The 57671-nt window shown below is 69.0% G+C and carries 52 protein-coding genes (1 of these 52 running past the window's edge); 23 read left to right on the top strand and 29 right to left on the bottom strand.

The window, feature by feature from the left end; translation table 11 throughout:
- Positions 1-189 carry the 5' portion of a type II toxin-antitoxin system ParD family antitoxin gene (locus BST10_RS05280; RefSeq protein ID WP_013831127.1) on the bottom strand. The gene continues 63 nt to the left of window position 1, outside the view, so only the first 189 of its 252 coding nucleotides appear in the window; its start codon is at positions 187-189; its stop codon lies off the left edge, out of view.
- 46 nt (positions 190-235) lie between these two features.
- Positions 236-1462: a cytochrome P450 gene (locus tag BST10_RS05275; protein ID WP_083036856.1), complete on the bottom strand. Its 1227-nt coding sequence runs from the start codon at positions 1460-1462 to the stop codon at positions 236-238.
- Between the two features lie 51 nt (positions 1463-1513).
- Here BST10_RS05275 and BST10_RS05270 point away from each other — a divergent pair, with 51 nt between their 5' ends.
- Positions 1514-2458 carry an oxidoreductase gene (locus tag BST10_RS05270; RefSeq protein ID WP_083036855.1) on the top strand — a complete coding sequence of 315 codons (945 nt, stop codon included), beginning with the start codon at positions 1514-1516 and terminating at the stop codon, positions 2456-2458.
- Here the strand turns inward: BST10_RS05270 and BST10_RS05265 are convergent.
- A complete protein-coding gene (locus BST10_RS05265; RefSeq protein WP_083036854.1) occupies positions 2418-3047 on the bottom strand; it encodes a TetR/AcrR family transcriptional regulator in 630 nt (209 codons plus the stop codon). The genes BST10_RS05270 and BST10_RS05265 overlap by 41 nt on opposite strands.
- 94 nt (positions 3048-3141) lie before the next feature.
- Positions 3142-3612: an SRPBCC family protein gene (locus BST10_RS05260; RefSeq protein WP_083037142.1), complete on the bottom strand. Its 471-nt coding sequence runs from the start codon at positions 3610-3612 to the stop codon at positions 3142-3144.
- A 154-nt stretch (positions 3613-3766) separates the two neighbouring features.
- On the opposite strand from BST10_RS05260, the gene BST10_RS05255 reads away from it, so the two are divergent.
- Genes BST10_RS05255 through BST10_RS05245 form a run of 3 tightly spaced genes read left to right on the top strand, consistent with a single transcriptional unit; the run spans position 3767 to position 6726 of the window.
- On the top strand, positions 3767-5224 hold the full coding sequence (locus BST10_RS05255) for an aldehyde dehydrogenase family protein (RefSeq protein ID WP_083036853.1): 1458 nt from the start codon (positions 3767-3769) through the stop codon (positions 5222-5224).
- A 15-nt stretch (positions 5225-5239) separates the two neighbouring features.
- Positions 5240-6082, top strand: coding sequence for an LLM class flavin-dependent oxidoreductase (locus BST10_RS05250; RefSeq protein WP_083036851.1), 843 nt, complete (start codon positions 5240-5242; stop codon positions 6080-6082).
- Between the two features lie 26 nt (positions 6083-6108).
- On the top strand, positions 6109-6726 hold the full coding sequence (locus BST10_RS05245) for a hypothetical protein (RefSeq protein ID WP_083036848.1): 618 nt from the start codon (positions 6109-6111) through the stop codon (positions 6724-6726).
- Here BST10_RS05245 and BST10_RS05240 read toward each other — a convergent pair.
- Entirely contained in the window at positions 6723-7394 is a 672-nt protein-coding gene (locus BST10_RS05240; protein WP_083036847.1) for a maleylpyruvate isomerase family mycothiol-dependent enzyme, read from the bottom strand. The genes BST10_RS05245 and BST10_RS05240 overlap by 4 nt on opposite strands.
- On the bottom strand, positions 7387-8598 hold the full coding sequence (locus BST10_RS05235) for an FAD-dependent oxidoreductase (protein ID WP_235673661.1): 1212 nt from the start codon (positions 8596-8598) through the stop codon (positions 7387-7389). The genes BST10_RS05240 and BST10_RS05235 overlap by 8 nt, the downstream gene beginning before the upstream one ends.
- Positions 8599-8840: 242 nt before the next feature.
- Between BST10_RS05235 and BST10_RS05230 the strand changes: the two genes are divergently transcribed.
- The 3 genes from BST10_RS05230 to BST10_RS05220 are packed head-to-tail and all read left to right on the top strand — an operon-like array spanning position 8841 to position 11763.
- The gene (locus tag BST10_RS05230) at positions 8841-10112 is read left to right on the top strand and encodes a PPE family protein (RefSeq protein ID WP_083036844.1); all 1272 of its coding nucleotides are present in this window, start codon (positions 8841-8843) and stop codon (positions 10110-10112) included.
- Entirely contained in the window at positions 10109-11413 is a 1305-nt protein-coding gene (locus tag BST10_RS05225) for a PPE family protein (RefSeq protein WP_371869178.1), read from the top strand. Before BST10_RS05230 ends, BST10_RS05225 begins: the two co-directional genes overlap by 4 nt.
- Positions 11410-11763 carry a DUF732 domain-containing protein gene (locus tag BST10_RS05220; RefSeq protein WP_083036841.1) on the top strand — a complete coding sequence of 118 codons (354 nt, stop codon included), beginning with the start codon at positions 11410-11412 and terminating at the stop codon, positions 11761-11763. Before BST10_RS05225 ends, BST10_RS05220 begins: the two co-directional genes overlap by 4 nt.
- 18 nt (positions 11764-11781) lie before the next feature.
- On the opposite strand, the gene BST10_RS05215 is transcribed toward BST10_RS05220, so the two are convergent.
- Positions 11782-12234 carry an Rv1352/Rv1906c domain-containing protein gene (locus tag BST10_RS05215; protein ID WP_235673660.1) on the bottom strand — a complete coding sequence of 151 codons (453 nt, stop codon included), beginning with the start codon at positions 12232-12234 and terminating at the stop codon, positions 11782-11784.
- Positions 12235-12277: 43 nt separating this feature from the next.
- Positions 12278-12958 carry a class I SAM-dependent methyltransferase gene (locus tag BST10_RS05210; RefSeq protein ID WP_083036836.1) on the bottom strand — a complete coding sequence of 227 codons (681 nt, stop codon included), beginning with the start codon at positions 12956-12958 and terminating at the stop codon, positions 12278-12280.
- Here BST10_RS05210 and BST10_RS05205 point away from each other — a divergent pair.
- The 4 genes from BST10_RS05205 (at position 12957) to BST10_RS23215 (ending at position 20151) form a co-directional block, all read left to right on the top strand.
- Positions 12957-13751 carry a rhomboid family intramembrane serine protease gene (locus BST10_RS05205; RefSeq protein WP_083036834.1) on the top strand — a complete coding sequence of 265 codons (795 nt, stop codon included), beginning with the start codon at positions 12957-12959 and terminating at the stop codon, positions 13749-13751. The genes BST10_RS05210 and BST10_RS05205 overlap by 2 nt on opposite strands.
- Before the next feature lie 200 nt (positions 13752-13951).
- Positions 13952-15982, top strand: a complete 2031-nt coding sequence (locus tag BST10_RS05200; RefSeq protein ID WP_083037140.1) for an SGNH/GDSL hydrolase family protein — start codon at positions 13952-13954, stop codon at positions 15980-15982.
- Between the two features lie 152 nt (positions 15983-16134).
- On the top strand, positions 16135-19677 hold the full coding sequence (car, locus tag BST10_RS05195) for a carboxylic acid reductase (protein WP_109559413.1): 3543 nt from the start codon (positions 16135-16137) through the stop codon (positions 19675-19677).
- A gap of 297 nt (positions 19678-19974) precedes the next feature.
- Positions 19975-20151 (top strand): hypothetical protein, encoded by a 177-nt coding sequence (locus tag BST10_RS23215; RefSeq protein ID WP_163762390.1) that lies wholly within the window; start codon positions 19975-19977, stop codon positions 20149-20151.
- Between the two features lie 3 nt (positions 20152-20154).
- Here the strand turns inward: BST10_RS23215 and BST10_RS05190 are convergent, their stop codons facing one another.
- From BST10_RS05190 to BST10_RS05180, 3 genes are read right to left on the bottom strand one after another with little or no spacing between them, the layout of a single operon-like run.
- A complete protein-coding gene (locus BST10_RS05190) occupies positions 20155-20928 on the bottom strand; it encodes a L,D-transpeptidase (RefSeq protein ID WP_083037138.1) in 774 nt (257 codons plus the stop codon).
- Positions 20929-20967: 39 nt separating this feature from the next.
- A complete protein-coding gene (locus BST10_RS05185) occupies positions 20968-21450 on the bottom strand; it encodes a hypothetical protein (protein ID WP_083036832.1) in 483 nt (160 codons plus the stop codon).
- A 27-nt stretch (positions 21451-21477) separates the two neighbouring features.
- Positions 21478-23616, bottom strand: coding sequence for an elongation factor G-like protein EF-G2 (locus BST10_RS05180; protein WP_083036829.1), 2139 nt, complete (start codon positions 23614-23616; stop codon positions 21478-21480).
- 216 nt (positions 23617-23832) lie between these two features.
- On the opposite strand from BST10_RS05180, the gene BST10_RS05175 reads away from it, so the two are divergent.
- Both BST10_RS05175 and BST10_RS05170 read left to right on the top strand, forming a co-directional pair.
- The gene (locus BST10_RS05175) at positions 23833-24885 is read left to right on the top strand and encodes a S1C family serine protease (protein ID WP_083036827.1); all 1053 of its coding nucleotides are present in this window, start codon (positions 23833-23835) and stop codon (positions 24883-24885) included.
- A 27-nt stretch (positions 24886-24912) separates the two neighbouring features.
- Positions 24913-25593: a YoaK family protein gene (locus BST10_RS05170; RefSeq protein WP_109559410.1), complete on the top strand. Its 681-nt coding sequence runs from the start codon at positions 24913-24915 to the stop codon at positions 25591-25593.
- 97 nt (positions 25594-25690) lie between these two features.
- Here the strand turns inward: BST10_RS05170 and ag85C are convergent, their stop codons facing one another.
- The gene (ag85C, locus tag BST10_RS05165; RefSeq protein WP_013831103.1) at positions 25691-26683 is read right to left on the bottom strand and encodes a diacylglycerol acyltransferase/mycolyltransferase Ag85C; all 993 of its coding nucleotides are present in this window, start codon (positions 26681-26683) and stop codon (positions 25691-25693) included.
- A gap of 225 nt (positions 26684-26908) precedes the next feature.
- Here ag85C and BST10_RS05160 point away from each other — a divergent pair, with 225 nt between their 5' ends.
- Complete coding sequence (locus BST10_RS05160) at positions 26909-28120, top strand: CoA transferase (protein WP_083036824.1); 1212 nt, start codon at positions 26909-26911, stop codon at positions 28118-28120.
- Positions 28121-28153: 33 nt separating this feature from the next.
- Positions 28154-28609: a MaoC family dehydratase gene (locus BST10_RS05155; protein ID WP_083036822.1), complete on the top strand. Its 456-nt coding sequence runs from the start codon at positions 28154-28156 to the stop codon at positions 28607-28609.
- Here BST10_RS05155 and BST10_RS05150 read toward each other — a convergent pair.
- Positions 28597-29700: a MinD/ParA family ATP-binding protein gene (locus tag BST10_RS05150; RefSeq protein ID WP_205277440.1), complete on the bottom strand. Its 1104-nt coding sequence runs from the start codon at positions 29698-29700 to the stop codon at positions 28597-28599. The genes BST10_RS05155 and BST10_RS05150 overlap by 13 nt on opposite strands.
- 92 nt (positions 29701-29792) lie before the next feature.
- On the bottom strand, positions 29793-31217 hold the full coding sequence (glnA, locus tag BST10_RS05145) for a type I glutamate--ammonia ligase (protein ID WP_083036820.1): 1425 nt from the start codon (positions 31215-31217) through the stop codon (positions 29793-29795).
- Positions 31218-31483: 266 nt separating this feature from the next.
- On the opposite strand from glnA, the gene gltB reads away from it, so the two are divergent.
- Both gltB and BST10_RS05135 read left to right on the top strand, forming a co-directional pair.
- The gene (gene gltB, locus BST10_RS05140; protein ID WP_083037135.1) at positions 31484-36106 is read left to right on the top strand and encodes a glutamate synthase large subunit; all 4623 of its coding nucleotides are present in this window, start codon (positions 31484-31486) and stop codon (positions 36104-36106) included.
- Positions 36099-37550 carry a glutamate synthase subunit beta gene (locus BST10_RS05135; protein ID WP_083036817.1) on the top strand — a complete coding sequence of 484 codons (1452 nt, stop codon included), beginning with the start codon at positions 36099-36101 and terminating at the stop codon, positions 37548-37550. The genes gltB and BST10_RS05135 overlap by 8 nt, the downstream gene beginning before the upstream one ends.
- A gap of 399 nt (positions 37551-37949) precedes the next feature.
- On the opposite strand, the gene BST10_RS05125 is transcribed toward BST10_RS05135, so the two are convergent.
- Positions 37950-38813 (bottom strand): LLM class F420-dependent oxidoreductase, encoded by an 864-nt coding sequence (locus BST10_RS05125; RefSeq protein WP_083036811.1) that lies wholly within the window; start codon positions 38811-38813, stop codon positions 37950-37952.
- A gap of 127 nt (positions 38814-38940) precedes the next feature.
- On the opposite strand from BST10_RS05125, the gene BST10_RS05120 reads away from it, so the two are divergent.
- The gene (locus tag BST10_RS05120; protein WP_041320385.1) at positions 38941-39363 is read left to right on the top strand and encodes a hypothetical protein; all 423 of its coding nucleotides are present in this window, start codon (positions 38941-38943) and stop codon (positions 39361-39363) included.
- 12 nt (positions 39364-39375) lie between these two features.
- On the opposite strand, the gene BST10_RS05115 is transcribed toward BST10_RS05120, so the two are convergent.
- Positions 39376-40014 (bottom strand): TetR/AcrR family transcriptional regulator, encoded by a 639-nt coding sequence (locus tag BST10_RS05115; RefSeq protein ID WP_083036809.1) that lies wholly within the window; start codon positions 40012-40014, stop codon positions 39376-39378.
- Positions 40015-40095: 81 nt separating this feature from the next.
- Between BST10_RS05115 and BST10_RS05110 the strand changes: the two genes are divergently transcribed.
- From BST10_RS05110 to BST10_RS05090, 3 genes are all read left to right on the top strand, one after another.
- Positions 40096-41565: a flavin-containing monooxygenase gene (locus BST10_RS05110; protein ID WP_083036807.1), complete on the top strand. Its 1470-nt coding sequence runs from the start codon at positions 40096-40098 to the stop codon at positions 41563-41565.
- A gap of 496 nt (positions 41566-42061) precedes the next feature.
- Entirely contained in the window at positions 42062-44857 is a 2796-nt protein-coding gene (locus tag BST10_RS24130) for a hypothetical protein (protein ID WP_163762389.1), read from the top strand.
- A gap of 136 nt (positions 44858-44993) precedes the next feature.
- A complete protein-coding gene (locus tag BST10_RS05090) occupies positions 44994-46463 on the top strand; it encodes a flavin-containing monooxygenase (RefSeq protein ID WP_083036804.1) in 1470 nt (489 codons plus the stop codon).
- A gap of 4 nt (positions 46464-46467) precedes the next feature.
- Here BST10_RS05090 and BST10_RS05085 read toward each other — a convergent pair whose 3' ends face one another.
- The 11 genes from BST10_RS05085 to BST10_RS22405 all read right to left on the bottom strand — a co-directional run bounded on the left by BST10_RS05085 (position 46468) and on the right by BST10_RS22405 (position 53502).
- Positions 46468-47196, bottom strand: a complete 729-nt coding sequence (locus BST10_RS05085; RefSeq protein WP_083036800.1) for a YggS family pyridoxal phosphate-dependent enzyme — start codon at positions 47194-47196, stop codon at positions 46468-46470.
- A gap of 13 nt (positions 47197-47209) precedes the next feature.
- Positions 47210-47683, bottom strand: a complete 474-nt coding sequence (gene rraA, locus BST10_RS05080) for a ribonuclease E activity regulator RraA (protein ID WP_083036797.1) — start codon at positions 47681-47683, stop codon at positions 47210-47212.
- An 8-nt stretch (positions 47684-47691) separates the two neighbouring features.
- Positions 47692-48225, bottom strand: a complete 534-nt coding sequence (locus BST10_RS05075) for a hypothetical protein (RefSeq protein WP_083036795.1) — start codon at positions 48223-48225, stop codon at positions 47692-47694.
- Positions 48226-48330: 105 nt separating this feature from the next.
- A complete protein-coding gene (locus tag BST10_RS05070; protein WP_083036793.1) occupies positions 48331-48876 on the bottom strand; it encodes a copper resistance CopC family protein in 546 nt (181 codons plus the stop codon).
- Positions 48873-49559 (bottom strand): YcnI family copper-binding membrane protein, encoded by a 687-nt coding sequence (locus BST10_RS05065; RefSeq protein WP_083036791.1) that lies wholly within the window; start codon positions 49557-49559, stop codon positions 48873-48875. Before BST10_RS05065 ends, BST10_RS05070 begins: the two co-directional genes overlap by 4 nt.
- Positions 49556-50224 (bottom strand): DUF6474 family protein, encoded by a 669-nt coding sequence (locus BST10_RS05060; RefSeq protein ID WP_083036789.1) that lies wholly within the window; start codon positions 50222-50224, stop codon positions 49556-49558. The genes BST10_RS05065 and BST10_RS05060 overlap by 4 nt, the downstream gene beginning before the upstream one ends.
- 63 nt (positions 50225-50287) lie before the next feature.
- Positions 50288-50686: a helix-turn-helix transcriptional regulator gene (locus tag BST10_RS05055; protein WP_013831082.1), complete on the bottom strand. Its 399-nt coding sequence runs from the start codon at positions 50684-50686 to the stop codon at positions 50288-50290.
- 338 nt (positions 50687-51024) lie between these two features.
- Entirely contained in the window at positions 51025-51714 is a 690-nt protein-coding gene (locus BST10_RS05050) for a TMEM165/GDT1 family protein (protein ID WP_013831081.1), read from the bottom strand.
- A gap of 101 nt (positions 51715-51815) precedes the next feature.
- Positions 51816-52352, bottom strand: coding sequence for a hypothetical protein (locus BST10_RS05045; RefSeq protein WP_013831080.1), 537 nt, complete (start codon positions 52350-52352; stop codon positions 51816-51818).
- A gap of 181 nt (positions 52353-52533) precedes the next feature.
- Positions 52534-53154, bottom strand: a complete 621-nt coding sequence (locus BST10_RS05040) for a superoxide dismutase (RefSeq protein WP_083037133.1) — start codon at positions 53152-53154, stop codon at positions 52534-52536.
- A 189-nt stretch (positions 53155-53343) separates the two neighbouring features.
- Positions 53344-53502 (bottom strand): hypothetical protein, encoded by a 159-nt coding sequence (locus BST10_RS22405; protein ID WP_013831078.1) that lies wholly within the window; start codon positions 53500-53502, stop codon positions 53344-53346.
- 459 nt (positions 53503-53961) lie between these two features.
- On the opposite strand from BST10_RS22405, the gene BST10_RS05035 reads away from it, so the two are divergent.
- Positions 53962-55053: a DUF4328 domain-containing protein gene (locus tag BST10_RS05035; protein WP_083036788.1), complete on the top strand. Its 1092-nt coding sequence runs from the start codon at positions 53962-53964 to the stop codon at positions 55051-55053.
- 4 nt (positions 55054-55057) lie between these two features.
- Positions 55058-55873 carry a glycerophosphodiester phosphodiesterase gene (locus BST10_RS05030; protein ID WP_083036787.1) on the top strand — a complete coding sequence of 272 codons (816 nt, stop codon included), beginning with the start codon at positions 55058-55060 and terminating at the stop codon, positions 55871-55873.
- A 21-nt stretch (positions 55874-55894) separates the two neighbouring features.
- Here the strand turns inward: BST10_RS05030 and BST10_RS05025 are convergent, their stop codons facing one another.
- Both BST10_RS05025 and BST10_RS05020 read right to left on the bottom strand, forming a co-directional pair.
- Positions 55895-56434 (bottom strand): ferritin, encoded by a 540-nt coding sequence (locus tag BST10_RS05025; RefSeq protein ID WP_083036786.1) that lies wholly within the window; start codon positions 56432-56434, stop codon positions 55895-55897.
- A 128-nt stretch (positions 56435-56562) separates the two neighbouring features.
- Positions 56563-57666, bottom strand: coding sequence for an LCP family protein (locus tag BST10_RS05020; protein ID WP_275987767.1), 1104 nt, complete (start codon positions 57664-57666; stop codon positions 56563-56565).
- Positions 57667-57671 lie beyond the last annotated feature (5 nt).

Here is a 57671-nt window from a genome sequence, read left to right as displayed (position 1 = left end):
CGACTCGCCGCTACGTTCACCGTCCTCGAGGGCGGTGCGCAGGGCCCGCAGTTGTGCTTCGCGATCCTCCAGCAGCCGCAATGCCGAGCGGATAACCTCGCTGACCGATCGGTAGCGTCCGGCTGCGATCTCCTGGTCGATGAAGGCCTGGTAATGATCGTCGAGCACGAAGGACGTGTTCTTGCCCATGTCTGCCACGATACCAAAAATTGGTATGCTGGGCCGAGGGCCGGCCTCAGCGCGGCTCGATGGTGACCGGCATGTGCCGGACCCCGGCGTGCTTGTTGCTGCGGACGTACTCGATCGGGCCGGTCAAGGTCACGGTGCCCACCCGATCGAGCAGCACGTCGAGGATCACCCGCATCTCCAGGCGCGCCAGCGTGGAGCCGAGGCAGAAGTGCACGCCGCGCCCGAATGTCAGGTGCGGGTTGGGGTTCCGCAGAATGTCGAAAATGTAGGGCTCGGCGAACACCGACTCGTCGCGGTTCGCCGACGCCCACCACAGGCTCACCTTGTCACCGGCCCGGATCCGCTGCCCGTGCAGTTTGACGTCGCGGGTGGCGGTGCGCCGGTTGTACGGCGTCGACGACGCCCAGCGCAGCAGCTCCTCGACGGCCACCGGCAGCAGCTCCCGGTCCCGGCGCAACCGCTCCCAGGCCTCGGGATGCTCGCTGAGTGCCGACATGCCGATCGCAATCGAATTGCGTGTCGTCTCGCTGCCCGCGGCCATGATCAGGCTCAAGAACATCTGCTGCTCGTTGGCGGTGAGCGGCCCGCCGTCGATCTCCGCGTGCGTCACCACCGACAGCAGGTCATCGGCCGGGTGGGCGCGCTTGTATTCCAGCAGCTCGGCCCCGTAGGCGTGCATCCGAGCATGGGCCTGCACCAACCGGTCGCTGACCTCGCCGACCTCGCGGTCCTCGTAGTCCAAGGTGACGTTGGCCCAGTCCATCAGCTCGTGGCGATCCTGCTGCGGCACGCCCACCAGCTCCGCGACGGCCTGCAGCGGCAGCTCCGCGGCGACATCTACCAGAAAGTCGCAATCCCGCTTGGCCAGCGCGGCGTCGACGATCGTCACCGCGCGCCGGCGCAGATCCTGCTCGATGCCGCGCAGCGCCCGCGGAGTCATGCTGGGCATCAGCAACTTCCGGAACTTGGCATGCCGCGGGTCGTCCATCATGTTCAGCAGTGCACCGACGGCGAACCCGAGCGGCATGTCCTCCAGGGTGGTGCCGCCGCCGTCGCGCCCGCCGCCGGTCTCCGAGGAGAAAGTCTCGCTGTCGGTGGCCGCGGCGACGATGTCGGCGTAGCGGCTGAGTACCCAGAACCCTTCGCCGCCCGGGGAGTGGGCGGTGGCCGGATGGAACCAAACCGGCGATTCGCGGCGTAACACATCGAAGACGTGATACGGGAAGCCGGACGTGAACCGGTCCAGGTCGGTGAGGTCGACGTCGTCGTGCATCAAGACAGGACCATACACATTGATCGTGGTGTCCCGTCTATAGTTCGGCGTGTGAGTGCGACGGACTGGACCTTGGCGCAGGCGTCACCCCAGCACGGGCGGACCGCCGTCGTGACCGGAGCCAACACCGGTGTCGGTCTCGAGGTCGCCCGGGGACTGGCCAGCCTCGGCGCCGACGTCGTACTGGCCTGCCGCAACCTCGAGGCTGCCGACACGGCCCGCCGCGACATCCTGCGGACGGCCCCGTCCACGCGAATCGACGTGATTCACCTGGATGTCAGCGACCTGGCGTCGGTGCGCGGCTGCGCCGAGCAGCTGCGGGCGTCATACCCGGTCATCGACATCCTGGTCAACAACGCCGGGGTCATGCACCAGACGCGGCAGCTGACCGTCGATGGCTTTGAGGGCGACCTCGGCACCAACTTCCTCGGGCCATTCGCCCTGACCGGACTGTTGCTCGACCGGGTGCTTGCCTCCGGGTCGGGGCGGATCGTCGCGGTGAACAGCAAAACCAGTCGGGGCGGCCGGATTTCGTTCGACGATCTGCAGCTGGAGTCCTCGTTCACCCCGGCGGCGGCCTACACCCAGTCCAAGCTCGCCCAACTGATGGCGGTGTTCGAACTGCAGCGGCGACTGGAATCGCTGGGCAGCCAAGTGATCTCGCTGGCAGCACACCCCGGCGGGACCCGCACCGGGATCCTGCGTGAGCAATCCCGAGCGGTGCGCTGGGTGTTCAACCGGCGCTTCCGCCACCTGACCGGCTGGTTCACCCAGGCCCCGGCCGACGGGGCACTGCCGATGCTGCGGGCGGCGACCGATCCGGCCGCGGCGGGCGGCCAGTTCTACGGGCCGGGTGGGCGTTTCGAGCAGATCGGCCCGCCGGTGCTGGTCCGGGCCGCCGGGCGCGCCCACGACGTCGAGGCGCAGCAGCGGCTCTGGCAGATCGCCGAGGATCTCACCGGCGTGAGCTACCCACTGACCCGCGAACCTTCGTAGCGCCCCGCGCCGCGGTCACCGCCGGGGCGATCCACCGGCGCAGCAGTCGCCGCAACTCGGCACCCGGGGCGGGCAGCGGCGCCAGGATGAACGACTGCAGGGTGCGCAGCACCATCTCGATGATGTCGTCGATGGCCTGCGCGTCGAAACCGGACCAGTCGACATCCAGCCGCTCGAGAATCGAGTGCCCGAAAGTGCGGCCGGTGTCTGTGGTCACCGTGACGGCAAAGGCGCTGGGCTGTTGGGCGCGCAACAGCAGTCCGACATAGGGGTCGTCGGGGAGGCGTTCCAGGGTCAGTGCGACACCTTCGGCGACCGCCTCCCCGGGATCGGTGATGCCGGCCAGTGCCGCGGCGAGTTGGTCCAGAAAATCCCCGACGCCGTCGATCGCGGTCGCCGACAGTAACTCCTCGGTGCTGGGGAAGTAGCGGTAGACGGTCTGGCGGGTCACCCCGAGGGTGCGGGCCACGTCGGCGATGCTGGTCTGTTCGCCGCGTTCGTCGATGGTGCGCCGGGTCGCTGCCAGGATCCGCGCCACCGCCTCGTCGTCGCTGGCGGGCACATCGCCGCCCCAGCCGCGGGTGCGCATCAGAACTTCCCGAGCCGGCGTCGCGTCATAGCCGGAACGGTAATCGACGCGACACCGCATACTGATCAGCCGGCATCCGCAGGGCCGACCACGGTCAGTTCGCCAACTCCCGTGCGATGGCGGCGTGGTAGTCGTCGATCTTGGCGGGATTGACCGCGCGGAAGAAGCCGTCGGGCAGCGGCGCGTGCTTGTAGGCCTCGATGGCCATGGTGCGGGTGAACAACGTGGTGGCGTCGGCGGGCTGGGTGAAGTGGTACTGCACCGTGATGCGGCCTTCCATCCCCCCGTTGCCGGCGCGGTCATGGCCGAGGCGTCCGACCGAACTGAAGACCCAGAGTCGGGGGCGGGTGGCGATCGCCAGCTGCCAGCTGAAGATGCGTTCCCCATCCGGGCCGGCCTCGGTCCAGGTGTCGCCCACCTGCAGCGGCAGTCGGTCGGGCAGGTTCTCGATGTGGGCACTGCCGGGATAGGTCTTCGTCCAGTTGGCCGGATCCGTGACGAAGTCGTAGATCGTCTCAGCGGCGTGGCTGAACGCGGTTTCCGAGGTGGTGGTGACGATGCCCAACGCCGTGCCTTTCTGGTCGTCGTGCGCGCCGCCGACCAGCGCCCGCACTCAACACACCTTTACAGATGATGAATAAACTGTCTCACTGTTGACCGCGCCGCCCGCCGGGTGCTAAGCAAGTGCCCAGCATCTCCGCGACGGGAAGGGTCCAGTTATGGCAGTGCAGTCGGTTATCGATGATCTGGCGAAGCGTCCCGGAACCGGCGAGCTGATCGCGGTGATCGACCCGGCCACCGAGGAGCAGATCACCGAGTTCCGCGACGCCGGCCCTGAAGCCGTCGACGAGGCCGTCGCCCGCGCCAAGGCGGCCTACCAGTCGGGCGTCTGGACCGACATCGCGGCTCGCGAGCGCGCCAAGGTGCTGTGGCGCCTCGGTGACCTCATCGACGAGCATGCCAAGGAGTTCACCGAACTGGAGTCGCTGGACGCCGGCATGCCGCCGGCCCAGGCCGAGATGATCGTGTCCACCTGCGCGGAGTTCTTCCGCTACTACGCCGGCTGGTGCACCAAGCTCAACGGCGCCAGCTACCAGGTGCAGATGGAGGGCGGTGTCAACAGCACCCACGCCAATTTCCACGCCTACACCCACAAGGAGCCCTACGGCGTCGTCGGGCTGATCTACCCCTGGAACGGCCCGCTGTTCAACGCCTGCGCCAAGGTCGCGCCCGCGCTGGCCGCCGGCTGCAGCAGCGTGGTCAAACCGGCCGAGGAGACCCCGCTGTCGGCGGTGCTGCTGGAGAAGCTGATCGCGCAAGCCGGTGTGCCCGACGGCGTCACCAACTTCGTGATCGGCTACGGCGCCACCGCCGGGGCCGCGATCACCGCGCACCCCGACGTGGAGAAGGTGGCCTTCACCGGCTCCACCGAGGTGGGCAAGCAGATCATGCGTGACTCGGCGGACAATCTGAAGAAGGTCACCCTCGAGCTGGGCGGCAAGTCCCCGGTGCTCATCTATTCCGACGCCGACCTGGACATGGCGATCATGATGGCCTCGATGGGCATCTTCGTGCACTCGGGTCAGGGCTGCGTGTGCGGTTCACGAATCTTCGTGCAGCGCAGCGTCTACGAGCGAGTGGTGGCCGGCATCGCGATGATCGGGGACAACCTGGTGTTGGGCGGCCCGAAGGACGAGGGCGCCATGATCAGCCCGCTGGTCAGCCAGAAGCAACTCGATCGGGTGCTGGGTTACATCGACCAGGGTAAGAAGGACGGCGTCGAAATCGTCAGTGGCGGTTACCGGTTGGATCGCAAGGGGTACTTCGTCAAGCCGACCGTGGTCACCGGCGTCGACCCGGCGACCAGCCGGCTGTACCGCGAGGAGATCTTCGGCCCGGTTGTCACGATCCTGCCGTTCGACGACGACGACGAAGCCGTGGCGATGGCCAACGACACCAGCTACGGCCTGGCCGCCACCGCTTGGACCACGAATCTGGCCCGCGCCCACGACCTGGGCAAGCGGCTCAACGCCGGCATGGTGGGCTTGAACTGCCAGCTGACCTTCGACCACAACGTGCCGTTCGGCGGCTACCAGCAGTCCGGTGTCGGCAAGGAATTCGGCTACGAGGGCATCGACGCCTATCTGAAGACCAAGTCGATCTGGGCGGCGCTGTAGCACCGGGGGCTGCTGATGGCCGAATGGTTTTTGTTCCTGCCGCAGAGCAGGCTGAGCATCACCGACATCGTGCTGCGGGCACGCACCGCCGAGGCCAGCGGTTTCGACGGCCTGGCGTTCCTCGACCACCTCGAGACACCGATGGCGCCCGACGCGCCGCTGTGGGAGGCGATGACGATCGCCACCTGGGTCGCCGCGCACACCGAGCGGCTGCGGATCGGCCACCTGGTGCTCTGCGATGCGTTCCGGCACGCGGCGGTGCTGGCCAAGCAGGCGGTGACCCTGGCCGAGGCCACCGGCGGGCGGTTCGAGCTGGGGCTGGGATCGGGGTCGATGCCCGACGAGTTGGCCCGGTTCGGCCTTGGTGAACCCACCGCGGGCGCACGTGTCACCGCCCTGGAACAGACAGTGACCGCCCTGAAACGCTACTGGTCCGGCGGTGAGGACACCCAGCTGCCGACACCGAGCAGCCCGATCCCGCTGCTGCTGGCCGGACGTGGCCCGAGGATGCTGAAACTGGTTGCTCAGCATGCGGATTGGTGGAATCTACCGGCCACCCACGTCAACGAACTGCCGCAACTGGTGGGCAAGATCGGTTCGGCGCGGGCCTCGGTGCAGCAGATGGTCGGTTTCGTCGGCGACGGTGCTGACGCCGAGGCGGTGATCGGCACGGCCCGCCGCCGGTTCAGTCAGCTGGGACCCGGGCTGGTCTGCGGCGGCGCCGACGAACTGGTCGCCTACTTCACCGGCCTGCGCGACCACGGCGCACAACGCTTCTATGTGTGGTTCTCCGATTTCGCTGCACCGGAAACGATCGCCGAGTTCGGAAAGCGGGTAGTTTCTGCACTGGGGGAGTGAGGGCGTCGCGGAAGAAAGGGTCACTCGTGACAGACATTCCGAACAAGGCCATCTCCCGGCGCACCTTCGTGCGCGGCGCCGCGTGGTCGCTGCCGGCCCTGGGTATCGTGCTCACCGCACCCCGCGCCGGGGCGCAGCCGCCCGGTTCGCAGGAGTGCGGCGATCCCAACGAACTGATCGAGAACTGCGTGGTGCAACTGCCCGAAGAGTTCACCTCGACCAGCTTCAGCACCACCGCCGTTGCCGGCGGCACGAACTACTCCGTGTTGTTCAGCACCAACATCCGCCCCGGACCGTTGGTGCCGGCCGCGGCCACCGGCTACCGGATCAACAGCACCGGTCTGACCGGCACCAAACGCGACGGCGTGGCGTTCTCGATCACACCGCACATCGGTGAGCGCGGTCCCCGGGTGCTCGGCGCGCCGTCGGGATCGTCGTTGGGCTTCGTCGTCGACGTGCCCTGGACGGCGGGACAGTTGGTCCGCAACTTCGCCTACGCCTTCGACGTGGTCTACCTCAACGGGCTGACCGAAATTCAGACCTGCTCGTATGTGACCGCGATGACGCTGGCCGACAACGGACTGATCGTGGGAGGAGTCGGCTCGGTGACGTTCTCCCCGCCGCGGCTCACCTCCTGCGCTTAGCCGGCCGGGATCGGCTGGTCGTCGTCGCGGGGACCGAACGCGCCGAACCCGTCGACGAGCTGACCGAGTGGCTCGGGCGACCAGTCCCAGGCGGCGATCTGCCGGCGCGACCGCCGGCTGAACACGCCGCGCAGCAGTTCATAGCCGTCGGCGCGCAGCACCGTCACCGACGCCCCTGAGCCGCAACGCCATTCCTGTCCCAGCTCGTCGGTGATCACCAGCGTGGCGGTGTCGCGCAGCCGGCGGCCGGGAAAGTAGCCCATCACGTCCAGGAACGGCTGCCAGTGCTCGCGGTCGGTGCGGGGCAGGCCCAGCGCCTCGTGCAGGTCCGCTTCGTGGCAGATGGCGTCCGCGGCCAGATTCGGACCGGTGTGCTGCTGCGGCAGACTCGATTCGACCGCCGGGGCGGCGCGCTGCCATTCGTCGAGCAACTCCTCGATCGGCCGCAGTCGCCGTTCAGCGACGTGCCGCCCGGTCCAGGAGTCGCCCGGCGCACCGTCGAGGCGCCCGGCCAACACGTCGGCGGCACCGCCGACGAGGTGGGCCAGCACGTCGTGCACCGTCCAGCCGGGCGTGGCCGGGACGGGCGTGCGCAGTTGGTGGTCGCCGAGCCCGGCGGCCAGCGCCCCGATCCGGCCGCGAGCGGCGCGGTAGGTTGCGTCAAGCATGGGAGCCCCCTGCGCTGGGGCGTCGCGAAAGCAGGGTGCCCGTAGGGCTTTCGGGAATCAGCGGGCGGGTGAGATGTCGGCTGCCGCGCAGGTTGGCCGCCTCGGCGAACCAGCGGTCGAGCCGGCGGCGGAGCGGTTGCGGGTGATCCGGCGAGGATGGCTGGTCCGCGGCGGCGTTCGCGGCCCAGATCGGTGCGATCCGGTCGGCCGCGGCGCGAAAGAACCGCTGCGGCAGCTCCGGTCCGCGCTCGCGCAGGCAGTCGCGCAGCGCGACCGCCTCGAGTGCCGCCATCGTCATGCCCTGCCCGTGCAGCGGATTGAGCCGGCACAGCCCGTCGCCGATCACCACCAACCCGGCGGGCAACCGCGGCATTCGGTCGTAGCGGTGCCATAACGCGCCGGTGTCGCGGGACACCGTGAGCTCGCCCATCGGCGCGGCATCGCGTAACCCAGCCATGATGTCGGCGGGCAGGACTTGCTTGGCCGCGGCCAGCAGGGCGGTGAAATCGGATGGGGGAGCGCTGTGCTCGTCGCTGCGGGCGATGACCAGCATCCAGGTGTCGCGTTCGTAGGGCACCAGCAACAGCACCGGGGCGGGCCGGCCCCGGTTGACGAAGACCAGCCGGTCGGTGACCCGGTCCGGCGGGATGCGCAGCAACTGACTGGAGTAGCCCCAGTTCGCGTTGCGGCGCTGTTCGGGCACGCTGCCGAAGCCGTGCTCGGCCAGGAACTCGGCGGTGTGTGAAGCGCGTCCCGTCGCATCGACCACCAGGTCGGCGTGCAGCACCTGCGTGAGGCGGTTGCGTTGATTCCTGACGCGGACACCGGTGACCGCGCCCCGGTGGTGCACCGGCTCGATCGCGTCGTGGCCGTCAAGAAATGCGACGTTGCCGATCCGGTCGACACGGCCTCGCACCTGGGCGTACCGCCCGGACAGGTCGGGGTTGTCGATCACCACCGCGCCGGCGGCGGCGAGCTCGTCGAGGATGCCGGGGAACAGTTCGCCGAGGATGTTCGTGCCGCCGGTGAGGAAGCTGTGCAGTTGGCGGCCCTGCGGTACCCCCTTGCGGTGGACCGGGTGATCGGGCAGCCGATCGCGGTCCACCACGGTGACGGAGTCGTAGAACTCCGACACCACCCGAGCCGCCAGCAGTCCGGCCATCCCGGCTCCCAGCACGACCGCAGACGTTCCCGATTCGCCCACTGCAATCCCCTTCCCGACACCAGGGGCCCACGATACACAGAAATTAAGAAACTTAAGGGCATCTTGGCGTAACAGTAAGACAGCTGCGGTCGGGGCCGCCCACCGGCATGTGATCGCGGGCGCAGCCTTCTCCAGGATGTCGGACAGGTGCCTCCTGGCGATCTACCAGAGAGTCACTTTAGATTCGCTTCCTGGCCACCTTGGGTGGCCGTCGGAGTCCCCACGTCCGGAGGTCAGGTGAGATGGAATTCGCAGCGACGCCCCCAGAAGTCCACTCCGGCTTGATGTATTCCGGAGCGGGGCCCGGGCCGCTGCTGGCCGCGGCCGCCGCGTGGGCCGGGCTGGCCGGCGAATTGCACGCCGCGGCCGCGGCCTACCGTTCGGTGATCGCCGATCTGGCCGGGTCCTGGCACGGGCCGTCCGCGATGTCGATGGCGGTAGCGGCCACGCCCTACGCGGAGTGGATCGGTGCGACGGCGCTGCGGGTCGAGCACGTGGCCGCCCAGGTCGCCGCGGCGGCCGCAGCCTACGAGGCCGCATTTGCGGCGCACGTCCCGCCGCCGGTGATCGCGGCCAACCGCAGCCTGCACATGACGCTGGTTGCGACGAACCTGCTGGGACAGAACACCCCGGCGATCGCGGCTACCGATGCGCTCTACGCCGAGATGTGGGCGCAGGACGCTGCGGCCATGTACGCCTACGCCGGCTCGGCGGCGGCTGCCACCCAGGTCAGCGTGTTCGACCCGGCCCCGGAGGCCGCCGATCTAGCCGCCGTGACCCGGGCGGTCACGGCAGCGGAGAATGCCGGGGTCAGGACCGCCTCGGCCGCCCCGTCGCGGGTTTCGCAGCTGATGTCTGCGGTGCCCCGAGCGCTGCAGAACCTCAATCCGTCCCCGGCGCAGGCGGCGCCGTCGCTCGGTGACGTCGGTTCGGGGATCGGGGACATCGGCAAGCTGCTGGGCGACCTGGTGGGGCCGTATTCGCCGCTCGGTCACCTCTCCAACCTCGGCAGCGGGTGGCTGATCGCCGGGCAGCTCGTCGGCTTGGCCCAGAACCCGCCCGGCGTGGCCGGCGTGCTCAGCGGTCCGGCACCGGTCACCGGTGCACTGGGCCCGCTGACGGGTGGGTACATCTCCTCCCAGCTGCCACTGTCGGCGGTGGGCTCGACGGGAGCCACGGTGGCGGCGAGCGCCGGACAGGCGAGCATGGTCGGATCGCTGTCCGTGCCGGCGAGCTGGGCCACCGCCGCACCGGCCGGAAAGGCGCTGCCGGCGGCACTGTCGGGCAGCCCGGCCAGCGCCGGCGCCGCGGCGTTCGCCGTCGAGGGCTCATCGACTGCGATGTTCAACGAGATGGCGCTGTCGAGCCTGGCCGGCCGCGCCCTCGGCGGCACCGCGGTGCAGTCCGTCGCGGGCGGTGCCGCGCGGGTGATCGACAAAGCGCCCGACACCGAGGCGCTGACCACCGCGACCATCCTGGTCATCCCGGTGCCCGAGGAGGGCGGTGGCTCGTGATCGACTTCGCCGCTATTCCTCCGGAGGTCACCTCGGGCTTGCTCTACGCCGGCCCGGGTGCCGAATCACTGCTGGCCGCGGCCACCGCCTGGCAGGGATTGGCCACCGAACTGCAGGCCGTCACGGCCTCCTATCGCGCCGTGCTGTCGACGTTGACGGTCGACTGGATCGGTCCATCGTCGGCGGCGATGGTCGCCGCCGCAACGCCCTTCGTGGACTGGGTGTCGGGTGCGGCCGCGCAGGCCACTCAGGCGTCGGCGCAGGCCGGTGCCGCGGCGAGCGCCTTCGAGGTGGCGCTGGCCGCGGTGGTGCCACCGCCGGTGATCGCGGCCAACCGCAGCCTGCGAGAAGCGCTGCTGGCGACCAACACCCTCGGGCAGAACACCGCGGCGATCGCGGCCGCTGACGCCCAGTACGCGCAGATGTGGGCGCAGGACGCCGCCGCGATGGTCCAATACGAGGCCGCCGCCGCGTCGGCCACCCGGCTCACCCCGTTCGCCTCGCCGTTGCAATCCGCCAACCCGGCCGGCCAAGCCGGACCGGGCATCGCCGCGGCCGGGGATGCCTCCGAGATCTCGGGCATCTACGAGGGACTGTTCAGCACGCTCGGCGGGGTCATGAAATTCGGTGGGCTGGGCAATGTCGTGTTGAGCGGGCCCAACTTCGGCATGGTCCAGTTCAAGTCGTTCTACAAGCCGCAGGCACTGCTGCCGGAGATCCCGAGGTCCGCGCTCGGTGCCGGGCTGGGCGCCGGTTTGAGCGGCGGGCCGGCGTCGGCGGCGCGCGCCGGGATGGCCCGCGCGGTGACGGCCGGAGTGGGCGCGGCGCCTACGGTCGGGGCGTTATCGGTGCCGCCGGGCTGGGCGACCGCGACCCCGGCGATCCGGCTGGCCGCCACCGCACTGCCGGCCTCACTGCCCACGCCTGCCGGCGCCGTCGCGGCGCCGGCGGCCGGCCTGCTCAACCCGGCGGCGTTGGGTGCCCTGACCGGCGGCGCGCTGGGGGCTCCGGGCTCGCAGCTGATCAACGGCGCCAACATCCGCGGCGGGTCCGGCAGCGGCGGAAAGGGCGGCAAGGGCGGCAAGGGCGGCAAGGGCACCGCCCCGGTTCAACTCGACCGTGTCCTGGCCCAGTTGCAGAAACAGAAGGATGCGGTGCAGCACTGGCAGATCGACGAGGCGGGCTTGGACGACCTGCTCGAGGAACTGGCGAAGAAGCCCGGCTTCCACGCGGTGCACCTGAGAAAGACCGTCCGGGACGCCGGCGCCGCCGGATCCGCCCCGGCGACGGCGATGCCGTGAAGCCGCTGCCGGCGCTGGGCGTTGCCGTCGGCCTCGCCGTGGCCGGCGCGGCTCCGGCAGTCCCCGACCCCGGACCGGGTGCCCAGCTCGACCCCGACGTCGCGGTCGGCGCCGCCCACAACGCGGCCTTTCTGGAGTCGCTGCGGGCGGCCGGTATCACCTACAGCAGCCCCGGTCAGGCCATCGAGGCCGCCCGCGCGGTCTGCGGGCTGGTGGACCGCGGCGAACCCGGCCTGCAGGTGATCTCCGACCTGAAGGCCACCAATCCCGGGTTCACCACCGACGGCGCGGCGCAGTTTGCTGCCATTGCGGCGAACACCTACTGCCCGCACCAGCTCGTCACGAAGTGAGGGCCGCGAGGCCCGCGGCTAGCCCCCGCTGGGAGCGGGCGAGGGGGCGGCCGGCCGTTGCTGCGGCACAAAGCCCTTCAGCACGTCGGGCAGTCCCGCCGACTGCTGCGGCACCGGCGCACAGGTGGGCGGGCATTCGGTCAGTTGCCAAGGCGCGCAGCGGTCGGTCCGGAAGGTGGTGTCGCTGGGCTCGATCAGCACCACCTGCGGTTTCTTGGTCATCGCGCTGTCGACGATCTTGTCGCCGCTGTTTCGGCGCCAGTAGCAGGCGTTTCCCTCGCGCGGCCCGTCCGAGCGGTAGGTGCCCGGCGCAATGTCCTTTCCGACGGTGAAGGTGCCGTCGGTGTCGATCACCTGTTTCGGCGCGGGTGTGGGGGCGGGCGCCGGAGTCGGCTCGGCCCCGGCGACACCCGTGGCTGCGCCGGACGCCGCCAGCATGACCGCCGCCGCTGCCAGCTTCATCGGTCTCATACCAGGCGAGGGTACCGGCGTGTCCGGCCTGATGTCGCTGGTGTTACGGCTTGACGCCGACCGTGATCAGGTCCGACACCAGCAGCGTCCAGGCCGGTCGCGCCACCCGATGCTGGTCGGCCACGGAGAATCCGGCATCGGTGAACAGCGTGCGCATCTCACCGGGCGTGGGCTGGCGTGACGGGTTCCACCGGATCCCGGCCAGCTGGAGCGGGTCGGGCAGCCGGGGGCTCATCGCCGTGACCGCTGCCATTCCGCCCGGCGCCAGTACCCGGTGGAACTCCCGCACCGCGGCCGGCTGGTTGAAGAAGTGAAACGCCGAGCTGGTGACCACCGCGTCGAGCGTCCCGTCCTCGAACGGCAACTGTTCGGCGGGGCCGGTCAGCCACTGCACCCGCGGTGACCGCGTCCGGGCCTCGTTGAGCATCCCGTCGGACATATCCACCCCGTATACGGCATCGGGTTGCAGCTCGCGTTCGATGCGGTCGGCCAGGATGCCGGTGCCGCAGGCGACGTCGGCGACCCGGGCGGGCTGATGAGACCGCAGCGCGGCGATCAGCTCGTCCTGGGCCGGACGATAGACCCAGCGTTGCAGGAAGCGGGTGTCATAGGCCGGAGCGGCAAAGCTCCAGAACCGGGTGACGACGTCATTGAATGCTCGGCGCGGAGCGGAAGGTGCCACGGCATGAAATCTACCGCCGGGGCTTTGAGAAGGTGTATCCATGACCGTCTGCTACCGGCACCCCGACCGGGCCACCGCACTGCGCTGCACGCGCTGTGGGCGCTACATCTGCGGTGACTGCATGCGGGGCGCCGCCGTGGGGCAGCACTGCGTGGACTGCGCGCAGCAGGGTGCCGCGCCACGCCGGTCGCGCCCGATGGTGCGGGCCGCCTCGACGACCCCGGTGATCAGCTACGGGCTGATCGCGTTGAACGTGCTGGCGTTCGTCGGGCAGATGTCGTCGCACCAGCTGGACTCCGAATTGGTGCTCTGGTCGCCGGCCGTGGCCGACGGGCAGCTCTACCGGCTGCTGACGTCGGCATTCCTGCACTACGGGGCGATGCACCTGTTGCTGAACATGTGGGCGCTGTATGTGGTGGGCCCGCCGCTGGAAGGCCTGCTCGGCCGGTCCCGATTCAGTGCGCTGTACCTGCTCAGCGCGCTGGGTGGTTCGGTCACGGTCTATCTGCTGGCGCCGCTGAACACCGCCACCGCCGGGGCCTCGGGCGCCATCTTCGGCTTGTTCGGGGCGACGCTGATCGTCGGCCGGCGACTGCAGATGGACATCGGCTGGGTGGCGGCGATCATCGTGATCAACCTGGTCTTCACGTTCACCATCCCGCAGATCAGCTGGCAGGGCCATGTCGGCGGTCTGGTCACCGGACTGCTGGTCGCGGCTGCCTACGTCTATCCCGCCGCGCCGCGCCGCAACCAGATCCAACTCGCGGTCAGTGTCGCGCTACTGGTGCTGTTCGTTGCGTTGATCTGGTGGCGCACTGCCGAATTGGTCTCCTGACACCGAGCGTGTCGTCGGCGTAGGAGGGTGCGCCGCCCCCTAAGCTTTCGGTGGTCCACCAGCGAGAGGATCGACCAATCGTCGCCACCAGCGACCAACAGGAGATAAGTCGACCGGTCGGGAGCCGGACTCGCCGGGCCACCTCCGTGCGCACCTCGGGCAGAACCCGCTGGGTCGCGCCGGCCCCGCGTGCCGCCCGGCTGACCACGGGTCGCGCCGCGGACCGGGTGCGGCGGGAGCGGCGACGACCGGGGATTCACGCCCTCGACGGCCTGCGCGCGATCGCCGTCGCGTTGGTGCTGGCCGACCACGGCGGCATCCCGGGAGTGTCGGGCGGATTCATCGGTGTCGACCTGTTCTTCGTGCTGAGCGGATTCCTGATCACCGCGCTGCTGATCGACGAGCTTCACCGGACCGGGCGCATCGACCTCACCGGCTTCTGGATCCGCCGCGGCCGCCGGTTGCTGCCCGCCCTGGTGCTGATGGTGCTGACCGTGGCGATCGCGCACGAACTGCTGCCGTCCGACGCGGTGGTGGGCCTACGGGAGGACGCGATCGCCGCGTTCTTCTGGGTGGCCAACTGGCGGTTCGTCGCCCAGCAGACCGACTACTTCACCGAGGCGGGCACCCCGTCGCCGCTGCAGCACACCTGGTCGCTGGGCGTCGAGGAGCAGTACTACTTCCTCTGGCCGCTGCTGCTGATCGCGGTCGCCCTGCTGCTGGGCCTACGCGCCCGGCGCCGCGGTCGGCTGCCCACCGTCGGCGGGGTGCGGCTGACCGTCTTTCTGCTGGCCAGCGCCGGCGCGGCGGTCTCGGCGGCGGCGGCCGAGATGCTGGCCTCCGACCGGTTCGCCGCCACCCGTGACCGCGTCTACTTCGGTACCGACACCCGCGCGCAGGCGCTGCTGATCGGCGCTGCGGCGGCGGCGCTGCTGGTGGGGGACTGGCCCGCGCTGACGGCGGGCTGGTCGGTGGTGCGTACCCGCCGGGCACGCTGGGCCGCCCGGCTGCTCCCGTTGGCCGGGCTGGCCGTGCTGGCGACGGCGGCGCACCGCGCCACCGGCAGCGCCGCGGAGTTTCAGGGCGGCCTGCTGACCCTGGTGGCCGTGGCGGCGATCGCGGTGATCGCCCCGGTCGCGCTGCACCAGAACGGGCTGGTGGGCCGCGCGCTGGCTTGGGCTCCGCTGGTGTGGCTGGGAACCATCTCCTACGGCGTGTACCTGTGGCACTGGCCGGTCTTTCTGGTGCTCAACGGCGAGCGCACCGGCTGGTCGGGTTGGGCGCTGTTCGCCGTGCGGTGCGCCGCCACGCTGCTGCTGGCCGCGGTGTCGTGGTGGGCCATCGAGGAACCGATTCGCCGCTGGCGCCCGGCGCAGGTGTCGATGCTGCCGCTCGGGGCGGCGGTCAGCGCCACCGCGGTGGCGGTGACGGTGTTCGTGGTCCCGGTCGTCGAGCGGCCCGCCGCTCAGACCGGACTGACCCCCGATGTGGCGGCGGCCGCCGCGGTGTCGCCGTCGCCGCCGAGCCCGCGTTCGGAGTCCGCAAAGCCCCGGCCGCAGCCGCTGCGCCACGACCCCAACCGGCCGCGCACCGTCTCGGTGTTCGGGGACTCGATCGGTTGGACGCTGATGCACTACCTGCCGGCCACGCCGGGCTATGACTTCATCGACCACACCGTCGTCGGCTGCAGCATCGTGCGCGCCGGGCCCTATCGCTGGGCCGGCAAGACCATCGAGCAGGGCCCGGACTGTGACGGCTGGCCGGCCCGGTGGGCGCGGCAGGTCAAGGCCGACCGCCCCGACGTGGTGTTGCTGATCGCGGGCCGCTGGGAGACGGTCGACCGCGTCAACGAGGGGCAGTGGACCCACATCGGTGACCCGACATTCGACGCCTACCTGACCGCGGAATGGCGCCGCGCGCTCGACGTGCTGGAGTCCGCCGGCAGCCGGGTGGTGGTGACGACCGTGCCCTACAGCCGCTACGGCGAGCGGGCCGACGGCAGCCTGTGGCCGGAGGACGACCCGAAGCGGGTCGACCGCTGGAACGCCCTGTTGCGGCGGGTGGTCGCCGGGCGTGACGCCGTGACGGTGGTCGACCTGAACAAGAAACTGGGGCCGGGCGGCACCTACACCGCCAAGGTGGACGGCATCAAGGTGCGCAGCGACGGGATTCACCTGACCCCCGAAGGGGTGAAGTGGCTGCTGCCGTGGCTGGAGGAGTCGATCAGCTGATCGTGTTCCGGACCACTCGGAACCCGGTGCTGAGGGAGGTCTCACACGGCCGCCCGGTCCAGAATTAAATTAGTTTTGCTAACATTGTATCTATCAGCGCAGCGTTGCGCCTTCGAAAAACACTTCCCGAGATATCCCATTAGAGGTTCCACATGATGCTTACTGATCTGTCCGTTAACGAGGATCGGCAGGCCCGCCTGGCCGCCGAGCTGGCCGCCGTCGACCCCCAGTTCGCCGCCGCCCGACCCGACCCGGCCGTCGCCGACGCCATCGCCCAGCCCGGCCTGGCACTGCCGCAGCTCGTGCGGGACGCGCTGGCCGGCTATGCCGACCGGCCCGCGCTGGGCCAGCGTGCCGTCGCTTTCGTCACCGACCCCGGCACCGGCCGCACCGTCGCACAACTGCAGCCCCACTACGACACCATCAGCTACGGCGAGCTGGCCGAACGGATCCGCGCCCTGAGCACCGCCCTGATCGCCGCCGCCGTCCGCCCCGGCGACCGGGTCGCGGTGCTGGGTTTCACCAGCGTCGACTACACCGTCATCGACATGGCCTTGGGCCAGATCGACGCGGTCGCCGTGCCGCTGCAGACCTCCGCGGCGGTGAGCACCCTGGCCCCCATCGTGACCGAGACCGAACCCCGCGTGATCGCCGCCAGCATCGACTCGCTGGCCGAGGCGGTCGAGCTGGTGCGCACCGGCCCGGCCCCCACCCGCTTGGTGGTATTCGACTACCACGAGCAGGTCGATGACCACCGCGACGCGCTGGCCGACGCCCGGGCAAAGCTGGCCGGAGCCGAGGTTGTCGTCGAGCCGCTGGGCGAGCTGCTGACCCGCGGCCGGACGCTGTCCCCGGCGGGCCTGCCGGCCCACGACGCCGGCCAGGACACCGACCCGCTGGCCCTGCTGGTCTACACCTCCGGCAGCACCGGCGCCCCCAAGGGTGCGATGTACCCGCAGAGCAACGTCGCTCGGATGTGGGTGCGCTCGGCCAAGAACTGGTTCGGCCCGACCGCCGCCTCGATCACGCTGAACTTCATGCCGATGAGCCACATCATGGGCCGCGGCATCCTCTACGGCACGCTCGGCAACGGCGGCACCGCCTACTTCAGTGCCCGCAGCGACCTGTCCACCTTCCTCGAGGACCTCGCGCTGGTTCGGCCCACCGAACTCAACTTCGTCCCCCGGATCTGGGAGATGCTCTACCAGCACTTCCAAAGTGAGGTCAACGGGATTACCGGCGCCGAGCGCGCCGCCGCCGAAGCGCAGGTGCTCGCCGAGATGCGCCGCGACCTGCTCGGCGGGCGGTGCATCTTCGCGATGACCGGCTCGGCGCCGATCTCCGACGAATTGCGTTCCTGGGTCTCCGAACTCACCGGGCTGCACGTGCTCAACGGCTACGGGTCGACCGAGGCGGGCATGGTGCTCTTCGACGGCGTCGTGCAACGGCCACCGGTGCTCGACTACAAGCTGGTCGACGTGCCCGAACTGGGCTACTTCGGCACCGACAAGCCGCATCCCCGCGGCGAACTGCTGCTCAAGACCGAGAACCTGTTCCCCGGCTACTACCAGCGCCCCGAGATCACCGCCGAGGTGTTCGACGCCGACGGCTACTACCGCACCGGCGATGTCGTCGCCGAGATCGGCCCGGACCAACTGGTCTACGTCGACCGGCGCAACAATGTCCTCAAGCTCGCCCAGGGTGAGTTCGTCACGCTGGCGAAGCTGGAGGCGGAGTTCGGCAACAGCCCGCTGGTGCGCCAGATCTACGTCTACGGCAACAGTGCGCAGCCCTACCTGCTGGCCGTCGTGGTGCCGACCCCGGAGGCGCTGGCTGCATTGGGCGATACCGCCGAACTGAAGTCGGCGATCGCCGAGTCGCTGCAGCAGGTGGCCCGCGATGCCGACCTGCAGTCCTACGAGGTGCCGCGCGACTTCATCGTCGAGACCGAACCATTCAGTCTCGAGAACGGGCTGCTGACGGGTATCCGCAAGCTGGCCTGGCCGAAACTCAAGGCGCACTACGGCGATCGTCTCGAACAGCGCTACGCCGAGCTCGCCGAGGGACAGGCCAACGAACTGAGCGAGCTGCTCCGGCACGGCGCGCAGCGCCCCGCGCTGGAGACCGTCAGCCGCGCCGCGGCCGCCCTGCTGGGCGCATCGGCCGCCGACCTGCACCCCGACGCCCATTTCACCGACCTGGGTGGGGACTCGCTGTCGGCGCTGACCTTCGGCAACCTGCTGCGCGACATCTTCGACGTCGATGTGCCGGTCGGCGTGATCGTCAGCCCGGCAACCGATCTCGCGGCCATCGCCGACTATGTGGAGACCGAGCGCCGGGCCGCCCAAACCGGATCCAGGCGGCCCGGTTTCGCCTCCGTGCACGGCCGGGACGCCGTCGAGGTGGCCGCTGCCGACCTGACCCTGGACAAGTTCCTCGACGAGGCCACCCTGGCGGCGGCGCCAACACTGCCCGCTCCATCCGGGCAGGTGCGCACCGTGCTGCTCACCGGCGCGACCGGCTTCCTGGGCCGCTACCTGGCGCTGGAGTGGCTGGAACGACTGGCCCCGGTGGACGGCAAGCTGATCTGCCTGGTGCGGGCGCGTTCCGACGCCGATGCCCGGGCCCGGCTCGACGCCACCTTCGACAGCGGGGACGCGAAACTGTTGGCCCGCTACACCGAGTTGGCCGCCGAGCACCTCGAGGTCATCGCCGGCGACAAGGGCGAGGCGAATCTCGGGCTGGACCAACAAGTCTGGCAGCGCTTGGCGGACACCGTCGATGTGATCGTCGACCCGGCCGCGCTGGTCAACCACGTGCTGCCCTACAGCGAGCTGTTCGGCCCGAACGTGGTCGGCACCGCCGAGCTGATCCGGGTTGCGCTCACCGGAAAGATCAAGCCGTTCACCTACTTCTCCACCATCGGTGTCGGCGACCAGATCCCGTTGGACCGCTTCACCGAGGACGCCGACGTGCGGGAGATGAGCCCGCTGCGGGCGATCAACGACGGCTACGCCAACGGCTACGGCAACAGCAAATGGGCCGGCGAGGTGTTGCTGCGCGAAGCCCACGACCGGTGCGGTCTGCCGGTCGCGGTGTTCCGCTGCGACATGATCCTGGCCGACACCAGCTACGCCGGCCAGCTCAACCTGCCGGACATGTTCACCCGGATGATGTTCAGCCTGGTCGCCGCCGGGGTGGCGCCCGCATCGTTCTACGAGCTCGACGCCGCCGGCAACCGGCAGCGCGCCCACTACGACGGGCTGCCGGTGGAGTTCATCGCCGAGGCGTCCACCACGCTGGGGGCCGGCTCCGCGGGCATGGCCGACGCCGGGTTCGCCACCTATCACGTGATGAACCCCTACGACGACGGCCTCGGCATGGACGAGTTCGTCGATTGGCTGATCGAGGCCGGCCACCCGATCGAACGGATTGACGACTACGGCGACTGGCTGCAGCGGTTCGAGACCACCCTGCGTGCGCTACCCGAGCGGCAACGTCAGGCGTCGCTGTTGCCGCTGCTGCACAATTACCAGAAGCCGCAGCCTGCCATCTGCGGGTCGATCGCACCCACCGATAAGTTCCGGGCCGCGGTGCAGGAGGCGAAAATCGGTGCAACGCAGGATATCCCGCATGTGACACCCGTGGTGATCGTCAAGTACATCACCGACCTGGAGCTGCTCGGGCTGCTCTGACTCAGTTCGACATCAACGCGGTGGCGGGCCAATTGCGGTCCGCCACCGCGCTTATGTGCGCGGCTCGATGGCCGCCGCGTCGTTTGACGACCAGGTGTTTCGATGGGACCATGGAGCCCAACGACATCCCCGCGTGTCTCGGCCGGAAGGAGGTGAGGGGCGAAATGAGTCCCAGTGACGGACCGTATCCGAGTTCGATGACCGATCTGTCCCTCACCGGCCCCGGCGTTTTTGCCGCGGCCTGATCCGCGAGTTCCGCTGACTGGATTCGGCGGGCATCACGGCAGGAGAATAATCATGAGCTTTGTTGTCACACAGCGTATCTCGACGAACAACGACTCCGGCGTGCGCCGGGCGGGCCGCCGCATGATCGGTCGGCTGCGCCACCTGGGCGCGCCGTCGGAGGTGGGCCCGCAGCAGCGCGCCGAGCGGTACGTGGCGCACATGCCGACTGCGGTCCTGGGCGCCTGCTGACCGCTAGGCCTGCACCACGATCGGGTCGCCCAATCGCACCGTGTTGAAGTACCACGCCGCGTCGTCGGGACTCAGATTGATGCAGCCGTGGCTGACGTTGGAGTAGCCCTGCGAGCCGACCGACCACGGCGCGGAGTGGACGTAGACGCCGGACCAGGTGACCCGCACGCCGTACTCGCCATTGATCAGGTAGCCCTCCGGATCGTTGAGCGGGATGCCGATGGTGCGCGAGTCGAATTTGACGGTGCGCTCTTTGGACAGTGCGGTGAACGATCCGATCGGGGTGGGGCGCTTGGGTTTACCCATCGATGCCGCCATCACCCGCAGCGTGTCGCCGTTGACGCTGACGGTGAAGGTGTGATCGGAGATGTCGGCGAGCCCCAGCACCGCGTCACCGGTCTCGAAGCCCGTCGACATGCCGTGGGCGTCGACCTCGATCGTGCTGTGCGGCGACCAGTACCCGTCCGGAACCCAGTGCACGACATCGTCGCTGACCCATTCGAAATGCCCGGAAGGCATGCCCGATGCCGTCTTTCCGGTCACCGCGATGTGGATGCCGCGCTCGGCGCCCACCCGGTCGCTCACCGGCCCGGTGAACGTCACGATCACCGGGTAGGCCACCCCCACTACCGAACCGGCCGCCGGTTCGATCGCCGCGACGGCGAACCCCGGCGCCGGCTGCACTGCCTGCGCCGCCTGACCGATGCCGGTGGACGCCCCCATCACCAGGGCCACCGACCCCGCCATCGCCAAAATTCCCCGCCTCACCCTGTACATGGCTTCCATTGTGCCAAGCGCAGCGGGTGTAGCGCAGATTTAGCCGTCTTCCGCCGGCGCCAAAAGGCTGCCCCAGGCCGCCTTGCTCCCGGATTCGCCGATGGTGTGGATCGCGAACATCGACCCGCCGGCCAGGCCGATCACCACCGCGACGATCGTCAACCGCACCACCGGCGTCACCGTGCCGCCACGTGACAGCGCCACGTGCAGGCCGGCCAGCAGGGCGGCCGCGAGGGCCAGGCCGAGCGCCATGTAGAGGCCGTACCCGCCGGCGGTCATGTGGCGGTCGAGGTCGGGCGATTCGCCGATCTTGCCGGTGTCCGCCAGCCACTCGCCGGCGGTGACCGTCGCCGGGGTGACCAGCAGCGTGAGGGCGGCCAGCACCGCCACCAGCCAGACCAGCCGCCGGCGCGCCGCCGGCCACAGTGCGCACAGGATGAGCAGGACCGCGGTCAGCGGAACCAGCGCCACCACGAAATGCAGCAGCAGGATGTGCGCGGGCAGCCCGGCGATCGTCGTCATAAGGAGTCCTTTCGGTGTCGGTGCGGGTTACGCGCTGCTGCCGGCGTGCGCGGCTCTGGATCCCGGGGACGCCGAGGACTCCGGCAGCGGCTCATATCGGGCGAAGCGGCGGGTGAACGAACCGGTGCCGTGCGTGAGCGAACGCAGATCGACCACGTACCGGATCAGCTCGGTTTGTGGTACTTCGGCTTTCACCAGCGTGCGGTCGGCACCGACTTTATCGGTGCCGACCACCCGGGCGCGGCGAGCCGACAGATCGCCCATCACCGCACCGACCAGTTCGTCGGGAACCAGCACCGTGACGTCGTCGATCGGCTCGAGCAACCGCACCCGGCCTGCGGCCGCGGCGTCGCGTAGTGCGGCCGCGCCCGCCATCTGGAACGCGAAGTCGGACGAGTCGACGCTGTGCGCTTTGCCGTCGAGCAAGGTCACCCGGATGTCGACCACCGGGTAGCCGGCGCCGGCTCCACCGGTGAGCCCCCGCTCCAGCTGCGCGCGGACGCCCTTCTCCACGCTGGGGATGAACTGGCGGGGCACCGCCCCGCCCACCACCCGGTCGACGAACTCGAAACCGGAACCTTGGGCCAGCGGCTCGACTTCGATGTCGCAGACCGCGTACTGGCCGTGCCCGCCGGACTGCTTAACATGGCGGCCGTGCCCGTTGGCCCTGCTGACGAACGTCTCCCGTAGCGCGATCCGCAGCGCGACGGTGTCCACCGACACCCAGTGGGTCAGGGCGTCGAGCACGATGCCCGAGTGCGCCTCGCCCAGGCACCACAGCACGGTCTGATGGGTTTCCGGGTTCCGCTCGATCCGCAGCCCGGGGTCCTCGGCCGCCAGCCGCGCCAGCCCGACCGCCAGCTTGTCCTCGTCGGTCTTGGCGTGCGGGACGACCGCGACCGGCAGCAGTGGGTCGGGCATCGACCAGGGTTTGCAGACCAACGGTTCGGCCTTGTCCGACAGCGTGTCCCCGGTCTCGGCGTGGCTGAGCCGCCCCACCGTGCAGATGTCGCCGGCCATGACCGCGGTGGCCGGCCGCTGTTGTCTGCCGAGTGGAAACGCCAGCGCCCCGATCCGGTCGTCCTCGTCGTGGTCGGCATGGCCGCTGCCGTCGCCGAAGAACCCGGTGCAGTGTCCGCTGACATGGATCCCGCTGTCGGGCTTGATGGTTCCGGAGAACACCCGCACCAGGCTGACCCGCCCGACGTAGGGATCCGACGTCGTGCGGACCACCTCGGCCAGCAGTGGCCCGGCCGGGTCACAGCTCAGCCCGGGGCGCGCCGCACCGTCGGGGGTGAACACCTCCGGGAGCAGATGCTCGGGCGGCCCGGGGAATTCAGCGGTGATGACCTCGAGCAGTTCGGCAACGCCGACGCCGGTGGTGCTGCAGACCGGGATGACCGGAAACAACGAACCGCGCGCCAGCACCTGTTCCAGGGCCCGCTCCAGGTCTTTGGTGAGCACCGCCCCGTCGGTCGGCTCCCCTCCCAGGTAGCGGTCCAGCAGCGACTCGTCCTCGGACTCCTCGATGATCGCCTCGATCAGTTCGCCGCGTTGTCGCTCGGTGTCGGGCGCCTCGCAGCGCTCCGCCGCCAGCAGCGCGGTCAGGCCGGCGCCGGGGGCGGTGGGAGCCGGCAGGTACAGCGGCAGCACCTGCTCACCGAAGGCCGTCCGGGCGGCCGCCACGGTGCCCGGGTAGTCCGCCCGGGCATGGTCCAGCTTGGTCACCACCACCGCCCGCGGCATGGCGAGCTGGTGGCATTCCTGCCACAACACATGGGCGGCCTCATCGATGTCCTCATTGGCCGCCACCACGAACAGCGCAGCATCGGCGGCCCGCAACCCCGCCCGTAGTTCCCCGAGGAAATCGGCGTAACCGGGCGTGTCGATCAGGTTGACCTTGACCCCGTCGTGCGACAGCGATGCGCACGCCACCCCGACCGAACGCTGCTGGCGGATCTCGGCGTCGTCGTAGTCGCAGACCGTGCTGCCGTCGCCGACGGAACCGGCTCGCGGCAACACCCCGGCCGCGACCAGCATCGCCTCCACGAGGGTGGTCTTGCCGGAGCCGGGCGGACCGACCAGCACGACATTGCGGATGGCGGCCGGACTGGCCGCGGTGGGGGCTGCAGCAGCGCCCCTTGAGGTCCCGGTCTTGTCTGCCATGGCGTCCTCCTGCACGCTCAGCCTTCCTGCAACGGAGGCTGAGCACAACCCCTCCGGCAGCTCGGTGTTTGGCCAGCTGGCAGCCACCTTTTGCGGTCCGTACCGACGGTTCCGGTAAGCTTGCGGTGTTTCTCTCACGGATCCACGTCGTAAGAGGTGCTGGGATGTGCCGGATTTCGGCACTCGTATCGTGACCGACCGCAGGAGGTAACGCCGATGAGCGGACCGCATCGCCCTCGCAGGTGGTGGCTGCTCAGCGTCACAGCGGCTGTGATCAGCACAGCCGGTCTGGGCCTTGGTGCAGTGCCGGTCCAGGCGGCACCGACGCTGCCCGCACCCCCGCTCGACCCGTCGGCGATGGTCGCGCAGGTCGGTCCCGCGGTGGTCAACATCGATGCGCAGATGGGGTATCAGAGCGCGGTCGGCGCCGGAACCGGGATCGTGCTGGATCCCAACGGCATCGTGCTCACCAACAACCACGTCATCGCCGGGGCCACCAGCCTCACCGTGGTCTCGGTCGGCAACGGGCAGAGCTACGACGTCGACGTGCTCGGCTTCGACCGCAGCCATGACGTGGCGGTGCTGCAGCTGCGCGGCGCCTCCGGCCTGCCGACTGCCAACATCGGCGACTCGTCCAAGGTCGCGATCGGCGACCCGGTGGTCGCGATGGGCAACGCCGGCGGCCAGGGTGGCACGCCGAGCGCGGTGCCCGGCAAGGTCATCGGCTTGAACCAGACCGTCTCGGCCGCCGACGAACTCACCGGCAACACCGAGACGCTGACGAACATGATCAAGGCCGACACCGCGATCCGCCCCGGGGATTCCGGCGGCCCGATGGTGAACGCGGCCGGCCAGGTGATCGGGATGAACACCGCGGCGTCGGACAACTACAAGTTCGCCCAGCCCGGCGGCGAAGGCTACGCGATCCCGATCAACCAGGCGATGGCCATCGCCGGACAGATTCGCGCCGGCATCTCGTCACCCACCGTCCACATCGGTGAGACCGCGTTCATGGGTGTCGGCGTGGTGGACAACAACGGTGCGGCGCGGGTCGCCCAGGTGCTCGAGGGCACCCCGGCTGCCGAGAGCGGTATCGCCAGGGACGACATCATCACCTCGGTCAACGGCCGGCCGGTCAACTCGCCCACCGACCTGACCGACGTACTCGACCAGCGCCACCCCGGCGACACCATCACCTTGAGCTGGCGCACCCCGACGGGCAGCGAACACAGCGCCACCATCACCCTGGTGCCGGGCCCGGTCGGCTGAGGTAGAACTCATCAGTTCCAGGCTCGCGTGATACGCCGGCACTACGACAGTGAAACCAAGCTGTCCTGGGTGCTCGCCGCCCTGGCCGGGGTGCTGGCGGCGACGGCGTACACCCATTCGGAGGGCTACTTCGTCACCTTCATGACCGGCAACGCCGGGCGTGCGGTGCTGGGGGTGTTCGACGGCAACGAGTGGCTGTCGATCTCTGCGGCGGCCCTGCTGTTCTCCTTTCTGGGCGGCGTGCTGACCGCCTCGGTCTTCCGGCGCCGGGTCTGGCGCCACCAGCCGCACGGCGCGCTGCTGCTGACCGCCGTCGCCCTGCTGGCCGCGACCCTGCTGGACTGGACCGTGGCGGGCGGGCCGTCGCTGCCGCTGCCGCTGCTGCCGATCCTGTTGGTCGCGTACGGGGTCGGCGCGCTCAACACCACCTTCGTCCGCGACGGCGAGGTGTCGATCCCGTTGAGCTATGTCACCGGCACGGTGGTGAAACTGGGCCAGGGCATCGAGCGCCATTTCAACGGCGGCAGCATTGCGGACTGGCTGGGCCACTTCATGCTGCTCGCCGGCTACACCTCCGGCGCGGCCGTCGGTGGCTGCATCAGCCTGGCGGCCGGCGGCACCTGGATGCTGGGCATCGCCACGGCGGTCTGCGTGCTGGCCATGTGGTACACCCACCGCTACGTCGACCGCCGCGACGTGTGGCGGTGACACCCGGCCCGCGTCGTCGCACGAAACCGACGTTTCGCAGGGCCGCTCTCGCGGTTCACCTGCAAAACGTCGGTCTCGCGTACCCGGGATGGGTCGATCAGGTCGGGTCGATTCCCACTCCCAGCACCCGCTGGATGTCGGGCTTCATCGCGACCAGCTGCTCGTTCCAGTACGGCCAGTCGTGCGTGCCGTTGGCCGGGAAGTTGAACACCCCGTTGTTGCCGCCGGCGGCCAGATAGTTCTGCTGGAACGTCTGGTTGGTGCGCAGCGTCAGGCTCTCCAGGAACTTGGCGGGCAGGTTGTTGCCGCCCAGGTCGCTCGGCGTGCCGTTGCCGCAGTAGACCCAGATGCGGGTGCGGTTGGCCACCAGCCGCGGGATCTGCACCATCGCGTCGTTCCGCCGCCAGGCCGGGTCGGACGAGGGACCCCACATGCTGTTGGCGTTGTAACCGCCGGCGTCGTTCATCGCCAACCCGATCAACGTGGGCCACCAGCCCTCAGACGGGTTGAGGAAGCCCGAAAGGGCGGCGGCGTAGGGGAATTGCTGCGGGTAGTACGCGGCCAGGATCAGCGCCGAACCGCCCGCCATCGACAGTCCCACCACCGCGTTGCCGTTGGGCGACACGCTCTTGTTGGCCTGCATCCAGGCGGGCATCTCCCGGGTCAGGAAGGTCTCCCACTTGTAGGTGTAGTTCTGCCCGTTGCCCTGCGACGGCTGATACCAGTCGGAGTAGAAGCTGGACTGCCCGCCGACCGGCATGATCACCGACAGGCCCGAGCCGTAGTACTCCTCGAACGCCGGGGTGTTGATGTCCCAGCCGTTGTAGTCGTCCTGGGCTCGCAGCCCGTCCAGCAGGTACACCGCGTGGGCGCCACCCGGCTGGAACTGCACCTTGATGTCACGGCCCATCGACGCCGACGGCACCTGCAGGTACTCCACCGGCAGGCCCGGCCGGGAGAACGCGGACGCGTCGCCCGAACCGCCGACGACCCCGACGAGTCCGCCCAGCAGTGCGGCCCCCACTGCCGCGACCGACAGCCGGCGTGACACCCGGCCCGCCGCGTGACGCAACTTCTCAACGCTCTTCATAAGCTGATTCCCATCCCAATGGTCGTTCCGCAAGCTGCGGAAGGCTTGTGGCTTTGTCCTCCTGCACGAAGTCAAACACGATGCGTCGTCGTGTCCTGTTCGCCGCCACGGGATTTCATATCGCGGTTCGGCAACGATTGAGATTCGGCGCGGACTCGCTCGCGGCCGGGGTCGCGGCCGGGGTAGGCATATAGTCGACGTAATCATCGACGCAAGGAGCAGGGAATGGTCCCGACTGCCGCGGAGGCGCCGCGACCGCTGGCCGGGGTGCGCGTCATCGAGATCGCCAGCTTCGTGGCGGTGCCGCTTGCCGGGATGACGCTGGCTCAACTCGGCGCTGACGTGGTGCGGATCGACCCGGTCGGCGGGGCGGCCGACTACCGTCGCTGGCCGGTCACCGAAGACGGCACGTCGATCTACTGGACCGGGCTGAACAAGGGCAAGCGTTCGATGGCCGCCGATCTGCGGGCACCGGAAGGGCAGCGACTGGTGCAGCGCCTGATCGCCGAAAGCGGTGTGGTGCTGACGAATATGGCCGGTCGGCAATGGCTTTCCTTCGACACACTGGTCGCCGAGCGTGCCGACCTGATCCATCTCGAGGTGCTCGGCCGCGCCGACGGCTCCACCGCCGTGGACTACACGGTCAACGCGGCCACCGGCTTTCCGCTGGTGACCGGGCACGCGGACTACGGCGCACCGATCAACCACGTGCTGCCGGCCTGGGACATCGCGTGTGGGCTGCACGGCGCACTGGCAGTGGTCGCCGCGCTGCATCGCCGGGACCGCACGGGTGAGCCCTGCCGGATCCGGCTGGCGTTGGAGGACGTCGCGCTGGGAACCGCCAGCGCACTCGGCTTCCTCACCGAGGCGATGGTCAACGGTGCGCGGCGGGAACGCATCGGCAACGCGCTCTACGGCAGCTACGGCCAGACTTTCACCGGCAGTGACGGTGTGTCGTTCATGATCGTCACGCTGACCAACCGGCACTTCCGCGACCTGACAGAATTGACCGGAACGACGAAAGTCATTGCCGCACTGGCCGATGCGCGCGATATTGACTTTGGCGACGAAGGGCAGCGCTACCGTCACCGCGACGTGCTCACCGGCCTGTTCAACGGCTGGTTCGCTGAGCGGACGGGAGCCCAGATCGAGGCGGCCCTTGCCGGCACTTCGCTGCTGTGGGACCGCTACCGCAGCTTCGCCGACGTGGCCGCAGACGAGCGGCTGGGCGATAACGCGATGTTCCGGTCGCTGCACCAGCCCCGGATCGGCGACTATCTGGCGGCCGGGCTGCCGGCGTCCCTCGACGGTGTACACCCGCCTGCCGTCGCGGCACCGGCCTTGGGCGCCGACACCGAACAGTTGTTGACCGAACTGGGGATGACAATCGACGATATCGAGCTGCTGCGCCGAAATGGCACGGTGGCAACGGATTAGATGCAACGAATCAGATAGGGGAAGCGGGAGCGTATGCGCACTTTCGAATCGATCGAGGAACTCGCCGCCTGCCAGGGCGAGCCGATCGGCCACAGCGAATGGGTGACCATCACCCAGGAAGCGGTCAATCTGTTCGCCGACGCCACCGGTGATCACCAGTGGATCCATGTCGACCCGGAGCGGGCCGCCGACGGGCCGTTCGGGACCACGATCGCTCACGGCTACCTGACGCTGGCCATGCTGCCGAAACTGATGGCGCAGATCAGCCGCCTTGAGGGAGTGAAGCTGGCGATCAACTACGGGCTGAACAAGGTGCGCTTCCCGGCGCCCGTTCCGGTCGGCTCCAAAATCCGGGCGGAGACCTCCGTGGTCGAGGTCACCGATGTCGGCGGCGGCGCCCAGCAGGTGACCTACTCGACCACGGTGTCCATCGACGGAAGGGCCAAGCCGGCCTGCGTCGCCGAGAGCGTCGTGCGCTACCTGCTCTGATTCGGCCTGGTCTTGGCGTCCCGGCCGCCGGGGCGCGACGAGAAGTAATGCGCGATGATCGCCGCGATCTGCAGGAAGCGCCGGCGGGTGGCCGGTGCCATCTCCTGCATGATGTCGATCACCCCGCCGGGCCGCAGGTGCGGGTCGAACGGTACCTCGACCACCGCTTGGCCGTGCCGCAGGAACTGCGCGGTGAGCGCGGAGCGGGTGCGCTGGTCGGCGTGGCCGTCGGAGTCGTTGAGCACCACGACGGTGCGCTGCAGCAGACCGCCCTGGCCGCGGTCTGCGAGCCACTCCATGGTCTTGGCGGCCGCGCCGGCGCCGTCCGCCCAGGGCGAGGACACCACGATCAGCGCGTCGAGGTCGCGCAGGGCCTCCTGGGTCACCGGTGAGTCCATCGTCGAACCGCAGTCGATGATCGAGATGGTGAAGTGCCGGTCCAGGCGCAGCGCCGCCTCCCGGTACAGCGCGGCGTCGAGGATCCGGCGCCGACCGGCGGCCGGCTCGCCGACCAGCACGTAGAGTCCCGCGGCGTTGGCGCCCACCCGGCTGCTGATGTCGGCGAACGACTGCATGCCCGCATCGGCTGCCAGATCCCAGTAGGAACTGGTGGCGCGCGGGTCGATACGGCTGCCGAGCCGGCCGAACGCGGTGTCGGCGTCGACGGCCACCACGTGATCGGCCCGGCGCAGTGCGGCGAACACCGAACCCACGCTGGCCGCCACCGTGGTCTTGCCGACACCGCCCTTGCCCAACACGCCCACCTTGTAACTGCCGTTCGGCATCGATCGGATGGCCGCCTCGTAGGCGGTCTCCTCCCGTTCGGCCGGTGAGGGACCCAGGTTGACCAGCCCGAACGTCGCCGAGAGCACGACACGCCGCCAGCCGCGGGTCGGGCGGGGCCGGAGCGGCGGCAGCGGGGCCGGCGCCGGATAGGGCGCGTGCTGCAGTGGCGGCTGCGGCTGCGGTTGCGGCGGCGGTTGCCAGGGCCGTTGTTGTGCCGGTTGCTGGGGCTGCTGTTGCCGATGCTGTTGTGGATGCTGTTGCGACGGCGGCACCCGGCCCCGCAGGAAGTCGTCCTGGGCGTTCATAGGCTCCTCGGGGCATACAGAAGCGGCACGGCCGGGTGGCCCGACAACCCTGCAGCTTAATCGCGGCGGCGTCGATACCGCGTCAGCCCCGGTCAGCAGTCGTAGTACAGCGCGAACTCGTAGGGGTGCGGGCGCAGGTTGATCGGGTTGATCTCGTGCTCCCGCTTGTAGCTGATCCAAGTGTTGATGAGGTCGGGAGTGAAAACCCCGCCTTCGGTGAGGTATTCGTGGTCGGCTTCCAGATTGTCGATCACCTGGGACAACTGGGTGGGTGCCTGCGGGATGGCGGCCGCCTCGTCGGGCGGCAGCTCGTAGAGGTCCTTGTCGACCGGGTCGGGCGGCTCGATCTTGTTCTTGACGCCGTCGACGCCGGCCATCAGCATCGCGGCGAACGCCAGGTACGGGTTGCCCGAGGAGTCCGGGCAGCGGAACTCCAGCCGCTTGGCCTTGGGGTTGGTGCCGGTGATCGGGATGCGCACACAGGCCGAGCGGTTGCGCTGGCTGTAGACCAGGTTGATCGGCGCCTCGTAGTGCGGCACCAGGCGCTTGTAGGAGTTGATGGTCGGGTTGGTGAACGCCAGCAGTGACGGGGCGTGGTGCAGGATGCCGCCGATGTAATGCCGGGCGGTGTCCGACAGTCCGGCGTAGCCGGCCTCGTCGTAGAACAGCGGTTCGCCGTCCTGCCAGACCGACTGGTGCACGTGCATGCCCGAGCCGTTGTCGCCGAACAGTGGCTTGGGCATGAAGGTGACGGTCTTGCCGTGCGCCCAGGCGGTGTTCTTGATGATGTATTTGAACAGCATCAAATCGTCGGCGGCGTGCAGCAGCGTGTTGAACCGGTAGTTGATCTCGGTCTGGCCGGCGGTGCCGACCTCGTGGTGACCGCGCTCCACCGCGAAACCGGCGTTGGTCAGGTTGGTGGCCATCGCGTCGCGCAGGTCGACGAACTGGTCGTTGGGCGCCACCGGGAAGTAGCCGCCCTTGGGCCGGACCTTGTAGCCGCGGTTGGGGCTGCCGTCCGGTTCGGTGGTCTTGCCGGTGTTCCACCACCCCGCAACCGAATCCACCTGGTAGAACGAGCCGTTCATCTGCGAGTCGAAGCTCACCGAGTCGAAGATGTAGAACTCGGCTTCGGCGCCGAAGTAGGCGGTGTCGGCGATGCCGGTGCTCGTCAGGTAGTTCTCCGCCTTGCGCGCCACGTTGCGCGGGTCGCGGGAGTAGGGCTCACGGGTGAACGGGTCGTGGACGAAGAAGTTCAGGTTCAGCGTCTTGGCCGCCCGGAACGGATCGATCCATGCGGTGTGCAGGTCGGGCAGCAGCAGCATGTCCGACTCGTGGATGGACTGGAAGCCCCGGATCGACGAACCGTCGAAGGCCAACCCGTCCTCGAACACGCTCGCATCCACCGCTGAGGCAGGGATGGAGAAATGTTGCATCACGCCCGGTAGATCACAGAACCGAACGTCGACGTACTCCACTGACTCGTCGGCGAGCAGCTTGAAAATATCGACGTCCATCCCGGATCTCCTTTGCGTGCGGCCAGCCAGACGATAGGCAGCCCACATTTCCTGGACATCATCCGGATATTGCGTCCAGGTAACACAACGCTGCCGGTCGATCATTTGTCCAGCAGGTGGCACGCGACGCTGGTCGGGGTATATCGTGACGTTGCCTGTGAAGAATTTCAGGCGGACCGCCGTTCAATGTCGCACGGACCAATCCTCTCGAGCGCTCGTCGATGTCAGACGAGTCGACTCCGGAAAGTGCGAAGGATCAGGTGGTGATGACACCCTCCCGGGCCGGGCTCTACAACCCCGCGTTCGAACACGACGCGTGCGGTGTGGCCATGGTCGTCGACATTCACGGCCGACGTAGTCGCGACATCGTCGACAAGGCGATCACCGCGCTGCTCAACCTCGAGCACCGCGGCGCCGCCGGAGCCGAACCGCACAGCGGTGACGGCGCCGGCATCCTGATCCAGGTTCCCGACCAGTTCCTGCGTGCGGTCACCGATTTCGACCTGCCGGCCGAAGGCGACTACGCCACCGGCATCGCTTTCCTGCCGCAGTCGGCCAAAGACGCGGCGGCCGCCTGCGCCGGCCTGGAGAAGATCGTCGAAGCCGAAGGGTTGCAGGTACTTGGCTGGCGCGACGTGCCGACCGACGACTCGTCGCTGGGCGCGTTGGCTCGTGACGCGATGCCCACCTTCCGCCAGCTGTTCATCGCCGGGGCCTCCGGCATGGAGCTGGAGCGACGCGCCTACGTGGTGCGCAAACGCGCCGAGCACGAGTTGGGTAACAAGGGGCCCGGACAGGACGGCCCGGGGCGCGAGACCATCTATTTCCCAAGCCTTTCCGGCCGGACGATGGTTTACAAGGGCATGTTGACCACGCCGCAGCTCAAGGCCTTCTATCCCGACCTGGCCGACGGGCGGCTGCACAGTGCGCTGGGTATCGTGCACTCCCGGTTTTCCACCAACACGTTTCCGTCGTGGCCGCTGGCGCACCCGTTCCGGCGCATCGCGCACAACGGCGAGATCAACACCGTCACCGGCAACGAGAACTGGATGCGGGCCCGGGAGGCGCTGATCCGGACCGAGGTCTTCGGCGCTGCGGGAGCGGAAGGCGCTGGCGGAGCCCACAACAGCGCCACCAAGCTGTTCCCGGTCTGCACTCCGGGTGCCTCCGATACCGCCCGGTTCGACGAGGTGCTCGAACTGCTGCACCTGGGGGGCCGCAGCCTGCCGCATGCGGTGCTGATGATGATCCCGGAGGCCTGGGAGCGGCACGAGAGCATGGACGCCGCCACCCGCGCGTTCTACGAATACCACGATTCGCTCATGGAGCCCTGGGACGGCCCGGCCTCGATGACCTTCACCGACGGGACCCTGGTGGGTGCGGTGCTGGACCGCAACGGGCTGCGGCCGTCGAGGATCTGGGTCACCGACGACGGGCTGGTGGTGATGGCGTCCGAGGCCGGAGTGCTCGACCTGGATCCCGCCACCGTGGTGCACCGGCAACGGCTGCAGCCCGGCCGGATGTTCTTGGTGGACACCGCCGCCGGACGGATCATCTCCGATCAGGAGATCAAATCGACGCTGGCGGCCGAGCGCCCCTACCGGCAGTGGATCGACGAGGCGCTGATCGGCATCGACGAACTGCCGCCCGGTGACGCGCCCCGCATGGAGCACCACCGGGTGCTGTTGCGCCAGCTGGTATTCGGATACACCTACGAAGAACTCAACCTGCTGCTCGCCCCGATGGCCCGCTCCGGCGCCGAGCCGATCGGGTCGATGGGCACCGACACCCCGGTGGCGGTGCTCTCGGCGCGGCCCCGGTTGCTCTACGACTACTTTCAGCAGTTGTTCGCCCAGGTCACCAATCCACCGTTGGACGCCATCCGCGAAGAGGTGATCACCAGCCTGCAGGGCGCCCTCGGACCGGAGGGTGATCTGCTCAACACCGAAGCGCCCACCTGGCACCAGATCGTGCTGCCCCAGCCGATTCTGAGCAACCAGGACCTCGCGAAGCTGCTGAAACTGGACCCGGATCAGCGGATCGGGAACCGCGGCCCGCACGGCCTGTCGGCGGCGGTGATCAGTTGCCTGTACCCGGTGGCCGAGGGCGGGGCCGGGCTGCGCGCAGCGCTGCAGCAGGTATGCGCCCGGGCGTCGGCGGCGATCGACGACGGCGCCAGCTTCCTGGTGATCTCCGATCGGGAGTCCGACGAGACGCTGGCGCCCATCCCGTCGTTGCTGGCCACCGCCGCGGTGCACCACCATCTGGTCGCCGAACGCACCCGCACCAAGGTGGGCCTGGTGGTGGAGTCCGGCGACGCCCGCGAGGTGCACCACATCGCGGCGCTGATCGGCTTCGGCGCCGCCGCCGTCAACCCCTACCTGGCCTTCGAGTCCGTCGAGGACATGCTCGACCGGGGACTGATCGACGGTATCGAGCGGGGCAAGGCATTGGCCAACTACGCCAAGGCGGCCGGCAAGGGTGTGCTGAAGGTGATGTCCAAGATGGGTATCTCCACGCGGGCGTCCTACACCGGCGCACAACTGTTCCAGCCCGTCGGCATCTCCCAAGACATCCTCGACGAGTACTTCGCCGGTCTGTACTGCCCGATCGGCGGCATCACGCTCGACGACGTCGCCGCCGACGTGGCCAGCCGCCACGCGCTGGCCTACCTGGACCGTCCCGAGGAGCGTGCCCACCGCGAGTTGCCGGTTGGTGGTGAGTACCAGTGGCGCCGGGAGGGGGAGTACCACCTGTTCAACCCCGAAACGGTGTTCAAGCTGCAGCACTCCACCCGCACCGGCCAGTACGAGGTATTCAAGGAGTACACCGCGCTGGTCGATGATCAGAGTGAGCGGCTGGCCACCCTGCGGGGCCTGCTGAAGTTCAAAATCGGGGATCGGCCACCGGTTCCGATCGAGGAGGTCGAGCCGGCCACCGAGATCGTCAAACGGTTTTCAACCGGGGCGATGAGCTACGGTTCGATCTCCGCCGAAGCCCACGAGACGCTGGCGATCGCGATGAACCGGATCGGCGGCAGGTCGAACTGCGGCGAGGGCGGCGAACACGCCGGGCGCTACCTGCCAGACGAGAATGGCGACTGGCGGCGCAGCGCGATCAAGCAGGTCGCCTCCGGCCGGTTCGGCGTCACCAGCGACTACCTGGTCAACTGCACCGATCTGCAGATCAAGATCGCGCAAGGGGCCAAACCCGGTGAGGGCGGCCAGCTTCCGGGCAACAAGGTGTATCCGTGGATCGCCGAGGTCCGCCACGCCACCCCCGGCGTCGGGTTGATCTCGCCACCACCGCACCACGACATCTACTCCATTGAAGACCTCAAGCAGCTGATCCACGATCTGAAGAACGCCAACCCGGAGGCCCGTATCCACGTCAAACTGGTCGCGGAGAACGGCGTCGGGACGGTGGCGGCCGGGGTGTCCAAGGCGCACGCCGACGTGGTGCTGATCTCCGGCCACGACGGCGGCACCGGCGCGGCGCCGCTCACCTCGCTCAAGCACGCGGGGGCGCCGTGGGAGTTGGGCCTGGCCGAGACTCAGCAGACGTTGCTGCTCAACGGTCTTCGGGACCGGATCGTGGTGCAGGTGGACGGACAGCTCAAGACCGGCCGCGACGTGGTCATCGCCGCGCTGCTGGGCGCCGAGGAGTTCGGTTTCGCCACCGCGCCATTGGTGGTCTCGGGCTGCATCATGATGCGGGTCTGCCACCTGGACACCTGCCCGGTCGGGGTGGCCACTCAGAACCCGGAGCTGCGCAGCCGCTTCACCGGGCGGCCGGAATTCGTCGAGAACTTCTTCTGGTTCATCGCCGAAGAGGTCCGCGAATACCTTGCGGCGCTGGGGTTCCGCACCATCAATGAAGCGGTCGGGCAGGTCAACGCCCTGGACACCACGTTGGCGCGGGCGCACTGGAAGGCCCACAAGCTCGACCTCACACCGGTGCTGCACGAGCCGGAGTCGGCCTTCATGAACCAGGACCTGTACTGCAGCTCCGGCCAGGATCACGGCCTGGAGAAGGCGCTGGATCAGCAGTTGATCGTGATGAGCCGCGAAGCACTCGACTCCGGCACCCCGGTCCGGTTCACCAGCAAGATCTCCAACGTCAACCGGACCGTCGGCACCATGCTCGGGAACCAGGTCACCAAAGCCTATGGCGCCAAAGGCCTGCCCGCGGACACCATCGACATCACCTTCACCGGATCTGCCGGCAACAGCTTCGGTGCCTTCCTGCCGCCCGGGATCACGCTGCGGGTCTTCGGCGACGCCAACGACTATGTCGGCAAGGGCCTCTCCGGTGGCCGGATCGTGGTCCGGCCGCCGACCGACGCGCCCGACGGGTACGTCGCGGAGGACAACATCATCGGCGGCAACGTGATCCTGTTCGGCGCCACCAGCGGTGAGGTGTTTTTGCGGGGAGTGGTCGGTGAACGGTTCGCGGTCCGCAACTCCGGGGCACATGCCGTTGTCGAGGGTGTCGGCGACCACGGCTGCGAATACATGACCGGCGGGAAGGTGGTGGTGCTGGGCAGCACCGGACGCAACTTCGCCGCCGGGATGTCCGGCGGCGTCGCCTACGTCTACGACCCGGATGCACAACTGCCGGGCAGGCTCAACACCGAGATGGTCGAATTGGACGCCTTCGGTGACTTCGACGCCGACGACGTCAGCTGGCTGCGCGGGATCCTGGCCGCCCACGCCGAGGCAACCGACTCCGCGCCCGCACGGGCCATCCTGGCCGACTGGCCGAACCACCGTCGCCACTTCGTCAAGGTGATGCCGCGCGATTACCGAAGGGTGCTTGCAGCGGTGGCCGAGGCGAAGGCGAGCGGCACCGACCCGAATGAGGCGATCATGGCGGCAGCACATGGCTGACCCGAAGGGATTTCTCACCCACACCCAGCGCATCCTGCCGTTGCGCCGGCCGGTCTCCGAGCGGGTGGGCGACTGGAACGAGGTGTATCAGGAGTTCGCCGAGGACACGCTGCGCGAACAGGCGGGCCGCTGCATGGACTGCGGAGTCCCGTTCTGTCACACCGGATGTCCGCTGGGCAACCTGATCCCGGAATGGAACGACTTGGTCCGCACCGGGCGCTGGCGCGAGGCGTTCGACCGGCTGCACGCCACCAACAACTTCCCCGACTTCACCGGGCGGCTCTGTCCCGCGCCGTGTGAGCCGGCCTGCGTGCTGGGCATCAACCAGCCGCCCGTGACGATCAAGCAGGTCGAGTACGAGATCGTCGAGCGTGGCTTCATGCAAGGCTGGGCGGAGCCGATCCGGCCGTCGAAGATGACCGGCAAGTCGGTGGCGGTGGTGGGCTCCGGGCCGGCCGGGCTGGCCGCCGCCCAGCAACTCACCCGGGCCGGGCACGCGGTGACAGTCTACGAGCGTGATGACCGCATCGGAGGACTGCTGCGTTACGGCATACCGGAATTCAAGATGGAGAAGCGCATCGTCGACCGGCGGCTGGCTCAGATGGCCGCCGAGGGCACGGTGTTCCGGGCGGGCGTGAACGTCGGCGTGGATGTCACGGCCGATCAACTACGCAGCGACTTCGACGCCGTCGTGCTGGCCGGTGGGGCCACCGCGTGGCGCGATCTGCCGATCCCCGGCCGGGAACTCGACGGGATCCACCAGGCGATGGAGTACTTGCCGTGGGCGAACCGGGTACAGGCCGGTGATCTGTCCGAGCCGCCGATCACAGCGCACGGCAAGAAGGTGGTCATCATCGGCGGTGGCGACACCGGCGCCGACTGCCTGGGCACCGTGCACCGCCAGGGCGGCACTTGCGTGCACCAGTTCGAGATCATGCCGCGCCCGCCGGAGACTCGGGACCCGTCCACGCCGTGGCCGATGTACCCGCTGATCATGCGGACCTCGGCGGCGCACGAGGAGGGCGGTGACCGGGTGTTCTCGGTCAACACCGAGGAGTTCATCGGCCGAGACGGGCACGTCACCGGGCTGCGGGCCCACGAGGTGCGGCGGCGCAACGGGGGTTTCGAGAAGGTGGACGGCACCGACTTCGAACTCGAGGCCGACCTGGTGCTGCTGGCGATGGGGTTCGTCGGCCCGGAACGGTCGGCGTTGCTGACCGACCTGGGCGTGGAGTTCACCGGCCGCGGAACCGTGGCCCGCGATGCGGACTTCGCGACCGGCGTGCCGGGGGTCTACGTCGCCGGGGACATGGGACGCGGCCAGTCGCTGATCGTCTGGGCGATCGCCGAGGGCCGGGCCGCCGCCGCCGGCGCGGACCGGTATCTGATGGGCAAGACCGCCTTGCCGGCCCCGGTCACGCCGACGATGGCGCCGATCCGGTAGGGCCGTGCGACCGGCGCCGGCACACTGATTTCTACCCCTTTAGCAACTTGCGCCCCGATTACAACAAATGCAACACAATTCGGCGCGTCGCGTCGTGTTTGCCATGGCCCCGGTGTCTAATGGTCGGCAATGGGCATCGCGTTAACCGCTGTGTTAACATGGTCCGCGTTATTCCAATCTGGTCCAAGCCGGGGCGGGGGTTCATCACCGTGTACATTAACCCGATATATCGATACCGGATGGGCCGAATGGCCTGGTCACTGCTGCGCTATCCGCGCAGGAGCCGGGAGTTCCCGGCCAAGCACGAGCGTCTCATCACCGCCGACGAGTTGCTGCGCTACGCGACGTAGGCGTCCGGGCTGAGCCGGGTGTACTGGGCCCCAGAAAGTTTGCTGGTCGTTAGCCCGACGTGATCGGGGCCCAGAGGCCCGAATCGCGGACCGCCTCGGCGAGGGGTTCCAGCACCGCCGGGTCGTAGGGCACCGGCAGATAGACGATCGCCAGATCCAGCCCTTCGGCGCCGAGTGCCGCGGCGTCATCGATGACTTTGCGGTAGTCATGACCGGGGTCCAGGCGCACGTGCGCCGACAGCGTGATCTCGGCTGCGTCGCGGCCGATGTCAGCGCAGTGGCCGGCCAAGACGTCACGTTTGCGGGCGAATTCGGCCGGCGTGCCGCCGACGAAGTTCCAGTGTTGGGCGTAGCGCGCAGTGATCTTCAGGGTGCGCTTCTCGCCGCTGCCGCCGATACAGATCGGCGGGTGTGGACGCTGCGGGCCCTTCGGCTCGTTGCGGGCCGCGGCCAGCTGGTAGTAGTCGCCCTGGAAGTCCGTCGTCTCCTTGCTCAGCAGGCTGACCAGGACTTCACACGCCTCCTCGAAGCGATCGAAGCGCTCGCGGATGGTGCCCAGCTCGATCCCGTAGGCGCCGGACTCCTCCTCGTTCCAGCCGGCGCCGATGCCCAACTCCAGCCGGCCCCCGGAGATGATGTCGAGCGCGGCGGCCATATTGGCCAATACGGCGGGATGGCGATAGTGGATGCCGGTGACCAAGGTGCCCAGCCGCAGCCGGGTGGTGGCCTGCGCCAGCGCGGTCAGCGTCGTCCAGCCCTCCAGGCACGGCCCGGTCGAATCGGTGAAGATCGGGTAGAAATGGTCGAAGGTCCAGCCTGACTCGTAGACGTCGATGTCGTCGGCGGCCTGCCAGACCGCCAGCATGTCGGCCCAGCTGGTGTTCTGCGGGGAGGTCTTGAACGCGAAGCGCATCCCGCCGACGTTAGTGCCTACTCGGCGACCAGACACGAAAGCGCCCACCGACGGCCCGACTTGGGGGCTTTCACGTCTGGTCGGCGGATGAAACGCGGCGCCCGATAGGCTCGCCACTGTGGATGTGGTGACGCTGGGTATCGACACCAAGGTGACCCTGCTGGCGGCCGGCCTGATCTTCCTGCTGGCGCTGCTGCTGGGGGTCTGGAAGTACCAACAGATCGTCACCTCGGAGAATCACCAGGCGCACATCTACGTCGACATCGCCCACCGGGCGGCGCTGCTGTACTCCTTCGCTACGCTGCTGGTCGCGGTGTTCGTCGAGCTCAGCGGCTGGCCCACCTGGGTGAACATGACCGCGTCGATGGTGATGGTGTACTTCTTCGTCACCGCGATCGCCAGCTACATGCTGCACGGCGCCTTGCGTGACACCACCAACCAGTTCGAGAAGGCCGGCCCGCTGCTGAAGGTGGGCATGGTCTTGCTCATCATCGGTGAGATCGGCGGTTTCGCGGTGCTGCTGGCCGGTTTCGGTGTCGGCGAGTTCTGAGGAGGAAAGTCGTTACAGCGCTTCGCCGTAGATGCTGCTGACCCAGATGTGTGTCAGCGTGTCGACCACCCGATCATGGGCGACCGACGGTTCTTCGGCGATCAGGGCGGCCATCATCGTGCGCTCGTTCATCTGATTCAGCGACGTCGCCAGGTCCAGCGCGGGGATGGTGTGTGGCGCCGCGCCGCGATCGCGCTCGGCGGTGATCATCGCCGCGGTCTGTTGAATCCATCGCTGCATGAACCCATTCCACATCGCCTTGAACTCGGGACTGGTGGCCAGCGCTTCGGTGCCGGCGCGGGCGATCGCGCGATGCGAGCTGAACGCGATGAAGAACGCCTTGATGCCACTGCGCCAGATCCGTCGCGGGTCGCTGGGCAGCCGCTGCACCGCCCCGACGAAGTTCTCGTCGGCGGCCGCGATGAGTGGCTCCAGCAACGAGAGCAGCACGGCGTCCTTGGATTTGAAATAGAAGTAGAACGTGGGCCGCGAGATGCCGGCACCCTTGGCCAGGTCGTCCACGGAGATCTCGGCCAGCGGCCGTTGCTCGAGGAGTCGTTCGGCCGTGGTCAGGATCGCCCGCTCCCGGTCGTCGCCGGACGGCCGGGTCGAACGGCGGCTGCGGGATCGCGTGGAGCCAAGCGGGGTCACGACCGATAGTCTACACGGTGTCGAGAAAATCGACACTCTGTCGAGAGCTTGCGGCCGGTCCGTTGACTACGCTAATCGCCCGTGGCCGAATACCTCGACGTCGCGGTCGTCGGCGCGGGGATCTCCGGGATCAGCGCGGCGTGGCATCTGCAGCGGCACTGCCCGGCGAAGAGCTACGCCATCCTGGAACGCCGCGCCGATCTGGGCGGCACCTGGGATCTGTTCCGCTACCCGGGGGTCCGTTCGGACTCCGACATGTTCACCTTCGCCTTTCGGTTCAAACCGTGGACCGCCGACACCACCATCGCCGATGGCGCAACGATCAAGAACTACTTGCGGGAGACCGTCGCCGAGAGCGGCATCGCAGAACGCATCCGCTATGGCCACCGGCTGGTCGCCGCCGACTGGAGCGAAGCCGACGCCGCGTGGCGGCTGACCATCGAGCGTGACGGCGAGACGATCGAGATGCGCTGCGGCTTCCTGATCGCCTGTAGCGGCTACTACGACTACGACGACGCCTACGCGCCGGAGTTCCCGGGCACCGAGAGCTTCACCGGACCAATCGTCCACCCGCAACACTGGCCGACGGAACTGGACTACGCCGGGAAGAAGATCGCGGTGATCGGCTCCGGCGCGACCGCGGTGACGCTGGTGCCGGCGCTGGTCGCCTCCGGGGCGGGTCACGTCACCATGGTCCAGCGGTCCCCGGGCTATATCGGGCTGCTGCGCTCGGTTGATCCGGTGGCGCGCTGGGCGAACCGGCTGCTGCCGGGTCGGGTCGCCGCTGGGGCCAACCGTTGGGGCTACATCGTGGGCCAGGTCGGTGTCTACCAGGTGAGTCGGCGCTTCCCGAACTTCATGCGCAAGACGTTGATGGCGATGGCCCGGCGACGCCTGCCCGCAGGGTTCGACGTCGCCAAGCATTTCGGCCCGAGCTATCAGCCGTGGGATCAACGGTTGTGTCTGGCTCCCGACGGCGACTTCTTCGCCGCGATCAGCGCCGGGCGCGCCGATGTTGTCACCGACGAGATCGAGACGTTCACCCCGTCCGGGATTCGGTTGGGTTCCGGCGAGGAGTTGCCGGCGGAACTCATCGTCACCGCGACCGGGCTGAACCTGCGATTGTTCGGCGGTGCCGAGATCAGCCGCGCCGGCAAACCGATCAGCCCGCGCGACACGGTTGCCTACCGGGGCATGATGCTCAGCGGCGTGCCCAACCTGGCCTTCACCGTCGGGTACAGCAACGCGTCGTGGACCTTGAAGGCCGACTTGGTGTCGGCGTCGGTCTGCCGGGTGCTCAACTACATGGACTCACAGGGTTTCGACACCGTCATCCCGGGCGAACCCGACCCGCACGTGCAGGACCGTCCGCTGGTGACGCAGATCTCCGGTTATGTACTGCGCGCGTTGAGCCAACTGCCGCGGGCCGGCTCGCACCGTCCGTGGCGGCTGCACGACAACTATCTGCTGGACTCAGCACTGCTCAGGCACGCCAAAGTCGATGACGGGCATCTGCTATTCACCCGCTGTTCGCCTACGGTTGCGGAATAATGTCTTAGATTGCGGACTGAAGTATTGGCGCCACGGTTAGAAGCGTCCGCGGGGGGCACCGCAATCGCAGCGGAGCGGGACGTCATGTCGGAGAACTCCGCGGGATTCCAGCGCGTCATCGACCCGCCTGTGGCACGACCAGCAAAGCCACGCTCGCGCATGGGGTTTTCTTGGTTTCGGGTGCGCCTGGCAGGCTTCCGTCACCCGACTCTTCCGGTGGTCGCCGCCCGTAGCGCGTGTCCGATCCCGGCCGGCTAAGCCCTCGGTGGACCACCGGTCCGCCCGTTTCGCCCCAACGGTTCACAATCGGGCACGGCGGGCCAAAACCAGGCACTTTAGGCCAAAAATGGACATTCGAGCCGGATGTGTTGTTGACTACAGGATGACTTAGGGTTTGATTAGCGGCGGCGCGTTCTTACGTGGCGCTTTCACAGCTGGAGAGGGGCTTCTTGTGTCGGAACGTAATCGCGGTGGGGGGCCCCAGAGGCGTCGTCGGGTGGTTGGTGCGGCGACGTCGGTGGGGGCGTTTTTGGCGTTCGGGATGACACCGTTGGCCGCAGCTCCGGCGCAGGCTGACTTTGACTGGTTGGACCCGTTCGCGTGGTTCGACACGGCCGGGGTGGACACGGTGGCCGAGGTGCCCGGGGCGGCCGACTTTACGTTCGCTGACTGGGGTGGCTTGTTCATGGGCGAGCCGGGGGCGTGGCTGGCCTTCGATGAGCAGGTGTACATGGCGATCTATGACCCGATGTCGGCAATGATCGGCAACTCGGCCAATGACTGGTGGCTGGATCCGCTGAACGAGATGTTCGCCACGGGCGACTCCTGTGGCGTGCTGTGCAACGGCGCGGACGCCTACCTCGACGGCGACGGTGACCTGGTCGCGGCCCAAGACGGTGGCTTGTGGTTCGGTGACGGCGGCAATGGCATCGATGGTTCTGATGGTGGCGCTGCCGGCTTCTTCGGCAATGGCGGCGTCGGCGGCGATGCGGCTGCTGGATCGATCATCACGATCGAGGGAATCAACTACGCGGGCACCGGTGGTGACGGCGGGGCCGGTGGTACTTGGATGGGTTACGGCGGCACCGGTGGTAACGGCGGGGCCGCGTTCGTCGACGGCGACGGCGGCGTGGTGCTGGCCGGGACCGGTGGTAACGGTGGCGACGGCATGGGCCTGATGGGCATCGGCAACGGCGGTGACGGCGGTGTCGGTGGGCAGGGCCTGGACGCGACCGATGGCTACGCGGCGACTGCCGGTGGTCTGGGTGGCAACGGCGGTAACGCCGGGCCGCACACCGGTAACGGTGGTAACGGTGGCGCCGGCGGCGTCGGTGGTCAGGGCTTGCAGGGCGTTACCGACGCCAACGGCAACGGTACGGCCGGCAGCGAGGGTGCTGCTGGCGGCAACGGCGGCGTCGGCGGTGGCGGCGGCGAGGTCTTCGGCAACGGCGGCAACGGCGGCGCCGGTGGCCAGGGCGGTCAGGGCGGCACCGGTGGTACCGGCGCCAACGGTGTCGACGGCGACTGGGCGGTCAACAACGGCAACGGAACCGACGGCGGCGACGGCGGCAACGGCGGCAACGGCGGCGTGGGCGGCAACGGTGGTGCGGCCGGTACCGCGCACCATGAGGGCAGCGGCGCCGACGGTGCCGGGGGTGTCGGCGGCAACGGCGGTGCCGGTGGCGATGTCGGCCTCGGTGGTGACGGTGGCAACGGTGCGGCCGGTACCGCGGACAACCCCAATGGTGGTGACGCCGGCAACGGTGGCGACCCCGGCGACACCGCGGGCCTCGGTGGCGCGGGTGGTCAGGGCAACGGCGGCAGCGCGGATGGCCAGGCCGGTGCCGATGGCACCATCACCCCGATCGTCTCGGGTAACGGTGGCGTCGGTGGCGCCGGCTACAACGCGGCGGCCGACACCGGTGCGGCGGCCGGTACCAGCGGCGGTAACGCCGGCAGCGGTGGCAACGGCGGCAAGTGGGGCAACGGCGGCGACGGCGGGGCCGGCGGTAGCGGCGTGGACGGTGCCGCAGGCAGCTTCACCGGCGGCGGCAACGGCAATGGCACCTCCGGCGGTAACGGTGGAAACGCCGGTAACGGCGGTGACTCCGGTGAGCTGGCGGAGAACACCGCCGGCAACGCCGGCACGGCAGGTGCCGGTGCCGACGGTGGCTCCGGCGCCAACGCCGTCGATCCGGGCGGCAACGGCGGTAACGGCGGTTCCGGTGGTAACGCCGGTAACGGTGGTGCCGGCGGTTCGTCGGCCAACGGCACCGCGGGCACCGACAGCGACGGCGGCCTCGCCGGCAACGGCGCCATCGGCGGCAACGGCGCGGCCGGCACCGACGGTGCCCCGACGACGGCCCCCTTCGACGGCGCCTCCAACGGCCAGGCCGGCGGCAGCGGTGGCCAGGGTGGCGACGGTGGCGCCGGCGGCGCCGGTGGCGGCGAGAACGGCGTCGGCACCGACGGCGGTAACGGTGCGGCCGGTGGCACCGGCGCCGACGGCGGTGTCGGTGGCTACACCACGCACACCGACGACCTGGGGCACCCGGAGCAGGTGCACAACATCGGTGTCGGCGGCCAGGGCGGCGACGGCGGTGACGGCGGTGACGGCGGCGCGGCCGGTGCCGGTACGACCAACGGTGCCGGTGGCAACGCCGGTAACGGTGGCGCCGGCGGCGCGGCTGGTAACGGTGGCAGCGGGGGCGACCTCACCGAGACCGGTTACATCGACAGCGCCGGAAACACCAGCCTGGGCAACCCGGCCAACATCACCGGTGCCGGCGGCGCCGGCGGCGACGGCGGTGACGGCTACGTCGCCGGTAACGGTGGCGCCGGTGGCAACGGCGGCAGCGACGACTTCGCGGCCGGCTCCAACGGTGGCCAGGGCGGCGCCGGCGGTAACGGCGGCGCCGGTGTCGGCGCAGGCAGCACCGGCGGTGACGGCGGTGCCGGCGGCAACGGTGGGGACGGCAGCGACATCCGCTGGGGCTGGACCGGCCCGGGAGCTCCGCCGGCGAGCATCAGCAACGGCACTCCGAGCACGTCGGGTCCGGTCGACAACGTCTCCGGCGGCGCCGGCGGCAACGGCGGTAACGGCGGCGTGGGTGACGCGGGCAACGGCACCGGTGGTGACGGCGGTGCCGGCGGCACCGTGGTCACGCCGGACCTGCCCACCGGGCCGGGATCCATCGGCATCAACGATGGTGAGATCAACGGTGGCGCCGGCGCTACCGGGGGTACCGGCGCGACCGACGGCGCGGCGGGCCAGGACGGCACCACCCCGTAGGTCACGGCAACCGGGAAAGCCCCACACGCTTCGGCGGTGGGGCTTTCCCCGTCTGCAGAGCCGGTGTCATTTACACCCCGTTGAGTTAGTCAACGCATCGTTGACTAACTCGACACCACGTTGATAGTCTGTCGCCATGACTGAACACCTCGATGTTGTGATCGTCGGCGCCGGCATCTCCGGTATCAGCGCGGCCTGGCACCTGCAGGACCGCTGTCCGAGCAAGAGCTACGCGATCCTGGAGCGCCGCGACGACCTCGGCGGCACCTGGGACCTGTTCAAATACCCGGGCATCCGTTCGGACTCGGACATGTTCACCCTGGGCTTCCGGTTCAAGCCGTGGCGCTCGGCGCACTCGATCGCCGACGGCGCCTCGATCAAGGACTACATCAAGGAGGCGGCCGCCGAGAACGGCATCGACTCCCACATCCGCTACCGCCAGCACGTGGTCGCCGTCGACTGGTCCGACGCCGACAACCGCTGGACCGTCACCGTGGAGAGCGACGGCAAGCAGACTCAGCTGACCTGCTCGTTCCTGTTCGCCTGCAGCGGCTACTACAACTACGACGAGGGCTACTCGCCCCAGTTCGAAGGCGCGGAAGACTTCGATGGCACCATCGTGCACCCGCAGCACTGGCCCGAGGACCTGGACTACGCCGGCAAGCGCATCGTGGTGATCGGCTCCGGCGCCACCGCGGTCACCCTGATCCCGAGCTTGGTCAACGCCGGCGCCGGTCACGTCACCATGCTGCAGCGCTCACCGACCTACATCGGTTCGCTGCCGCTGGTCGACCCGTTCGCCGAACGGGCCAACAAACTGCTGCCGGCGGCCGCCGCCCACGTCGCCAACCGCTGGAAGGCGATCGGCTTCGCCACCTTCCAGTACCAACTGTCCCGCAAGTTCCCGGCCTTCATGCGCAAAACACTGCTGACCATGGCCAAGCGCCGGCTGCCCGAAGGCTATGACGTCGAGAAGCACTTCGGGCCCAGCTACAACCCGTGGGACCAGCGGCTGTGTCTGGCGCCCAACGGTGATCTGTTCAAGACCATCCGCAGCGGCAAGGCCGACGTGGTCACCGACACCATCGAGCGGTTCACCAAGACCGGCATCAAGCTCAGCTCGGGCCAGGAACTGCCGGCGGACATCATCATCACTGCCACCGGGCTGAACCTGCAGTTGTTCGGCGGGGCCGAGGTGCGGCGCAACGGCGAACCGGTGGCGCTGCACGACACCATGGCCTACAAGGGCCTGATGCTCACCGGCATCCCGAACATGGCGTTCACCATCGGTTACACCAACGCGTCCTGGACGCTGAAGGCCGACCTGGTGTCGGAGTTCGTCTGTCGGGTGCTCAACCACATGGATGCGCACGGATTCGACACGGTGGTGCCGGGACAGCCCGGCACCGACATCGAGGGCCGGCCGCTGATGGACTTCACCCCCGGCTACGTGCTGCGGGCGCTGGAGTATCTGCCCCAGGCCGGTTCGCGCGCGCCGTGGCGGCTCAAGCAGAACTATCTGCTGGATCTGCAACTGATCCGGCGCGGCAAGGTCGACGACGAGGTGCTGCGCTTCACCAAGCACAAGGCCGCCGTCGCGGTTTGATCGCTTACGGTGCCCGCCCTGCCTCGGGCCAGTAGTAGGAGTCGGGGTAGGGGCGGGCGCCGAACAGTGCCGTCCCGATCCGCACCTCGGTGGCGCCCTCGGCGATCGCCAGCGGGAAGTCGCCGCTCATCCCCATCGACAGCCGCGGCAGGTCGTGGCCGCGCGCGGCGGCGGCATCGCGGAGCTCGCGCAGCCGGCGGAAACAGCGGCGAACCTCGTCGGGGTCGGGGGTGTTGATCGCCAGGGTCATCAAACCCCGCACCCGCAGCGTGGGGTAGTCGGCCAGCTCATCGAGGAACGGCAGCAGCTGCGCCGGATCCAGGCCGTACTTGCTGGGCTCGTCGGAGGTTTTGACCTGCACCAGCGCGTCGATGGCACGGTTCGCGGCGCGCAACTGCCGGTCCAACGCCGCGGCCAGCCTGGACCGGTCCAGTGACTGCACCTCGGTGGCCAACCGCGCCACCATCCCGGCCTTGTTGGTTTGCAGATGCCCGATCATCACCCAGTCGATCCCGCAGTCGGCCAGCGGCTCGTACTTGTCCCGGATCTCCTGAACCTTGTTCTCACCGAACCGCCGCAGGCCCAGACCGACGGCTTCCCGGATCAGCTCCGGGCCGAAGGTCTTGCTCACCGGCAGCACGTCGACATCGCTCGGATCACGCCCGGCGTCGCGGCAGGCCTCGTCGACCCGCTCCCGGAGCCGTTCCCACCGTGACCGCAGGCTGTCGTCCATCGTGGCGCCGGATCTAGACGACGACGATGCCGTCATCGTCGCTGTAGGCGATCTCGCCCGGTACGAATGCGATACCGCCTAGCTCGACGACGACGTCGCGTTCCCCGGCCCCGGTCTTGGTGCTCTTGCGGGGATTGGTGCCCAACGCCTTGACCCCGATGTCGAGCGTGCGCAGCATCGCGGCGTCACGCACCGCGCCGTGCACGATCAGGCCCGCCCACCCGTTGCTGCGGGCCAACTCGGCGATGAGGTCACCGACCAGCGCGGTGTGCAGCGAACCGGCGCCGTCGATCACCAGCACCCCGCCATCGCCCGGTTCTGACAGCACCGACTTGAGCAGTGCGTTGTCCTCGAAGCAGCGCACGGTGCTGATCCGGCCGGCGAACTCGGTCCGGCCGCCGAGCTGGCGGAATTGCAGGTCGCAACTGCGCACGTCGGCGCCGATGTCGTCGACGAGGTCGGCGGTCGGCCGGAAGGCTGCGCTCACCGGGGAGCTCAGCCGCGGCGCGCGTGCAGCAGCCGGCGGATCAGCAGGAGCCCGAGCAGACCGAGGACGCCGGCGGCCAGTACCGCACCGGGTGACCGACTCGGCGACGGCACCGACGGGGTGAGCGGGTTACGCGCGGCATCGACCGTCGACTTCGCCTGGGCGGCCGTTTCCTTGGCGCCGTCGGCCAGCCGGCCAGAACCGTTGGTGTCGGCGGGCCGGGCCGCCGGTGCGGGAACCGCGCCGGGTGCCTTCTTGGCGGGGGCTTTCTTTGCCGGGGCCTTCTTGGCCGCCTTTGCCGGGGCTTTCTTGGCGGCCTTGCCCGGCGTCTTCTTGGCGGCCTTGGCGGGTGCTTTCTTGGCTGGCGGCTCGGCGGGCCGGTCGGCTCCGGCGGGCTGCGCAGGCTCAGGCGGCGTGGCCGGTGCGGCGGGTTCGGCTGCGGGTGGCTCTACCGGCTCGGCCGGCCGTGCCGGCTCCGTCGGCGCGGCGGGTTCGGGTGCAGCGGCGGATTCGTGGTCGGGCTGGCCCTGCGGGTCGGTCATACGGCAGCTCCTCTCGCGGGTTTTCTCGTCTCAGATCAACTCGGCGACACCGGCAACTTCGCCCATCATGCCAGTATCCAGCGGTGGTTCACCGACGGACAGCGGTCAGGACCGCGGCCGATTCAGCCACAGACCAGCCGCGACGAGCGCCACCGCCCCGGCCACGAACGGCCAAATCGGCAGGTCATCCCCCGAGTCCGCGTCGCGCCGGGGGACCGGCGTCGGCGCATCGGCGTGGTCGGTGACGGCCGGACCGGGTTCGCCGGTGCCGGCCACCGTCAGCCGGAACGGCCACGAGCCGGACACCACATGACCGTCGGCGGAGGTGACGCGGTAGTTGACGGTGTAGGTGCCGGCCGGACCGAGGGGACGGACCGCGACGCTGGCGACCGCACCGCGAACCTGCGTTTCGCCGGTCGACCACAGGCGCCCGTCGGGCCCGACCACGGTCATGGCGGCGAAGGCGGTCTGCAGTTGCTCGTTGAAGGTGGCGCTGACGCGTTCCGGCCCGCGCGTCAGCTCGGCACCCCCGGCCGGGTCGGCCGCGACCAGCACCGCATGCGCGGCAGCCACCCCGGGGACCGCCAGCAGCGGAAACAGCATGGTCAGCGCGAACATCCCCGCCAGCGTGACGCGCCGGACCCTCCTCATGCCCGGCGCCGGCCCAGTGCGAGGGTCGCGGCCACCGCGGCGACCAGCAGTGCCGCGCCACCTAGCAGTCGGGCCGGGTTGTCCGCGCGGCCGGCCGCATCGTCCTCGGATTGGAGGGTCTGCGCCGGCCCGGCCGAGACGGCCGGTGGCGGGTGCTGCGCGTGGTGCTCGGGTGCGGACGCCGGACCGGCCGCCAACTGCAAGGTGGGCACCGGGCGCTCCGCCTCGCCGCCGCCGGGCGGGGGCGGCTGATCCCAGCGCACCACGGTGCCGTCGGCGTAACGCTGCGCGGAGGGGAAGTCCACCGAGTCGGCGTCGGGCAGCTTCATCGCGATCCGGAACAGGCCGAACTGATCGGCGCCGATTCCACCGGCGGTGGCCGTCCAGGTGACGGATCGCACCGCTCCGGTCTCGGCGTCGCGGTCCAACCGGGCCGTCCAGCCCGGTTGGGTCTCGGTGCGCGCCGAGGCCACGTCGGGCAGCGTCACGGTGAGTTCGGTGGTGGCAGAACCGGTGGGTGACTCATTGGGGACCTCGAAGGTCACCATCGCGACACCGCCGCGCACGGCGCCAGGGCTGCTGGCGTGCACATGCGCCCACGCCGGCGCGGCGCCGGCGAAGGAGACCACGGCGATCGCCGCCGACAGCGCCCACGCGCGCACCCCGGTGTTTGTGCGGCTCATGACGGCAGCCCCAGCCGGGCCATCAGATCGGCGTCGATGCCGTCGAGCTGCCCGCTGATCGACGCCGAGGCGGCCCGACGCCGATCGACCGGCATGGTCTCGATGGCGGTCACCGCCGTGGCGAGATCGCTCAACCGTTCGGTGATCGCCGTGACGAACTGCCGGGTCTCGGAGTCCTTGGGCTTGCGGTCGGCAACCATGCGCAGCGTCCTTTCCGCTCCGGCGATCCGCGCCGACAACCGGGCGTCGTTCTTTCCTGATCCGGAGAACTCCCCGATGCGGGCCAGCGGCACCCCGAGCCGCTCGGCCCGTTGCTCATCGATCAAGCCGCGGACCGCCATGGCGGCCCGGTATACCAGCGGGACCACGATAGGCGCCAGCATCCGGGTCACCGTCAGAGTCCGGCGAATCCGGGCCGGCGACAGCAGCTTGCCCTCGCGGGCCGCCTTGAGTTGACTCTCGGCCGCCTTGAGTGCGGCGCGGTCCCGGTCCCGTTCGGACTTGAGCTGCGCTTTGAGCGTGCGGGCCTCCGCGCGCTGGGTGGCCTTGAAGCGCTTGGCCTCACCCTTGGCCGCCAGTCGCGCCTCGAGTTTGGCCCCGGCCTTCAGGGCGCGTGCCTCGGCGCGCCGGGTCGCGCGGCTCTTACGTTTTCTGAACAGGCCCATCGCGGCCGCCTCCCGGTGTCTCGCTGGAACCGATCAAGCCACCCTAATCACGGTGCCGGCGCCTCAGGCGCTGAGGTGCTCCTTGCGGCGCAGCTCGTCGATGCGGGCCAGGACGTCCTCCTGGGCCTCCGGCGAGAGCCCGACGGCATGGGTGGCGATTCGTCGCACCCCGTCATCACGGAGGCTGTCCAGCCACGTCAATTCGGCGTCCAGCTTGGCGTAGTAGTCGTCGTCGGTGAAGAACGCGGGTTTGATCCGGAAGAAGTTGGCCAGCGCGGCCATGGTGGCCACCGACGGGTTCGTCCGGTTTCCCGAGCGCAGCTGGGACAGGTAGGGAGCCGACATGGTGATGCCTTCCGCCTTGAGCGCCGCGATCACCTCGGCGGACGTGTGCGGTCCCCGGCCGGGGGGATAGACCACATCGAAAAGGCGGTTCAAGCGGACAGCGAAAGTCGCGCTCATCTATAGGACCTCCAAGGGGCGGCAAGTGGTCGACAGGCGGTCGGCGAGGGGGGAGCCGTCACGTCTAATGATTTGCTGATCATCGTAGCCATAGATACCCACACAACCAAGGGTGATTCCGCAGCGAATCCGATCTTGATATTCAGCGCGCCGTCGCGTGGTGCGTTCGCCGACGGCACCGCTGGCCGCGGTCGGATTTTCGTGCCGTACCAAGCACAATTGCGCCGTGGAGACCGGCTGTCCCGGCTCGGTAGAGGATCGGTCGACGTTCCTCGGCCTCGGACGCCCGTCCGGCGAAGTGAAGTCAGCACCACGCGCTGACTGGTTGGCGGGATTTGCTACCGGACCGTGCGTTGGTCGCCGGCGGCGGGTTCGCGTCGCCGCATGACGACCCGTCGAAGCGCCCCCGCGGAGGCCACCGACATCAAGCCGGCCACCGCGCCGACGGCCACCGGACGCCACCCCAGCGCCTCGTCGAGGAGCATCCACAGGCCGAACACGCCGAACAGCAGGCCGGCCGCGCCGTGCAGCAGCTGCTCGGGCAGCTGACGGTGCAACACCGTTCCGACGGCGATCGCGACGGCGTCGGCCAGCACCATGCCCGCCGTCGCGCCGAGCCACACCCCCAGCCAGTTGCGGTCACTGGCCAGGGCGACCGTCGCCAACATCGTCTTGTCGCCGAGTTCTGCCAGCAGCACCGAGGACACCACCGCGAACAGCACGAACCGCGGCTCGCGGACCGTGGTGTGCCCGGAAGCGGCGCTGGTGCCCTCCCGCCAGGTCCATACCCCGAAGCCGATGAACGCCACCCCGGCCACGGCGGCGATGGGTCGCGTCGGCAATGTCAGCCCCAGGAAGTGCCCCACCGTCACCGAGATGCCGTGGACCGCGAACGCGGCGATGGCCACACCGCTCAGCACCACCCACCACCGGTGGCGGAGCGCGTAGGTCATGGTGATCAGCTGCGACTTGTCGCCGAGTTCGGCCAGGAACACCACGCCCAGGCTGATCAGCATGGCAGCGAGCATGCGAGACGGCCTTTCGTCAGCTGCGAGGCTAGTGACTTACCGATCCGGCCGCTACCGTGGCCCGGGGTTTCGGCGACCTGGATCCGCCGATTCGAAATGTCTTATGCGGCAAGGAGCATGGCCAGAATCGCGGTATCGGGGTGGCTGACCGGGTCGACTCCGACCCGGCTCACCATGGACGTCACCGTGCCGTCGGATTCGGCTTCGACCCAGGCCGCCCGGTGTTCCAGACCCAGATAGGGCAGACCTGGCAGCAGCACGCATCCCGATGCCGCTCCCCGGCATTCCGGTAGCGAGGGAATGGTCTCTGAAGGCGGGTGCAACATCAGGAGCGCCGAGGGCTGGCGGCCGGCGAAATATCCCGGCGCGATCGCGGATTCGCCGGCCACGGTGCCTTCGGCCAGCAGCAACCCGACGGTGCCCGGACCCGGATTGTCGGGGAGTTCCTCTCGCGTGCCGAACACTGTTGTGGTGGGCAGCAGTCCGGGCATCGAAGCCACCCGGACCGCGATGCTGAGCAACTGCGCCCATTCCTTGGTCGAATCCGGCCAGCGGCCGAAAACCACGAATCCGTGCAGTTCGCCGTGGGAATGGAACGGGGCGACTTCGATCGCCCGGCCGGACCCTGTCGTCTCCATCGCACACCCTCCGCGACATTTGGCTCGTCTGCTCGCATTTCAGCGGGTGGGTTGCCTGGCAGCATGCGACAGCCGACGAACGCGTGCAAGCGGACACGACGGCGCGGGCGATAACGAATCGATGAACAAAACGAAGCGGGGGCGCCGCACCAACGGCGCGACGCCCCCAGCTGCGGTGCGACTAGAAGATCAGACCCGAGGTCTTGGAGGTTGCGGCCGCGAACCGGGACTGTACGTCGGCCCAGTTGACGACGTTCCAGAACGCCTTGACGTAGTCCGCCTTGACGTTCTTGTACTGCAGGTAGAAAGCGTGCTCCCACATGTCGACCTGCAGCAGCGGGATGATGCCCAACGGCACGTTGGCCTGCTGGTCGTAGAGCTGGAAGGTCAGCAGTTTGCCGCCCAGGGTGTCATAGCCGAACACCGCCCAGCCCGAACCCTGCAGCCCGTTGGCGGCCGCGGTGAACTGTGCGCGGAACTTGTCGAACGACCCGAATGCGTCATCGATGGCAGCGGCCAAGTCACCGGTGGGCTTGTCACCACCGTTGGGGGACAGGTTCTTCCACCAGATCGAGTGGTTGACGTGCCCGCCGAGGTGGAACGCCAGGTTCTTCTCGTTCAAGAAGATTGCGCCGTGGTCGTCATTGGCGCGTGCCTCGGCTAGCTTCTCCAGGGCGCTGTTGGCGCCGGAAACGTAGGCGGCGTGGTGCTTGCTGTGGTGCAATTCGTTGATCTGGCCCGAGATGTGCGGCTCAAGGGCTCCGTAATCCCAGTCCAAGTCCGGCAAGGTGTAGTCGGCCACGGGGTTCCTTCCTTCGATCAGTACTGATCCGGTGTCGATCACCGTTGATCATTGTCGACATGCGTTGACGCTGTGGCGGCACCCCACCGCCCACTGCGGCCGCGGTGTGGTGAGACCACCTCGATCAACACTGCTCCAACAGCGGGAGTACTGCAACAATGGGCCGCGCGGCGATGCCGTGAACAGCGCTCAGATCAGAACGATCGCCAGTAGGACCGTCAACAACACCAGTGCGATCACGCCGGCGCGCAGCGACGCCAATAGATAGCTGCGCTTGTAGGTGGACGATCCAGCGTGCCAGCCGGTCGCCGTGGCGACCGGCCCGGGTCCGACCGGACGTGCCGTCATTCCCCTGCCCTCGACATCCCTTGCCCCCATGCTCACCGTGCGCCTCACCCCCGTGAGACGCATCACAACTGTCCTGTGACGGCGATCATAGCGTCTGGTTGCCCCAGTGGAAAATCTGCCCGTTACAACCCGCTTTGCCTGCAGCGATGGCCGCAAGGCGGGGAACGGCCGGGGCCGGCAGCAGCTGGTTAGTTAATCGAGAGATTTCGCTCAGAGCTGTTAACCAGCTCACATCAACGGCTCCGTATTATCCACAGCCAGCCGTTCGCCGAGGCGCAAAAAGCACCTCATGGGGCGTGTCCACCCCCGGCTCGCGTGTGGATAAACCTGTGGAAACTGTGGATAGCTCGGTGTAGCTGAGAGCGGTTCACGGCCGGGCTGGGCGACCCGCGGCGGTCGGTCCCCGCAAGCGGAAGGTACCCCCACCGCCGGCCTTGCGATCGCCGCTACGCTGGTGCGGTGATCCAGGTGTGCTCCCGCTGCGGCACGCGGTGGAACGTGCGCGATCGGCGGCGGGCGTGGTGCCCGCGCTGCAACGGCGCGCTGTGGGCGCCGCTGACACCCGCGCAGGAAGCGGAGTTGCAGTGGGTCCAGCCCGGCCCCCCGGCGCCGTCCGAGCAGTCCGTGGCGCCTTCCGAGTCGCCGCTCCGGCTGGGGCCGGGCTACCGCTGGATCGCGGTGCGGCCGGGGCCGCCGCCCCCGCAGCGTCGTCGTCGGCGACCGCTGGGCCCCACCCCGCGCTACACGGTGATGCCGCGCTGGACTCTGATGGGTGCGCCGAATCCGACTGTGGCACAGCCCAAACCGAAGGGGAGGGCGGCACCGCCGACGCGATCGTTGGAGAAGGCGCTGGGTGGCGCGATCGCCGCGCTGGGCATCGCCGCGCTGGTGCATGCGCTGATCTACGTGCTGATGATCGTCAACCGCACCAGGTTGCTGCACCCGCTGATCGCCGAGGGCGCGGTGTGGTTGGGCAGGCTGGCCGGTCTCGCCGCGATCGCGGCGGTCGTCCACTGCGCTCTGGTGCTGACCCGCTGGCTGCTGGCGCGCCGGGAGGCGGCGTTCGCCCGGCTGCAGCTGCCCGAGTCGCGCCCGGCCTGGGCGCTGTGGACCGGCTGCCTGGTGCCGCTGGTCAACCTGGCCTGGGCCCCGGTCTACGTGCTGGAGCTGGCCGGGCGAGAGGACCGGCTGGCCCGGCTGCGCAAACCGGTCGTGATCTGGTGGGTGGTGTGGGCGGTGGCCACCGCCGCGGCGCTGTTCGCCACGGCCACCAGCTGGGCCGACGACGCGCAGGGCATCGCCGACAACATGGTGGCCACGGTGGTCGCCTATCTGCTCGGCCTGGCCGCGGTGGTGGCGGCGGCCCGGGTGGTTGAGGGATTCGAGCAGCGGTCGATGGGCCGGCCCGCCCACCACTGGGTGGTGGTGCCCGGCGGCCAGGATCCGGCGCCGTCGGGACCCGCGGCGCAGGGCGGCCCGCCGGCGGAGTCGGAAGCCGCTGCGGCACCGACCGTCGCTGTCGGGTCCGGCGGGCGGGAACCGGCAGCATAAACCCATGGCAGCGGCCGACGATGTGGTGGCGGAGCACCCCTTCGTGGTCGCGCATCGGGGCGCCTCGTTCGATCGTCCGGAACACACGCTGGCCGCATACGATCTGGCGCTGCAGGAGGGAGCCGACGGCGTCGAATGCGATGTGCGGCTGACCAGCGACGGTCATCTGGTCTGCGTGCACGACCGCCGGGTGGATCGGACGTCCACCGGGGCCGGCTTGGTCAGTGAGATGACGCTGGCGCAGTTGCAGAACTTCGACTACGGGGCCTGGCACAACGGCCGCCCGGACGGGGCACCCGAGGCCGCGAACCCCGGGGGCACCGGTCTGCTCACTCTCGATGCGCTGGTGGCGATGGTCCTGGACTGGCACCGGCCGGTGAAGATCTTCATCGAGACCAAGCATCCGGTGCGTTACGGGGCGTTGGTCGAACGCAAGCTCCTGGTCCTGCTGGACCGATTCGGGATCGCCTCGCCGGCCTCGGCGACCCGTTCCCGCGCGGTGGTCATGTCGTTCTCGGCGGCGGCGGTATGGCGGGTTCGGCGGGCGGCGCCGATGCTGCCGACGGTGCTGCTGGGTTCGGCGGCCCGGTACCTGCGCGGCAGCGCCGCGACCACGGTCGGGGCCACCGCCATCGGCCCGTCCATCGCGACGCTGCGTGAGTACCCGGAGTTGGTGGACCATGCGGCGGCACGTGGTCGTTCGCTGTACTGCTGGACCGTCGACCGCGACGAGGACGTCGATTTCTGCCGGGATGTCGGCGTCGCGTGGATCGCCACGAATCAGCCCGCCCGAACCAAGGCGCGGTTGCGGGCGGGCTGATCAGCGGAGGGCGGAAGGCGGTTACCCGCCGGCGGCCCGCGGCGCGCCGGCCTCCGGCGTCACGGTGCCGAGCTCGCGGGCGATGAAGTTCTCCAGGTCGAACAGATTGTGCCCGGCGCGGTCGGCCACCCGCAGCAACCGGGTCATCACGGCGACCTCCTCGACCTGCTCACGCAGGAACCACTGCATGAACTGCTCGCCGAGGTGGTCACCTTCGTCACGGGCGGCACTGGTCAGCCCGCTGATCTGTTCGGTGACGGTGCGCTCTTGGTCGAGCACGAGGGTGAGCGCGTCGCGCGGGGCATCGAAGCGGTTGCGCACCGCGCCCGTGCCGGGGATCTCGACGTCGACGGCGCGGTCGAGCAGGTACTGCACCATCATCATCGCGTGACGGCGTTCCTCGACGGCCTGGGCATAAAAGAACTTCGCCAATTGGGGGAAATCTCCGCCGTCAAAATATACGGCGACGGCGACGTATTGCTGCGCGGCGGTGAATTCGTGGTAGATCTGCTCCTGGAGCAGCGCGTGGAATTTTGACGTGTGGTTATCAATCTCGGACATGAATCCGATACTACCGAGGTCAGACCCGGTTTGCATCCAAGGTGCGCCTTAGTCAGGGCAGCTTTGCCTAAGTAAAGATAGGGTTGGCTGATATTGTTCTGGCGCCCGCCGAGAATTTCCAATATACGTTAATTGTCCGTTGCCATTGTCGGCGGCGCGTCACGGCTCAACTCGTCGAATAACCGCGCGGCCTGCTGGTGGTCCCACACCACCGCCTCGCCGGCCTCGGTGTAGGTGAACTCCCCGACCGGGACGGTCAGCATCGTGGTGGCACCGCGCAACGCCCAGCCGAGTGCGGCCAGGTCCAGGACGCCCGCGCCGGCGTCCACCGTCATCGCGTGCGCGGCGGCGGTCGGCACGCGGTACCAGCGCAGCGGGTTGAGCCAGACGGTCGGGTCGGCGACGCGGGCCAGCAGCGCGGACAGAAATAGACGCTGGTGTTCCATCCGGTCCAGATCGGCGCGGGGTGTGGCGCGGCTGCGCACGTAGCCCAAGGCGGCCTGGCCGGCCAGCTTCTGGCAGCCGGCAGGTAGGTTCAGCCCGGCCAGCGGGTCCTCGATCGGCTCGTCCGGGCACAGCACGACCCCGCCCAGGGCGTCGACGAGCGTGGCGAAGCCGCCGAACCCGATCTCGATGTAGTGGTCCAGCCGCAGGCCGGTGGCCTGCTCGACGGTGCGGGTCAGCAGCGGTGCTCCACCCAGCGCGAACGCCGCGTTGATCTTGTCGTGGCCATAGCCGGGGATGGGCACATACGAGTCGCGCGGGATGGACACCACCGTGGTGGGCATGCCGGAACCCGTCGCCGGCAGGTGGATGAGCAGCATCGTGTCGGTGCGGCCGTTGCCGACGTCGCCGCCGGTGGTCAGGTGCTGCTGCTGTGCGGCGCTGAGTTCTGCGCGACTGTCGGAACCGACCAGCAGCCAGGTCGTACCGCGGCCTTGCGACGGACGGTCGGGGTAGCCGGTGAACACCGCGGCACGGTGCAGCGCGGTGTCGAGCCAGGCGGCGCCGCCGACCAGCCCGGCCATGCCGAGCAGCACTATCAGCATCGCGAGCACAACCAGCCGCCGCAGCCGGGACCGCCGTCGTCGGCGTGCCGGCCGGGGTGGTGCCGGCGGCTGCCGCGTCACCGGAGGCGCCGGAAGCGACACCGGACGCTGGGCCGGTGCCGGACGCTGGGGCGGCGGGCGCTGGGGTGCCGCACGCCCGGGCGGCGGGTGGCGGTGCAGCAGCGGCG

This window comes from Mycolicibacter algericus DSM 45454 (assembly GCF_002086455.1).
Classification (GTDB): Bacteria; Actinomycetota; Actinomycetes; order Mycobacteriales; family Mycobacteriaceae; genus Mycobacterium; species Mycobacterium algericum.
The sequence above is the reverse complement of the archived record's forward strand: the minus strand, read 5'-3'. Positions and strand labels throughout refer to the sequence as shown.

Coding starts and splice junctions, on each gene's coding strand:
- BST10_RS05275 (WP_083036856.1), bottom strand. CDS start 1,462: ATGCACGACGACGTCGACCTCACCGACCTGGACCGGTTCACGTCCGGC.
- BST10_RS05265 (WP_083036854.1), bottom strand. CDS start 3,047: ATGCGCACCCGCGGCTGGGGCGGCGATGTGCCCGCCAGCGACGACGAG.
- BST10_RS05255 (WP_083036853.1), top strand. CDS start 3,767: ATGGCAGTGCAGTCGGTTATCGATGATCTGGCGAAGCGTCCCGGAACC.
- BST10_RS05250 (WP_083036851.1), top strand. CDS start 5,240: ATGGCCGAATGGTTTTTGTTCCTGCCGCAGAGCAGGCTGAGCATCACC.
- BST10_RS05240 (WP_083036847.1), bottom strand. CDS start 7,394: ATGCTTGACGCAACCTACCGCGCCGCTCGCGGCCGGATCGGGGCGCTG.
- BST10_RS05230 (WP_083036844.1), top strand. CDS start 8,841: ATGGAATTCGCAGCGACGCCCCCAGAAGTCCACTCCGGCTTGATGTAT.
- BST10_RS05215 (WP_235673660.1), bottom strand. CDS start 12,234: ATGAGACCGATGAAGCTGGCAGCGGCGGCGGTCATGCTGGCGGCGTCC.
- BST10_RS05205 (WP_083036834.1), top strand. CDS start 12,957: ATGACCGTCTGCTACCGGCACCCCGACCGGGCCACCGCACTGCGCTGC.
- BST10_RS05210 (WP_083036836.1), bottom strand. CDS start 12,958: ATGGATACACCTTCTCAAAGCCCCGGCGGTAGATTTCATGCCGTGGCA.
- car (WP_109559413.1), top strand. CDS start 16,135: ATGATGCTTACTGATCTGTCCGTTAACGAGGATCGGCAGGCCCGCCTG.
- BST10_RS23215 (WP_163762390.1), top strand. CDS start 19,975: ATGAGCTTTGTTGTCACACAGCGTATCTCGACGAACAACGACTCCGGC.
- BST10_RS05190 (WP_083037138.1), bottom strand. CDS start 20,928: ATGTACAGGGTGAGGCGGGGAATTTTGGCGATGGCGGGGTCGGTGGCC.
- BST10_RS05185 (WP_083036832.1), bottom strand. CDS start 21,450: ATGACGACGATCGCCGGGCTGCCCGCGCACATCCTGCTGCTGCATTTC.
- BST10_RS05180 (WP_083036829.1), bottom strand. CDS start 23,616: ATGGCAGACAAGACCGGGACCTCAAGGGGCGCTGCTGCAGCCCCCACC.
- BST10_RS05175 (WP_083036827.1), top strand. CDS start 23,833: ATGAGCGGACCGCATCGCCCTCGCAGGTGGTGGCTGCTCAGCGTCACA.
- ag85C (WP_013831103.1), bottom strand. CDS start 26,683: ATGAAGAGCGTTGAGAAGTTGCGTCACGCGGCGGGCCGGGTGTCACGC.
- BST10_RS05160 (WP_083036824.1), top strand. CDS start 26,909: ATGGTCCCGACTGCCGCGGAGGCGCCGCGACCGCTGGCCGGGGTGCGC.
- BST10_RS05155 (WP_083036822.1), top strand. CDS start 28,154: ATGCGCACTTTCGAATCGATCGAGGAACTCGCCGCCTGCCAGGGCGAG.
- BST10_RS05150 (WP_205277440.1), bottom strand. CDS start 29,700: ATGAACGCCCAGGACGACTTCCTGCGGGGCCGGGTGCCGCCGTCGCAA.
- glnA (WP_083036820.1), bottom strand. CDS start 31,217: ATGGACGTCGATATTTTCAAGCTGCTCGCCGACGAGTCAGTGGAGTAC.
- gltB (WP_083037135.1), top strand. CDS start 31,484: ATGACACCCTCCCGGGCCGGGCTCTACAACCCCGCGTTCGAACACGAC.
- BST10_RS05135 (WP_083036817.1), top strand. CDS start 36,099: ATGGCTGACCCGAAGGGATTTCTCACCCACACCCAGCGCATCCTGCCG.
- BST10_RS05125 (WP_083036811.1), bottom strand. CDS start 38,813: ATGCGCTTCGCGTTCAAGACCTCCCCGCAGAACACCAGCTGGGCCGAC.
- BST10_RS05090 (WP_083036804.1), top strand. CDS start 44,994: ATGACTGAACACCTCGATGTTGTGATCGTCGGCGCCGGCATCTCCGGT.
- BST10_RS05085 (WP_083036800.1), bottom strand. CDS start 47,196: ATGGACGACAGCCTGCGGTCACGGTGGGAACGGCTCCGGGAGCGGGTC.
- BST10_RS05075 (WP_083036795.1), bottom strand. CDS start 48,225: ATGACCGACCCGCAGGGCCAGCCCGACCACGAATCCGCCGCTGCACCC.
- BST10_RS05070 (WP_083036793.1), bottom strand. CDS start 48,876: ATGAGGAGGGTCCGGCGCGTCACGCTGGCGGGGATGTTCGCGCTGACC.
- BST10_RS05065 (WP_083036791.1), bottom strand. CDS start 49,559: ATGAGCCGCACAAACACCGGGGTGCGCGCGTGGGCGCTGTCGGCGGCG.
- BST10_RS05060 (WP_083036789.1), bottom strand. CDS start 50,224: ATGGGCCTGTTCAGAAAACGTAAGAGCCGCGCGACCCGGCGCGCCGAG.
- BST10_RS05055 (WP_013831082.1), bottom strand. CDS start 50,686: ATGAGCGCGACTTTCGCTGTCCGCTTGAACCGCCTTTTCGATGTGGTC.
- BST10_RS05050 (WP_013831081.1), bottom strand. CDS start 51,714: ATGCTCGCTGCCATGCTGATCAGCCTGGGCGTGGTGTTCCTGGCCGAA.
- BST10_RS05045 (WP_013831080.1), bottom strand. CDS start 52,352: ATGGAGACGACAGGGTCCGGCCGGGCGATCGAAGTCGCCCCGTTCCAT.
- BST10_RS22405 (WP_013831078.1), bottom strand. CDS start 53,502: ATGACGGCACGTCCGGTCGGACCCGGGCCGGTCGCCACGGCGACCGGC.
- BST10_RS05030 (WP_083036787.1), top strand. CDS start 55,058: ATGGCAGCGGCCGACGATGTGGTGGCGGAGCACCCCTTCGTGGTCGCG.
- BST10_RS05025 (WP_083036786.1), bottom strand. CDS start 56,434: ATGTCCGAGATTGATAACCACACGTCAAAATTCCACGCGCTGCTCCAG.